48 protein-coding genes, 1 tRNA gene, 1 pseudogene and 1 riboswitch (1 of these 51 running past the window's edge) are annotated in these 53,664 nt (G+C 66.0%); of the genes and pseudogenes, 21 read left to right on the plus strand and 29 right to left on the minus strand.

The genetic code is table 11. The features are described from left to right. The 5 genes and pseudogenes from Q0L89_RS02190 to Q0L89_RS02210 form a co-directional block, all read right to left on the minus strand. Positions 1-344, minus strand: partial view of an IS630 family transposase gene (locus tag Q0L89_RS02190; protein WP_296762182.1) — the beginning only. Its footprint begins 748 nt before the window's first position; 344 of the gene's 1,092 nt are visible here — the first part of the coding sequence; its start codon is at positions 342-344; the stop codon falls past the left edge of the window. Positions 345-381: 37 nt separating this feature from the next. Beyond that, a complete protein-coding gene (locus Q0L89_RS02195; RefSeq protein ID WP_296762183.1) occupies positions 382-699 on the minus strand; it encodes a hypothetical protein in 318 nt (105 codons plus the stop codon). A 134-nt stretch (positions 700-833) separates the two neighbouring features. After that, positions 834-1,527: pseudogene (gene rpe, locus Q0L89_RS02200) on the minus strand (ribulose-phosphate 3-epimerase). Next, complete coding sequence (gene fba, locus Q0L89_RS02205) at positions 1,524-2,573, minus strand: class II fructose-bisphosphate aldolase (protein ID WP_296762185.1); 1,050 nt, start codon at positions 2,571-2,573, stop codon at positions 1,524-1,526. The pseudogene rpe and the gene fba overlap by 4 nt, the downstream one beginning before the upstream one ends. Before the next feature lie 99 nt (positions 2,574-2,672). Then, positions 2,673-3,641 carry a class 1 fructose-bisphosphatase gene (locus tag Q0L89_RS02210; protein ID WP_296762186.1) on the minus strand — a complete coding sequence of 323 codons (969 nt, stop codon included), beginning with the start codon at positions 3,639-3,641 and terminating at the stop codon, positions 2,673-2,675. 227 nt (positions 3,642-3,868) lie between these two features. Here Q0L89_RS02210 and Q0L89_RS02215 point away from each other — a divergent pair, with 227 nt between their 5' ends. Genes Q0L89_RS02215 through Q0L89_RS02225 form a run of 3 tightly spaced genes read left to right on the plus strand, consistent with a single transcriptional unit; the run spans position 3,869 to position 7,177 of the window. Beyond that, positions 3,869-4,648, plus strand: coding sequence for an SDR family NAD(P)-dependent oxidoreductase (locus Q0L89_RS02215; protein WP_296762188.1), 780 nt, complete (start codon positions 3,869-3,871; stop codon positions 4,646-4,648). Further along, positions 4,648-6,327, plus strand: coding sequence for a long-chain-fatty-acid--CoA ligase (locus Q0L89_RS02220; RefSeq protein WP_296762190.1), 1,680 nt, complete (start codon positions 4,648-4,650; stop codon positions 6,325-6,327). Before Q0L89_RS02215 ends, Q0L89_RS02220 begins: the two co-directional genes overlap by 1 nt. A gap of 34 nt (positions 6,328-6,361) precedes the next feature. Further along, positions 6,362-7,177, plus strand: a complete 816-nt coding sequence (locus Q0L89_RS02225; RefSeq protein WP_296762192.1) for an IclR family transcriptional regulator — start codon at positions 6,362-6,364, stop codon at positions 7,175-7,177. 1 nt (position 7,178) lies between these two features. Here the strand turns inward: Q0L89_RS02225 and Q0L89_RS02230 are convergent, their stop codons facing one another. Next, complete coding sequence (locus tag Q0L89_RS02230) at positions 7,179-8,147, minus strand: NADPH:quinone oxidoreductase family protein (protein WP_296762194.1); 969 nt, start codon at positions 8,145-8,147, stop codon at positions 7,179-7,181. Between the two features lie 239 nt (positions 8,148-8,386). Here Q0L89_RS02230 and Q0L89_RS02235 point away from each other — a divergent pair, with 239 nt between their 5' ends. Further along, the gene (locus Q0L89_RS02235) at positions 8,387-10,018 is read left to right on the plus strand and encodes a long-chain fatty acid--CoA ligase (protein ID WP_296762196.1); all 1,632 of its coding nucleotides are present in this window, start codon (positions 8,387-8,389) and stop codon (positions 10,016-10,018) included. A 49-nt stretch (positions 10,019-10,067) separates the two neighbouring features. On the opposite strand, the gene Q0L89_RS02240 is transcribed toward Q0L89_RS02235, so the two are convergent. The 6 genes from Q0L89_RS02240 to Q0L89_RS02265 all read right to left on the minus strand — a co-directional run bounded on the left by Q0L89_RS02240 (position 10,068) and on the right by Q0L89_RS02265 (position 15,662). Further along, on the minus strand, positions 10,068-10,589 hold the full coding sequence (locus Q0L89_RS02240) for a GNAT family N-acetyltransferase (protein ID WP_296762197.1): 522 nt from the start codon (positions 10,587-10,589) through the stop codon (positions 10,068-10,070). A 51-nt stretch (positions 10,590-10,640) separates the two neighbouring features. Further along, entirely contained in the window at positions 10,641-11,348 is a 708-nt protein-coding gene (locus tag Q0L89_RS02245) for an ABC transporter ATP-binding protein (protein WP_296762199.1), read from the minus strand. Next, positions 11,345-12,130, minus strand: coding sequence for an ABC transporter ATP-binding protein (locus Q0L89_RS02250; RefSeq protein WP_296762200.1), 786 nt, complete (start codon positions 12,128-12,130; stop codon positions 11,345-11,347). Before Q0L89_RS02250 ends, Q0L89_RS02245 begins: the two co-directional genes overlap by 4 nt. Continuing rightward, positions 12,127-13,398: a branched-chain amino acid ABC transporter permease gene (locus Q0L89_RS02255; protein ID WP_296762202.1), complete on the minus strand. Its 1,272-nt coding sequence runs from the start codon at positions 13,396-13,398 to the stop codon at positions 12,127-12,129. Before Q0L89_RS02255 ends, Q0L89_RS02250 begins: the two co-directional genes overlap by 4 nt. Next, positions 13,395-14,327, minus strand: a complete 933-nt coding sequence (locus tag Q0L89_RS02260) for a branched-chain amino acid ABC transporter permease (RefSeq protein ID WP_296762204.1) — start codon at positions 14,325-14,327, stop codon at positions 13,395-13,397. Before Q0L89_RS02260 ends, Q0L89_RS02255 begins: the two co-directional genes overlap by 4 nt. Positions 14,328-14,426: 99 nt before the next feature. Beyond that, complete coding sequence (locus Q0L89_RS02265) at positions 14,427-15,662, minus strand: branched-chain amino acid ABC transporter substrate-binding protein (RefSeq protein ID WP_296762206.1); 1,236 nt, start codon at positions 15,660-15,662, stop codon at positions 14,427-14,429. A 126-nt stretch (positions 15,663-15,788) separates the two neighbouring features. Here Q0L89_RS02265 and Q0L89_RS02270 point away from each other — a divergent pair, with 126 nt between their 5' ends. The 10 genes from Q0L89_RS02270 to Q0L89_RS02315 all read left to right on the plus strand — a co-directional run bounded on the left by Q0L89_RS02270 (position 15,789) and on the right by Q0L89_RS02315 (position 24,960). Next, a complete protein-coding gene (locus Q0L89_RS02270; protein ID WP_296762207.1) occupies positions 15,789-16,967 on the plus strand; it encodes an acyl-CoA dehydrogenase family protein in 1,179 nt (392 codons plus the stop codon). Positions 16,968-16,975: 8 nt separating this feature from the next. Then, positions 16,976-18,109: an acyl-CoA dehydrogenase family protein gene (locus Q0L89_RS02275; protein WP_296762209.1), complete on the plus strand. Its 1,134-nt coding sequence runs from the start codon at positions 16,976-16,978 to the stop codon at positions 18,107-18,109. Between the two features lie 28 nt (positions 18,110-18,137). Then, positions 18,138-18,956, plus strand: a complete 819-nt coding sequence (locus tag Q0L89_RS02280) for an SDR family NAD(P)-dependent oxidoreductase (RefSeq protein WP_296762258.1) — start codon at positions 18,138-18,140, stop codon at positions 18,954-18,956. 3 nt (positions 18,957-18,959) lie between these two features. Continuing rightward, on the plus strand, positions 18,960-19,430 hold the full coding sequence (locus Q0L89_RS02285) for a MaoC family dehydratase (RefSeq protein WP_296762210.1): 471 nt from the start codon (positions 18,960-18,962) through the stop codon (positions 19,428-19,430). A gap of 132 nt (positions 19,431-19,562) precedes the next feature. Next, positions 19,563-20,765 carry an acetyl-CoA C-acyltransferase gene (locus Q0L89_RS02290; RefSeq protein ID WP_296762212.1) on the plus strand — a complete coding sequence of 401 codons (1,203 nt, stop codon included), beginning with the start codon at positions 19,563-19,565 and terminating at the stop codon, positions 20,763-20,765. Continuing rightward, positions 20,765-21,751 carry a nitronate monooxygenase family protein gene (locus Q0L89_RS02295; RefSeq protein ID WP_296762214.1) on the plus strand — a complete coding sequence of 329 codons (987 nt, stop codon included), beginning with the start codon at positions 20,765-20,767 and terminating at the stop codon, positions 21,749-21,751. Before Q0L89_RS02290 ends, Q0L89_RS02295 begins: the two co-directional genes overlap by 1 nt. A 2-nt stretch (positions 21,752-21,753) precedes the next feature. Next, entirely contained in the window at positions 21,754-22,416 is a 663-nt protein-coding gene (locus Q0L89_RS02300) for a histidine phosphatase family protein (protein ID WP_296762215.1), read from the plus strand. A 10-nt stretch (positions 22,417-22,426) separates the two neighbouring features. Next, on the plus strand, positions 22,427-23,464 hold the full coding sequence (locus Q0L89_RS02305; RefSeq protein ID WP_296762217.1) for a phosphotransferase family protein: 1,038 nt from the start codon (positions 22,427-22,429) through the stop codon (positions 23,462-23,464). Between the two features lie 10 nt (positions 23,465-23,474). Continuing rightward, complete coding sequence (locus Q0L89_RS02310) at positions 23,475-23,885, plus strand: PaaI family thioesterase (RefSeq protein WP_296762219.1); 411 nt, start codon at positions 23,475-23,477, stop codon at positions 23,883-23,885. 34 nt (positions 23,886-23,919) lie between these two features. Further along, positions 23,920-24,960, plus strand: a complete 1,041-nt coding sequence (locus tag Q0L89_RS02315) for an NADP-dependent oxidoreductase (protein WP_296762221.1) — start codon at positions 23,920-23,922, stop codon at positions 24,958-24,960. A 103-nt stretch (positions 24,961-25,063) separates the two neighbouring features. On the opposite strand, the gene Q0L89_RS02320 is transcribed toward Q0L89_RS02315, so the two are convergent. The 5 genes from Q0L89_RS02320 to aroC form a co-directional block, all read right to left on the minus strand. Further along, on the minus strand, positions 25,064-26,137 hold the full coding sequence (locus tag Q0L89_RS02320) for an acyl-CoA dehydrogenase family protein (protein WP_296762222.1): 1,074 nt from the start codon (positions 26,135-26,137) through the stop codon (positions 25,064-25,066). Positions 26,138-26,140: 3 nt separating this feature from the next. Continuing rightward, positions 26,141-27,328, minus strand: a complete 1,188-nt coding sequence (locus tag Q0L89_RS02325) for an acyl-CoA dehydrogenase family protein (RefSeq protein WP_296762223.1) — start codon at positions 27,326-27,328, stop codon at positions 26,141-26,143. Position 27,329: 1 nt separating this feature from the next. Next, positions 27,330-29,432, minus strand: coding sequence for a 3-hydroxyacyl-CoA dehydrogenase NAD-binding domain-containing protein (locus tag Q0L89_RS02330; RefSeq protein WP_296762225.1), 2,103 nt, complete (start codon positions 29,430-29,432; stop codon positions 27,330-27,332). A 118-nt stretch (positions 29,433-29,550) separates the two neighbouring features. Next, positions 29,551-31,245, minus strand: a complete 1,695-nt coding sequence (gene ade / locus Q0L89_RS02335; protein WP_296762227.1) for an adenine deaminase — start codon at positions 31,243-31,245, stop codon at positions 29,551-29,553. Positions 31,246-31,491: 246 nt separating this feature from the next. Further along, on the minus strand, positions 31,492-32,595 hold the full coding sequence (aroC, locus tag Q0L89_RS02340) for a chorismate synthase (RefSeq protein ID WP_296762228.1): 1,104 nt from the start codon (positions 32,593-32,595) through the stop codon (positions 31,492-31,494). A 90-nt stretch (positions 32,596-32,685) separates the two neighbouring features. After that, positions 32,686-32,794: riboswitch (TPP riboswitch) on the plus strand. A gap of 37 nt (positions 32,795-32,831) precedes the next feature. Here aroC and thiB point away from each other — a divergent pair. Genes thiB through Q0L89_RS02355 form a run of 3 tightly spaced genes read left to right on the plus strand, consistent with a single transcriptional unit; the run spans position 32,832 to position 36,020 of the window. Beyond that, positions 32,832-33,809 carry a thiamine ABC transporter substrate binding subunit gene (thiB, locus tag Q0L89_RS02345; protein ID WP_296762229.1) on the plus strand — a complete coding sequence of 326 codons (978 nt, stop codon included), beginning with the start codon at positions 32,832-32,834 and terminating at the stop codon, positions 33,807-33,809. Beyond that, positions 33,785-35,338: an ABC transporter permease subunit gene (locus tag Q0L89_RS02350; RefSeq protein WP_296762231.1), complete on the plus strand. Its 1,554-nt coding sequence runs from the start codon at positions 33,785-33,787 to the stop codon at positions 35,336-35,338. Before thiB ends, Q0L89_RS02350 begins: the two co-directional genes overlap by 25 nt. Continuing rightward, positions 35,325-36,020: an ATP-binding cassette domain-containing protein gene (locus Q0L89_RS02355; RefSeq protein ID WP_296762232.1), complete on the plus strand. Its 696-nt coding sequence runs from the start codon at positions 35,325-35,327 to the stop codon at positions 36,018-36,020. The genes Q0L89_RS02350 and Q0L89_RS02355 overlap by 14 nt, the downstream gene beginning before the upstream one ends. Before the next feature lie 74 nt (positions 36,021-36,094). On the opposite strand, the gene Q0L89_RS02360 is transcribed toward Q0L89_RS02355, so the two are convergent. The 7 genes from Q0L89_RS02360 to dapF form a co-directional block, all read right to left on the minus strand. Further along, entirely contained in the window at positions 36,095-36,883 is a 789-nt protein-coding gene (locus Q0L89_RS02360) for a cytochrome c1 (RefSeq protein ID WP_296762233.1), read from the minus strand. Between the two features lie 16 nt (positions 36,884-36,899). Next, positions 36,900-38,222: a cytochrome b gene (gene petB, locus Q0L89_RS02365; protein ID WP_296762235.1), complete on the minus strand. Its 1,323-nt coding sequence runs from the start codon at positions 38,220-38,222 to the stop codon at positions 36,900-36,902. Between the two features lie 11 nt (positions 38,223-38,233). After that, positions 38,234-38,812, minus strand: coding sequence for a ubiquinol-cytochrome c reductase iron-sulfur subunit (petA, locus tag Q0L89_RS02370; protein ID WP_296762236.1), 579 nt, complete (start codon positions 38,810-38,812; stop codon positions 38,234-38,236). Between the two features lie 221 nt (positions 38,813-39,033). Next, positions 39,034-39,639, minus strand: a complete 606-nt coding sequence (locus Q0L89_RS02375; protein ID WP_296762237.1) for a glutathione S-transferase — start codon at positions 39,637-39,639, stop codon at positions 39,034-39,036. Positions 39,640-39,708: 69 nt separating this feature from the next. Continuing rightward, complete coding sequence (locus tag Q0L89_RS02380; protein WP_296762238.1) at positions 39,709-40,329, minus strand: FMN-binding negative transcriptional regulator; 621 nt, start codon at positions 40,327-40,329, stop codon at positions 39,709-39,711. Between the two features lie 31 nt (positions 40,330-40,360). Beyond that, entirely contained in the window at positions 40,361-41,623 is a 1,263-nt protein-coding gene (mtaB, locus tag Q0L89_RS02385; RefSeq protein ID WP_296762240.1) for a tRNA (N(6)-L-threonylcarbamoyladenosine(37)-C(2))-methylthiotransferase MtaB, read from the minus strand. Then, positions 41,620-42,453 (minus strand): diaminopimelate epimerase, encoded by an 834-nt coding sequence (gene dapF / locus Q0L89_RS02390; protein ID WP_296762241.1) that lies wholly within the window; start codon positions 42,451-42,453, stop codon positions 41,620-41,622. The genes mtaB and dapF overlap by 4 nt, the downstream gene beginning before the upstream one ends. 106 nt (positions 42,454-42,559) lie before the next feature. On the opposite strand from dapF, the gene Q0L89_RS02395 reads away from it, so the two are divergent. Further along, positions 42,560-42,635: transfer RNA gene (locus Q0L89_RS02395), tRNA-Lys, on the plus strand. A gap of 77 nt (positions 42,636-42,712) precedes the next feature. On the opposite strand, the gene Q0L89_RS02400 is transcribed toward Q0L89_RS02395, so the two are convergent. Both Q0L89_RS02400 and Q0L89_RS02405 read right to left on the minus strand, forming a co-directional pair. Further along, positions 42,713-43,939, minus strand: coding sequence for a recombinase (locus tag Q0L89_RS02400; RefSeq protein ID WP_296762243.1), 1,227 nt, complete (start codon positions 43,937-43,939; stop codon positions 42,713-42,715). Further along, positions 43,929-44,198 carry a hypothetical protein gene (locus Q0L89_RS02405; RefSeq protein ID WP_296762244.1) on the minus strand — a complete coding sequence of 90 codons (270 nt, stop codon included), beginning with the start codon at positions 44,196-44,198 and terminating at the stop codon, positions 43,929-43,931. The genes Q0L89_RS02400 and Q0L89_RS02405 overlap by 11 nt, the downstream gene beginning before the upstream one ends. Before the next feature lie 764 nt (positions 44,199-44,962). On the opposite strand from Q0L89_RS02405, the gene Q0L89_RS02410 reads away from it, so the two are divergent. The 3 genes from Q0L89_RS02410 (at position 44,963) to Q0L89_RS02420 (ending at position 48,426) form a co-directional block, all read left to right on the plus strand. Then, a complete protein-coding gene (locus tag Q0L89_RS02410) occupies positions 44,963-45,751 on the plus strand; it encodes a metallophosphoesterase (protein ID WP_296762246.1) in 789 nt (262 codons plus the stop codon). 158 nt (positions 45,752-45,909) lie between these two features. After that, complete coding sequence (locus Q0L89_RS02415; protein WP_296762247.1) at positions 45,910-48,006, plus strand: Wzz/FepE/Etk N-terminal domain-containing protein; 2,097 nt, start codon at positions 45,910-45,912, stop codon at positions 48,004-48,006. A gap of 96 nt (positions 48,007-48,102) precedes the next feature. Continuing rightward, a complete protein-coding gene (locus Q0L89_RS02420) occupies positions 48,103-48,426 on the plus strand; it encodes a hypothetical protein (RefSeq protein ID WP_296762248.1) in 324 nt (107 codons plus the stop codon). Positions 48,427-48,614: 188 nt separating this feature from the next. On the opposite strand, the gene Q0L89_RS02425 is transcribed toward Q0L89_RS02420, so the two are convergent. From Q0L89_RS02425 to Q0L89_RS02435, 3 genes are all read right to left on the minus strand, one after another. Continuing rightward, positions 48,615-49,967, minus strand: a complete 1,353-nt coding sequence (locus tag Q0L89_RS02425; RefSeq protein ID WP_296762249.1) for a polysaccharide biosynthesis/export family protein — start codon at positions 49,965-49,967, stop codon at positions 48,615-48,617. An 87-nt stretch (positions 49,968-50,054) separates the two neighbouring features. Beyond that, complete coding sequence (locus tag Q0L89_RS02430; protein ID WP_296762251.1) at positions 50,055-50,645, minus strand: YjbF family lipoprotein; 591 nt, start codon at positions 50,643-50,645, stop codon at positions 50,055-50,057. A 38-nt stretch (positions 50,646-50,683) separates the two neighbouring features. Beyond that, positions 50,684-52,750: a YjbH domain-containing protein gene (locus Q0L89_RS02435; protein ID WP_296762252.1), complete on the minus strand. Its 2,067-nt coding sequence runs from the start codon at positions 52,748-52,750 to the stop codon at positions 50,684-50,686. Positions 52,751-53,664 lie beyond the last annotated feature (914 nt).

Raw genomic sequence — 53,664 nt, forward strand, 5'->3', positions numbered from 1 at the left:
GAGCGGGTCCAGTGGGTGGCGTTCGGCGGGCTCTCCTGCACGGTCTTCGCGATCACCTTCAGGCGCGTCTCTTGAGGCAGAGGCGGCACACGCGAGGGACGGGTCTTGTCGCGCTTTAGCCCGTCCACGCCCTCGTCGAGGTAGCGCGCCTGCCACCGCCAGACAGTGGGCTTCGACCTGTTCGCCCGCCGCATGATCTCGAAGGTGCCATGACCGTCTGCCGTCGCCAGAACGATCTCGGCCCGCCAGACGAGCTTGCGCGGCGTGTTGCGATTGGTGGTTAGAGCTTGAAGCTCGGCACGGTCGGCGGGGCTCAGATACAGGCAGATGTCATCGCGTCTCATGCGCCGATACTGACACGCCAACTCACCGATGGGAATCCTACGTCAGGTGCCAAACACTACCGTTGCGCGCGCCGTTGGTGAACACGCCCGAGGCACAGGTGCCGTCCTCTGCCACGCGGCCCACCAGGATGCCGCGCTCGGCATAGTCGCCGATGATGTAGGTATATGGATCGCGGTGGATCTGGTGCAGGCGCAGTTCGCCGAAGCTGCTGTCCCAGCGGCCCTGGAACAGCTCGATGACGGTCGGGGGCGTGAACGGTTTCGCGTCCGATGTTGCCGCCGCCGGACCGGCAGCGCAAAGCGCGATCACAGCCGCATAGAGCGTGCGGAGCCTGAAAAAGGCCGAATGTTGCATGGGTGCCCTCCCCCGTCGTGGGTGCGTATGGATTGCGTATGGCTCACGCGCCATCCGTCGCATACGTGCGGGCTGTCATCCAATATCGCCGGTGTCAAAGCTGCCGTGGCTCCGCCTCTCGGCCGTTCGCCGTCTCAGCCACGCGCCGCCTCGGCCGCCGCGCGGATGGCGGCGATGTTTTTGCCGTAAGGGGCGGGGTTGGCGACCGAGCCGCCCCTGAACACCGCCGATCCGGCGACCAGCACGTCGGCGCCAGCCTCGACCACAAGTGGCGCGGTGTCGGGCGTGATGCCGCCGTCGATCTGGATGTGGATGGGGCGGTCGCCGATCATCGCCCTGATCTTGCGGGTTTTCTCGATGCCTGAGGGGATGAACTTCTGCCCCCCCGAAGCCGGGGTTGACGGTCATCACCAGCACCATGTCAACGAGGTCGAGCACGTCGGCCACCGCCTCGGCCGGGGTGCCGGGGTTGAGCACCACGCCCGCCTTGACGCCCTGCGCGCGGATCGCCTGAAGCGTGCGGTGGATGTGCGGGCCGGCCTCGACATGGGCGCTGATCAGGTCGGCGCCGGCCTCGGCGAAGGCTTCGATATAGGGGTCGACCGGGGCGATCATCAGGTGCACGTCCATGAAGGTGGTGACATGGCGCTTGAACGCCTTGACCGCCGGCGGGCCGAAGGTGAGGTTGGGCACGAAATGTCCGTCCATCACATCGACATGAACCCAGTCGGCGCCCTGATCCTCGATGGCGGCGATCTCGGCGCCGAAATCAGCGAAATCGGCCGAAAGGATCGACGGCGCGATCTTGATGGAACGGTCGAAGCTCACAGCGTCCCTCCCGCATAGCGTTCTGCCATGTCGTCGAGGGGCAGAGGTTTGATCTTGCTGGCCTTTCCGGCGGTGCCGAAGCGTTCGAACCGGTCGCGGCAGAGCTTTTCCAGCTCGTCCATCGCCGGGCTCATGAACTTGCGCGGGTCGAACTCGCGCGGCTTCTCGGTTGCCAGCTTGCGGAACTGCCCGGTCATCGCCATCCGGCAATCGGTGTCGATGTTGACCTTGCGCACCCCAGACTTGATGCCGCGCTCGATCTCTTCCACCGGTACGCCCCAGGTTTGCGGCATCTCGCCGCCCCAGGCGTTGATCAGGTCCTGCAGGTATTGCGGCACGCTGCTGGAGCCATGCATCACCAGGTGCACGTCGGGGATGCGGGCGTGGATTTCCTCGATGCGCGAGATCGCCAGCGTCTCGCCGGAGGGTTCGCGAGAGAACTTGTAGGCGCCGTGCGAGGTGCCGCAGGCGATGGCCAGCGCATCCACGCGGGTCAGCCTGACGAACTCGACCGCCTCGGCCGGGTCGGTCAGAAGCTGCTCGCGGCTGAGCTTGCCCTCGGCGCCGGAGTCGTCCTCCTTGGCCGCCTCGCCGGTCTCCAGGCTGCCCAGCACGCCCAGCTCGCCCTCGACCGAGGCCCCGACCCAGTGCGCCATGCGCGACACCCGTTCGGTGATCGCCACGTTGTAATCCCACGAGGCGGGGGTCTTCATGTCGGCCTCGAGCGAGCCGTCCATCATCACGCTGGTGAACCCGTGGCGGATCGCGCTCAGGCAGGTCGCCTCGTCGTTGCCGTGGTCCTGGTGCAGGCAGATGGGAATGTCGGGGTGCATCTCGGCCAGCGCCTGCACCATGTGGCGCAGCATGACGTCGCCGGCGTATTTGCGCGCCCCGCGGCTGGCCTGCACGATCACCGGCGCATCCACCGCCTGCGCCGCGCGCAGAATCGCAAGACCCTGCTCCATGTTGTTGATGTTGAACGCCGGAACCCCGTAACCCCGCTCCGCCGCGTCGTCCAGCAACTGCCGCAATGTGATCAATGCCATCGGTTCGTCCCTTTCAGTTCAGTCGGTCGCGCCGGAGTTCGGCCTGTCGCGCCGCTCTTAACGCGCCGCGGGGTGCGTTTCCAGCAACCTTTGCACGGCTCACCGCGCAGCGATTTCGGCATGCAGGCGCGCGACCTCGCGCACCTCTTCGGCGCTGCCGAACACCAGCGGGGAGCGGGCATGCAGGCCATCGGCCTGCTGCGCCATGAGCGACGCCTGCCCGTCCGTGGCCAGGCCGCCGGCCTGTTCGGCGACAAACGCGATCGGGGCGCATTCATAGACCATGCGCAACCGCCCGCGCGCGTAGCCCTGGCGCGCATCGCCGGGATAGAGGAACACGCCGCCGCGGCTGAGGATGCGATGCGCCTCCGCCACCAGCGAGCCGACCCAGCGCATGTTGAAATCGCACCCGCGCGGGCCGTCGGCTCCGGCAAGGCACGCATCGACATAGGCGCGCACGGGGTCTTTCCAGTGGCGCCGGTTCGAAGCGTTGATGGCGAATTCGCGGGCCTCGTCGGGGATGCGCAGCGCCGTCTCGGCCAACACGAATACCCCCTTTTCGCGGTCGAGCACGAACATCAGGACGCCGTCGCCGAAGGTCACCACCAGCGCGCAATGCGGGCCGTAGATCACGTAGCCGCCAGCCAGTTGTTCGGACGCCGGGCGCAGGAATGTCGCTTCGGCATCGTCACGCGCATCGAGGATCGAAAAGATCGTGCCGATCGACACGTTCACGTCGATGTTCGACGACCCGTCGAGGGGATCGATGGCCACCGCGTAGGCGCCCTGTGGGGTCATCTCCTGCGCGCTGTCCTGCTCTTCGGAGGCATACCAGCGCACATCCGTCTGCCGCATGCGTGCGGCGAACATCTCGTCGGCCTGCACATCGAGCGCCTTTTGCGTGTCCCCATCGGTGTTCTCGCCCACCTGCGCGCCAAGGCTCTGGCCCAGCGGGCCGCGGCCGATGACGGCATCCAACTCGACCGCCGCGGCGGCGAGCGCCTCGATGATCGGGGCAAGGGGCGCGGGGATGTGCGCGGTGTCGATGACAGGGGCGTGCGAGGTCATGGTCGTCCTTTCCGGTCGTGAAGCGCGGATCTGGGCGCGCGCGTACATGCCTTCGCTGATATCTCAGATTCGGCGGGCGATGAGAACGTATTTGTGACCTTGCGACATCGGTGCCCGCGTCAGCTCTGGCCGCGAACGACATATCCCGCAAGGCGGAAGTATATTTCGAAATATTGATCCGGCTCAGGCTTTGTGCAAACGTCTTGTGAAAGCGCGAGGAGCAGCACATGAGATTTGACGGCAAGAACGCCATCGTCACCGGCGCCTCCGGCGGAATCGGGCGGGCCACGGCGGCCCGTCTCACGGCAGAGGGCGCGCGCGTGGCGCTGGTGGATATTGACAGCGATGCGCTGGCCAAAGCCCGGCCGGACACCGGCGGCCCGCACATGACCCGCGTCTGCGACGTGTCGGACGAAAACGCCGTGCGCGCCTGTGTCGATGCCGTTCGGGCCGAATTCGGCCACATCGACGTGCTGTGCAACAACGCCGGCATCATCTGCACCGCGGCATCGATCACCGACATCGACAGCGCCGAGTGGCCGCGCGTCATGGGGGTGAACCTGTTCGGGGTGGCGCATTTCATCAAGCACACCGCACCGGTCATGATCGAGGCCGGCAATGGCGGCGCGATCGTCAACACGGCCTCGGTGGCGGGTATCCGGTCGGGCGCGGGGGGCAACATCTATTCCGCATCCAAGGCGGGGGTGATCAACCTGACCATGACCAGTGCCTGCGATCTGGGCCAATACGGCATCCGCGTCAACGCGGTCTGCCCCGGCCTGATCGAGACCGGCATGACAAGGCCCGTCTTCGAGCACGCCCGCGCCGCCGGCAAGGAATCGCGGCTTGGCTCGCGTTGCGAATTGCGGCGCTACGGCCGGCCCGAGGAGATCGCCGCCGCCATCGCCTTCCTGGCCAGCGACGACGCCAGCTATATCACCGGGCAGGCGCTGCCGGTGGATGGTGGCAACACCGCGTCGCTGAACCTGCCGGGGATGAAGTTCTGATGCCGGCGATCACCCGACACCTGGCACACTGGCCATCCGGTGTGCCGCACCACCTGGAATTACCCGCGCGCAGCATCTTCGACAACCTGGCCCAGGCTGCGGCGCGGTTTCCCGACAGTCCGGCGCTGATCTTTCATGGCGCGGTACTGCGCTATGCCGCGCTGCTGAAGCAGGTCGAGGCGCTGGCCGGCGCCTTGCAGGCTCATGGTGTCAAGCGCGGCGACCGAGTGCTGCTTTACATGCAGAACAGCCCGCAATTCGTCATCGCCTATTACGCGATCCTGCGCGCTGACGCGGTGGTGATCCCGGTCAACCCGATGAACCGCCATGCCGAGCTTGAGCACCTGGCGCGCGACACCGGCGCGCGCGTCGCGCTGGCGGGTGCCGAGTTGCTGGCGCATGTCGCGCCGCTGGTCGAGGCGGGCGCGCTGGACCACGTCATCGCCGCGGCCTATGCGGACATGGCCGACCCGGCGCGCGACATCCCCCTGCCCGGGCCGCTGGACGCGATGTCGGGCCGCGACGTCGCCGGCCCCGGTGTGATTGGCTGGAATGATGCAATTGGCGCCGGGTTCCGCCCCGGTGCGCACCGCGCCGGGCCCGACGACTTGGCGGTGATCCCCTACAGCTCGGGCACCACCGGGCAGCCCAAGGGATGCATGCACAGCCACCGCACGGTAATGGTCACCGCGCTTGGCAGCGTGGTCTGGAACCCGGTGGACGAGGCCGACGTTCACCTTGCCACGCTGCCACTGTTTCACGTCACCGGCATGCAGGCCAGCATGAACGGCCCGCTGATGGCGGGCGGCGCGATGGTGCTGATGACCCGCTGGGACCGCGCCACCGCCGCAGCCTTGATCGAACGGCACCGGGTGACACGCTGGCGCTCGATCTCGACGATGGCGATCGACCTGGTCAACGACCCCGATTTCAGCCGCTACGATCTGTCCAGCCTTCAGGCCGTCGGCGGCGGTGGCGCCGCCATGCCCGAGGCCATCGCCACCCGGCTGCACGCCATGACCGGGCTGCACTACGTCGAAGGCTACGGGCTGTCGGAAACCATGGCCGCCACGCATATCAACCCGGTCACCGAACCGCGTCGGCAATGTCTGGGCATCCCCGTCTTCGACGTCGACAGCCGCGTGATTTCCACCGAGGATGGTCACGAACTGGGCCCCGGCGAGGTAGGCGAGATCATTACCCACGCGCCGCAGGTGTTCCTTGGCTACTGGAACCGGCCCGACGAGACAGCCAAAGCTTTTGTCGAGATCGAGGGCAAGGCGTTCTTCCGCACCGGCGACCTGGGGTATTACGACGAGGACGGCTATTTCTACATGGTCGACCGCGTCAAGAGGATGATAAACGCCGCCGGCTTCAAGGTCTGGCCGGCCGAGGTCGAGGCGCTGATGCATCACAACCCCGACATCGCCGAGGTCTGCGTGATCGGCGCGCAGGATCCGCGCCGCGGCGAGACCGTCAAAGCCTATGTCGTGCCTGCCGTGCATGCCGGCGACACCCTCACCGAGGCCGCCATCATCGACTGGTGCCGCACCGAAATGGCCGCCTACAAGTGCCCGCGGGCCGTGGCGCTGGTGGACAGCCTGCCGAAATCGGGCGCCGGCAAGGTGCTGTGGCGTCAACTGGCCGAAGCCGACGTGACGGAAAACTCCGGGAATTGACGCGGCGTCATCTTCCTGCGACAGGACAAGCGAAATGAGAAAAAGAACCGCACAGACACCCGACGAGGAGGCCAACGGCGACCGCCAGTTCGTCACCGCGCTGCATCGTGGGCTGGAGTTGCTGCGCGCCTACAAGCCTTCGGACAAGGCCGGGCTGGGCAACCGTGAACTGGCGGCACGCACCGGGCTGCCAAATTCGACCGTGTCGCGGCTGACCTACACGCTGCTCAAGCTGGGTTACCTGGTCTATGACGAAGACACCGGCCGTTATCGCATGGGGGTGCCGGTGCTGGGGCTGGGCTATGCCTGCCTTGGCGGGCTCAAGGTACGCGAGACCGCGCAGCCGATGATGCAGAAACTGGCCGACGAAAGCGGCGATGGCGTGCTGGTGGCGCTTGGCGGGCGCGACGACCTTGCGATGACCTATATCGCCTGTGCGCGCGCCGCGCGCAGCATGATCTCGTTGCAGCTCGATGTCGGATCGCGGATTTCGCTGAAACGCTCGGCCATGGGGCGCGCCTATATCGCCGGCACATCGGACAGCGAACGTGCCCAGATCATGGAGCGGATCGAAGAGGCCACCCCGCCCGAGGATTGGCCGCGTATCCGCGACGAAATCACCGAGGCCGCCGAACAGATCCGCGCCCGCGGATTCTACGCCAGCATCGGCAAGTGGCAGTCGGACGTGAACGCGGTGTCCGTTCCCTATCGCCCCTCGCAAAGCGATGCACCAATGCTGGCGTTCAATCTTGGCGGGCCCGCCTACATCCTGCCACGCGAGCGGCTGGAAGAAGAACTCGGTCCGCGCCTGGTGGCGATGACCGAGGCGCTCAGGCGCACCGGCGCCTGATCTATTCCGGCACCAGGACGATCTTGCCGACGGCGCCCCGATTCAGGATGCGGTCGAGCACCTGCGCGGCCTCGGACAGGGGATAGCGCCCCTCGATCAGCGGGCGCACCTTGCCGGCCTGGTACCAGCCCAGCAGCTCGGCCATGTTGTCGGCGTAGGTGTCGGGTTCGAACCGGGTGAAGTTGCCCCAGAACACGCCGACGACGCTGTATTCCTTGACCAGCGCCAGGTTGACCGGCAGTTGCGGGATCGTGCCGCTGGCGAACCCGATGATCAGCAGCCGGCCACCGCGCGCCATCGCCCGCGCGCAGGCGTCGAAAGCCGCGCCGCCGACGGTATCGAACACCGCGTCGGCTCCGCGCCCCTCGGTCAGCGCCTTGATGTCGTCCTTGAGGTCGTCATAACCGATCGCCTCGTCGGCGCCGTTGTCGCGCGTCAACTGGCGCTTTTCATCGCTGGAGGCGACGGCGATCACCCGCGCGCCGATGATCCTGCCGATCTGCACCGCGGCGATGCCCGTGGCGCCCGCCGCGCCCAGCACCACCAGGGTTTCGCCCTGGGCCAGCCCGGCGCGCTGCTTGAGCGCGTGGTGCGACGTACCGAACGCCACCAGCAGGGCACAGGCGTCGGCGGCATCCATGTCGCCGATGGGAAACACGCGTGCTTCCTCGGCCAGCACCTTTTCGGCGTAACCGCCCAGCGAACAGATGGTGGCGACGCGGTCGCCCGGTTGCAGGCGCGTCACCTGCGCGCCAACGCTTTCGACAACGCCGGCGGCCTCCATCCCCGGGACGAAGGGGTGCTCGGGCCGCATCTGGTATTTGCCCTGCACCAGCAGCCCGTCGGGATAGTTGACGCCGGCCGCCTCGGTCCGGATGACAACCTGCCGGCCGCTTGGCACCGGGTCGTCCATGTCACCGTAAACCAGTTGATCGAGCGGGGCGAATTCGTTGCAGATGATGGCTTTCATCGGGGTCTCCCTCATATTGCCTCCAGCCTAGGCGCGCGACGCGGATCAGGCAACGGAAACAAGGGGTTCCGTCGCGTCGCATCGAAAGCGGCCCGCATCGCGGAACGGTTGGCGGCAGTCCGGCCGGCGCATTGGGATGACGCTGCGGAAATCCGGCCCGAAGCGTGAAATTGACTTGGGAAATCAGGGGCCGGCGGCTAGGTTCTCAGCCAGCAGACACATGACCATGGGAGGGGATCATGCAAGGCATGATGATGCATCAACCGCTGCGGATCAGCGACATTCTTACCTACGCGGCCGAGGTTCACCCCAAGGGCGAGATCATCTCGTCGCGCACCGAGGGCGACATCCACCGCCAGACCTACCCCGAGACGCTGGCGCGCGTATCGCAACTGGCCCATGCACTGCGGGCGCACGGCATCGGCATGGGCGATCGGGTCGCGACGCTGGCCTGGAACGGCTATCGGCATTTCGAACTGTATTACGCCGTTTCAGGGATCGGTGCGATCTGCCACACGATCAACCCGCGCCTGGCGGCGGAACAACTGATCTACATCGTCAACCACGCCGAAGACCGGATGATCTTTGTCGATACGACTTTCGTGCCGATCCTCGAGGCGGTGAAGGATCACCTGCCCGACGACATCACCTACGTCGTGATGACGGATCGCGCGCACATGCCCGAAAACAGCCTTGGTGCGCTGTGCTACGAGGAACTGCTCAAAGGCCAGCCCACCGAAATGGACTGGCCCGCGTTCCCCGAGGATACCGCCGCGGGCCTGTGCTATACATCCGGCACCACCGGGCACCCCAAGGGCGCGCTGTACACGCACCGCTCGACGGTACTGCATGCGCTGATGATCTCGCTGGTTCAGGGCGCCGTCTTCGAGGAAGGCGTCAAGGTGCTGCCGGTGGTGCCGCTGTTTCACGTCAACGCCTGGGGGCTGCCCTATTCGGCACCGCTGATCGGGCTGACGCTGGTCATGCCGGGGCCGGCGCTGGACGGCCCGAGCCTGTTCAAGCTGATGGACCAGGAAGAAGTCTATTCCGCCTGGGGTGTGCCCACGGTGTGGCTGGGCCTCCTGGCCGAAATCGAGGCGCAGGGCCGGCTGCCCAAGGGCTTCGGCGACGTGGTCGTGGGCGGCTCTGCGGCGCCGCGCAGCATGATCGAGACGTTCGAGAAACACGGCGTCAACGTCGGCCACGCCTGGGGCATGACCGAAATGAGCCCCATCGGCACCCACGGCAACATGCCGCCAGACGTGCTAGCACTGCCCTTCGAGCAGATGATCGACATGAAAGCCAAGCAGGGCCGCCGCATCTTTGGCGTGGATCTCAAGATCGTCGATGACGACGGCAAGCGGCTGCCTCATGACGGGCAGGCCGTGGGGGAACTTTATGTGCGCGGCAACACGGTGGTGTCAGGCTATTTCCACAACGAAGAGGCCACAGCCAAGGCGATAGACGCCGAAGGCTGGTTCGGCACCGGTGACATCGCCACGATCACCCCCAACGGCATCCTGTCGATCCAGGACCGCTCCAAGGACCTGATCAAGTCGGGCGGCGAATGGATCAGCTCGATCGACCTGGAAAACGCCGCGATGTCGCACCCGGCCGTCGCCAGTTGTGCCGCCATCGCCATGCCCCATCCCAAGTGGGACGAACGCCCCGTCCTGGTGGCGGTGCCCGCCGGCAAGGAGCGCCCGGGCCTTGAGGAAATGCACAACCACATGGCCGAGCATTTCGCCAAGTGGCAATTGCCCGACGACCTGATCTGGGTCGATGACCTGCCGCTGACGGCCACCGGCAAGGTGTCGAAGCTGACGCTGCGCCAGAAGTTTTCCGACTATACCCTGCCCGATCTGCGTTGAGGATGGCGGCCGCGTCGCCGCCACCGATGGGCGGCGACGCGGCCGTTATTCATGCCCATAGCGCCGGGTTGCACCACGGTCCGGGCACGCGCAGGGTGCCGTTCATCGGTGCGTCGTCCCCGCCCAGCGAAAGCGATTGCCATGCCGGCGCCCATTCCCGCGGAAGATCGTAGGGCGGCCTGATGTCCGACGTCGCGGCGAAACCGTGGCGCCCGTAATAGGCCGGATCCCCCAGTACCAGCAAGCGGGCCGTTCCCGCCGCTTCCAGCCGCGTCCGCCCACCCCGGATTAGCGTGCTGCCTATCCCCTGGCACTGGTGGCGCGGCAACACCGCAACCGGCCCGAGCAACGCCACCGGTGCTGCGTGCCCGCCTACTGTACCGGGCGTGAACACCGCGTGCCCCGCTGGCACGCCCCTGGCGAGCGCCAGCAAGGACAGGACATCCGGCAGTTCCAGAAGCGACCGCACGAGCGGCAACAGGTCTTCGTCTGGAAACGCCGCCGGATAGAGCGTCTGCAGGAACGCGATATCGGCGGGCGTGCTTTCACGCAGTGTGATCGCGTCGGTCATGCGGCTATCCTGTCAAGGGCATCCACATGATCGCAAGCACCGCAGTGCGCGTCAAACCTCCAGCCACTCCTTGCGGATGTCGTCTCGGGTCTTGAACTCCTCCGGGGTGCCTTCGTAGACGATCTCGCCATGGCCCATCACGTAGACCCGCGCCGCGATGCGCAGCGCGATCGACAGCTTCTGCTCGATTAACAGGATTGCCACACCGGCACGCGCGATATCGGCGATCATGTCGCCCACCTGCTGCACGATCCTGGGCGCCAGGCCCTCGGTCGGCTCGTCTATGATGACCAGGTCGGGGTCACCCATCAGCGTGCGGCACATGGTCAGCATCTGCTTTTCGCCGCCCGACAGCACGCCGGCGGGGTTGTCGGCCCGCGCCCTGAGGTTGGGAAACATGTCGAGCATCTGATCGATGGTCCAGCGGCCGGTTTTCTTCATGTCCTTGATGCCCAGGATCAGGTTCTCGCGCACTGTCATCATCGGAAAGATGTCGCGGCTTTCGGGCACGTACCCCAGCCCCAGATGCGCGATCCGGTAGCTTTCCAGCCCGTCGATGCGCTGCCCCTTGAAGGTGATCTCGCCCTTGGGCTGCACCTCGCCCATGATCGCCTTGGCAGTGGTCGAACGCCCCACACCGTTGCGCCCCAGAAGCGCGATCACCTCGCCGGGCATGATTTCGATGTTCACACCCTGCAGGACGTGGCTCTTGCCGTAATAGGCGTGCAGGTTCTTCACCGTCAGCATCGGGTCTGTCATTGCGCGTCTCCCGCGGCGGCCAGCGCCTGTTGCTCGTCCCCGTCACCCAGATAGGCCTCGCGCACACGCGGATCGCCGCGTATCTCCTCGGGAGTGCCGGTGGCGATGATCTGGCCGTAGACCAGCACCGAAATACGGTCGGCAATGTTGAACACCACGCCCATGTCGTGCTCGACGATGATCAGCGTCTTGCCCGCCGTCGCCTTTTCGATCAGCGCCACGGCGCGGTCGGTTTCCGAATGGCTCATCCCCGCGGTGGGCTCATCCAGCAGCACCACATCGGCGCCGCCGGCAATGGTGATGGCGATCTCCAGCGTGCGCTGATCGGCATAGGACAGCAGCGCGGCGGGCATCTGCGCCTTGTCCAGCAGGCCGACACTTTCCAGTATCTCGCCGGTCTTGCGCTGCACCTCGTGCAGGTTGCCGACGTTGCGCCAGAAGCTGTAGCCATGGCCCAGCGAATAAAGCACCCCGCAGCGCACGTTCTCGCGCACGCTCATGTTGGCAAAGATGTTCGAGACCTGGAAACTGCGCGACAGCCCCATGCGGTTGATGACATGCGGCGGCAGACCGACAATTTCCTCATCGCCCAGCTTCACGCTGCCGGCGGTCGGCTGGTAGAGCCCCGATATCAGGTTGAACAGCGTCGACTTTCCGGCGCCGTTGGGGCCGATGATGGCGTGCCTCTCACCCGGCGCCAGGTCGAGGTCGACACCGCAGATGATCTCGGCGGGGCCGAAGTTCTTTTTCAAACCCCTGATCGAAAGCGCAGGCGTGGTCATCCGTGGCCCTCCTCGATTTCTCTTGCCATGCGCAGCACACCGAACCCGGCCGCGAAGAAGCCCGCGATCAGGAACCAGCTGAGCGGCGTGTCGATGCCGAGGTGCAGGCCGAAGGGCTCGAACACCTCGCCATAGCCATTGGACCAGCGCACCGCGATCTCGACCAGGATCACCAGCCCGGTGAAGGCAAGCGCCACGCCGGCGGCCTGCTTGGCCCGCCGCGCCAGCACCCCGTCGGTCCCGCCGCGGCGCAAGATACCCAACAAGCCGTAGACGATCCCCGCGACGCCGCCCGGAGCGTACATCACGATGGCGATGAACAGCAGCCCGAGATACAACAGCCAGGCCTCGGAATAATCCGACAGCATCGACTGCATGTAGGTCAGCAGCACCGCGCCCATGATCGGGCCGGTGAAATAGCGGATGCCGCCGATATAGGCCATCAGCAGCACCAGCCCCGACGGCGCCAGCGACAGCGATTCCGGGGTGAATATCTCGTAATTCACCGCCGACATCCCGCCAGCGAGTCCGGCAAAGGCGCCGGCGAAGATGAATACCAGATAGCGCACGCGGTCCGGGTTGTAGCCGACGAATTGCACCCGCTCGGGGTTGTCGCGGGTGGCTTCCGACATCTTGCCCAGCGGCGTGCGTGTGAACGCGTAGATGCCCAGCGTTCCCAGAAAGGTCCAGAACGCGATGAACCAGTAGATATCTTCTACCGGCCCCATCGACAGGCCGAACAAGCGCGGGCCGACCATGCGGTCGCTGGTCACGCCCATCTCGCCGCCGAAGATCGAGCCGAACATGTATCCCGCCGACGCGACCAGTTCGGCCACCCCCAGCGAGATCATGGCGAACGGCACGCCCGAGCGTTTGCACGACGGCCAGCCGATAACGACACCCGCCAGCGCGCCGGCGCCAAACCCGATCACCGGCAGCATGAACACCGGAAAACCGGCCCAGAACCCCGACGATCCGGCACCGATGGCGTTCATCGCGTGCAGCACCGCATAGCCGCCCAGGCCGAAATACACGGCGTGGCCGAAAGACAGCAGTCCGGCGCGCCCCAGCAGCATGTTGTAGGACAGTGCGAAGACGATATTGATCCCCATCGCCGCGATCAGCGAATTCATCGTTCGTGACGGATCGAACAGCGGGATCGCCGCCAGCAGCACGATCATCACAATGAAAGGCAGCACCCGCTGGCGAAACTTGTCGGTCGCCGAAGGGGCCAGGTCGTCATAGCTTTTCATGGCCTGCTCGCTCATAGCTCACGATCCCCCATCAGGCCGCGCGGGCGTATCATCAGGATCAAGACCAGCATCAGGAACGGGATCATCGGCGCCAGCGACGCGATGGTGATGCCGCCCAACTCGGACGTGGCAGTCAGCCCCAGCCATCCGAACAGGTCCGCGAAAGAGGCATCGACACCCACCGCGAAGGTTTGCATCAGGCCCAGCAGCATCGCGGCGAGAAACGCCCCGGTCAGGCTGCCCAGCCCGCCGACGACGACCACCACGAACACGATCGGCCCCATCTGCACCGCCATCGCCGGGTCCGTCACCAGGTAGTTGCCGCCGATCACACCGGCCAGCCCGGCCAGCGCACAGCCGGCGCCGAACACCAGCATGAAGATACGCGGCACGTTGTGCCCCAGATGCCCCACCATGTGCGGATGCGTCAGCGCCGCCCGGATGATCAGCCCCGCCCGCGTGCGGTTGAGGATGAACCACAGCGCCACCAGCATGCCGACCGACACCATCAGGATGAACACCCGATAGGCGGGATATTCGGCACCGAACAACTCGAACAGCGGGAAATCCAGCACCTCGGGCACGCGGTAATCCACCGAACTGCGGCCCCAGACGATCTTGACCATCTCGTCGATCAGATAAGCCAGCCCGAAGGTGAACAGCAACTCGGCGACATGGCCGTGCGCGTGGACGTTGCGCAGGCCCCATTTCTCGACCGCTGCGCCGACCAGCCCGACCAGCACCGGCGCCAGGATCAGCGCGATCCAGAAATTGGTAACCCCCATGATCGAGTAGGCGAAATAGGCCCCCAGCATGTAGAAACTGGCATGGGCGAAATTCAGAACTCCCATCATGCTGAAGATCAGGGTCAGGCCGCTGGACAGCATGAACAGCAACAGCCCGTAGATCACCCCGTTCAGGAGCGAGAAAACGATCGTTTCCATCAGGACCTCGTGTCAGAAAACCTGCGCGCGCATCCCGGCGCGGCCGACATGCAAGAGCGGGCGACGCGCGCCGCCGCCCGCTTTCGTTGCATCAGCGAGTCACCGCTCGGGGCGATCCATCTGGCAGGTGGTCGGCTGCGCCGTGGCACCGGCCGCGATCCGGTCGGCATCGCTGGCCGTCCAGCCAAGGCCGGTGTCCTCGACATCGCGTTCGACATCGGCCGAGAAGGTCGACACGAACAGATCCTGCAACACCTGGTGGTCCTTGGCGCGCATCGTCACCTTGCCGTAGGGGCCGTCATAGGTCATCCCCTCCATGGCAAAGGCGATATCGACGGGGTCGTTGCTGCCCGCCTTTTCCGCCGCCATGTCAAGAAAGTTCACGGCGTTGTAGGCCCGGTGATAGTAGTAGTCGTATTCCGGGTAGGTTTTCTCGTAATCCTCGATCCGGGCGATCTGCGCATCGGTCGTGGGGTAGTTTTCGACGAATTCCGACACCTGCAACACCTGCCCGACGGCCGCCTTGCCCATGGCCGTCGCCGCGCCAAGCGAGCCGCCGTAATAGGTCAGGATCGGCGCCTCCAGGCCCGAATCCATCGCCGCCTTGACCAGCAGCACCATGTCGGCGCCCCAGTTGCCGGTGATCACCGCGTCAGCGTCCGAGCTGATGATCTTCTGGATGTAGGGGGTGAAATCCTTGACCCGTCCCAGCGGGTGCAGCTCGTTGCCGACGATCTCGATATCGGGGCGCTTTTCGGCAAGCTGGGTGACGGCCGCCTTGGCCACCGCCTTGCCGAAGGAATAGTCCTGCCCGATGACATAGACATTCTTGATATCTTCACGTTCGGAGATCCAGTCGGTCGCCGCCGCCATTTTCATGTCGACATGGCTGTCAAAGCGGAAATGCCAGAACGAACACCGGTCGTTGGTAAACGCCGGGTCCACGGCGGCGTAGTTCATGAACAACACCTCGTCACCGGGGTTGCGCTTGTTGTGCTTGTTGACCGCGCCGATGATCGCCGAGGCCACCGACGAGCCGTTGCCCTGCGCGATGAAGCGGATGCCGCGGTCGATCGCCTTTTGCAACTGCACCAGCGATTCCTTGGGGCTGACCTTGTTGTCGAAGGGCACCATCTCCAGCGTCGCGCCATTCATGCCGCCATCGGCGTTGACCTCCGACACGGCGTGCTCCCACTGATGCAGGCCCGCGGTGCCCGACGGTCCGAACGGGCCCGACAACGGGTCGATGAACGCGATCTTCACGGTCTCGGCAGATGCGCCACCGGCGGCAAATGCCATCGCTGCCGCAAGCGCGGCGGATTTCACAAGTTTCATTTTTTCCTCCCATGTCGAAAAGCTGCCACTCCGGCACGCCCTTCTTGACGGCGATGAAAAGATGATATTGCCTTGCTGTCAAGTCCGGCGAAATTCTATTCCGCCTTGCGAAATTACGGAGACACCATGACCACAGCAGCGAGCGACCTGGAGACATTCAGGGCCGAAATTGCCGGCTGGATCGCCACGGCCTGCCCCGACGGCCTGCGCAACCGACCCATGAACGAGGACAGAATCGTCTGGGGCGGCCGTCGCTGGGTGTTCGACGACGACGATCAGCGCATCTGGCTGGAACGCGCCATCGACAAGGGAATCACCGCGCCGCGCTGGCCCGTCGAATACGGCGGCGGCGGCATAAGCCGCGCACACGAAAAGATCCTGCGCGAGGAAATGACCCGCCTCGGCGCCCCGCCACCGCTGGAAAGCTTCGGCTTGTGGATGCTGGGCCCGGCGCTGCTGGCCTTCGGCAGCGACGAACAGAAGGCACGCCACCTGCCGCCCATCACGCGCGGCGAAATCCGCTGGTGCCAGGGCTATTCCGAACCAGGCGCCGGCAGCGATCTGGCCAACGTGCAGACCCGGGCCGAGGATATGGGCGATCACTACCTGATCAACGGGCAGAAAATCTGGACCTCATATGCCGACCAGGCCGACTGGATATTCGCGCTGGTGCGTACAGACCGCGAGGCGCCCAAGCACAAGGGCATTTCGTTTCTGCTGATGGACATGGAAAGCCCCGGCATCAGCACCCGGCCGATCCGCCTGATCTCGGGCAAGTCACCATTCTGCGAGACGTTCTTCGACAACGTGAAGGTGCCCAGGGAAAACCTCGTGGGCGAGGTGAACCGTGGCTGGGATATCGCCAAGTACCTTCTCACGCATGAGCGCGAGATGATCGGCGGCGGTGCGCGCGGACTGCTTGGCGGGCGGTCGCTGGGCGCGTTCCTGGGCGATCTCGGCGCCGACGTGCTGGACGATCCGGTGATCCGGGCCGAAGCGATGGCGGCCGAAGTGGACACGCTGGCCTTCGCCATGACCATGGACCGCTACAAGGATCGCGCCGAGGCCGGAAGCGGCGTCGGCGATGCCAGCGCGATGCTGAAATACTACGGCACCGAACTGAACAAACGCCGCTACGAATTGCTGATGACCGCCGCGGGCAGCGACGCGCTGCAATGGGACGGGCCGCACGGGGCGCTGGCGCCGGAATGGCTGCGCACCAAAGCCAACTCGATCGAGGGCGGCACTTCCGAGGTAATGCTCGACATCATCGCCAAGCGGGTGCTTGAGTTGCCAGGCGCATGAGGACGACGATGACAAGCCTGCTTGATTCCGACGACGAGGTCATGCTGCGCGATGCCGCGCGCGGCTTTCTCGACAGCAACGCACCGGTTGCGGCCCTGCGCGCCAACCGTGACGAGGGCCGCGCCCACGACCCGGTGCTGTGGCGCGACATGGCGGCGATGGGGTGGGCCGGGGTGCTGATCCCCGAAACGGCGGGCGGCGCCGACATGGGCCACCGCGCGGCCGGCATCCTGGCCCACGAAATGGGTGTGACGCTGGCTGCCTCGCCGTTTCTGTCCAGCGCCGTGATCGCCGCCACCACGCTGCGCCACGCCGCCGGCGCGCGGGCCCATGACGCGCTGGCCGGTATCGCCGCGGGCGAGGTGACCTACGCACTGGCGGTGGACGAGGGCCCCAAGCACGCCCCCGAACGCAGCGCACTCAGCGCCGAGCGCGCCGGCAACGGCTATCGCCTGTCGGGCGCCAAGACCTTTGTCGCAGACGGCGCCAGCGCCGGCCGCGTGCTGGTACTGGCACGCACCTCCGGCACGCCGGGTCAGGCGGCGGGTCTATCACTGTTCGACATAGACGCCGACCGCGCCGGGCTGAGCCGAAGGCCGCTTGATACCGTGGATGCGCGCGATCATGCGCGGCTCGATTTCGATGGCGTCGAGGCTACCGGCGACGACCTGCTGGGCGAGGCCGACGACGCCATGCGCCTGTTGCGCCCGGCGCTTGAGGCGGGTCAGGCGGCGCTGGCGGCGGAACTGGCCGGGCTGGCAGGCGGCATCAGTGCCATGACGCTGGGATACCTCAAGGAGCGGCGCCAGTTCGGCCGCACCATCGGCAGCTTTCAGGCCTTGCAACACCGGGCCGCGCATCTGTGGGCCGAGACCGAGGTCACCGCCTCGGCCATCGCCAACGCCGGTCGGGTACTGGATGAAACACCAGACGACGCGACGCTGGCGGTATCGCTGGCCAAGGCGCGGGCCACCCGCACCGCCGATCTGGCGGTGCGCGAAGGCATCCAGATGCATGGCGGCATAGGCATGACCGACGACCACGACGCCGGATTTTTCATGAAACGCGCCCGTGTCGGTGCGGAATGGCTGGGCGACTACGGCTATCATGCCGCGCGCGTCGCCGCCGCCCGCGGGTTCTGAGAAGGGAGACACCACAATGACCACCACGATGACACCCGAGGCGCTGTTCGACCTGACAGGCAAGACCGCGCTGGTCACCGGCGGTGCCACCGGCATCGGGCGCATGGCCGCCGAGGGGCTCATGGCCGCCGGCGCCCGCGTTCTGATCGCCAGCCGCAAGGCCGACGCCTGCGAAGCGGTGGCCGACGAGTTGAACGCCATGGGCCTGAAGGGCCGCGCCGAAGGGTTCGGCGGCGACGTCGGCACCGAAGCCGGTGTCGAGGCGCTGGCCGCCGAGGTCGCGGCACGCACCGACAAGCTGCACATCCTGATGAACAACGCCGGCCGCACATGGGGCGACCCGCTGGGTCAGCATCCCTACAAGGCGTGGGAAAAGCTGCTGGCGGTCAACGTGACCGGCATGTTCCACCTCACGCAGGCGCTGCTGCCGCTGTTGCGCGCCGCCAGTGCCCCCGGCGACCCCGCGCGCATTGTCAACGTGGGCAGCGTGATGGGCGACATCCCCAAGGGCACGATGACCTATTCCTACGCCACATCCAAGGGCGCGGTGCATCACATGACGCGGGTGCTGTCGAACGACCTGGCGCCCGAGGGCATCACCGTCAACGCCATCGCGCCGGGGCCGTTCGTTTCCAACATGACTGCCTTTGCCATCGGCACCGAGGAAGGCCAGGACAAGGCCGCCAAGGGCGTGCCTTTGGGCCGGGTCGGTCAGCCCGAGGACATCGCCGGCGCATTGCTTTACCTGTGCGGGAAGGGCGGCGCCTATGTTTCCGGCGCGATCCTGCCGCTGTCGGGGGGCATGCAGTCGAACGCGCCGGGCACCCTGTTCAACGAGGATTTGTAAGCCATGCCGCCCGCCATCAGCCGCGCCGACATGGCCGCCCGCGTGGGCCGCGAAATCGGCGTGTCGCGGTGGTTCACCATCGATCAGGCGATGATCGACGGCTTTGCCGACATCACCCATGACCACCAGTTCATTCACGTCGATCCCGCCGCCGCGGCACAAACGCCCTTCGGTGGCACCATCGCGCACGGGTTCCTGACGCTGTCGTTGCTGTCGGCCATGGTCTATGATGCCATCCCGGCAATGGAGGGGGTGACGATGGGCGTGAACTATGGCTTCGATCGGGTTCGTTTTGTCAGCCCGGTGAAGGTGGGCGCGCAGGTGCGCGGGCGCTTTACCCTGGCGGCGTTCGACGACCTGGCCCCCGACGCGGTGCAGACGACGCTGGATGCCACCGTGGATATCGACGGCGCCGAGCGCCCGGCGCTTGTCGCACGCTGGCTGGGCCGGCGATATTTCGGTGCCACGCCATGACCGGGCGCGTCGGCGTCGGCCACACCACCCTGCCCGGCCGCGGAGCCCGTTCCCCGGCCCGGACATCATACCTTAATGGCCCGCAAGCCCCGCGCCGCGCGGGCCGCAACGTATCACGAAAGGATCAGATCAATGCGTGACGCCGTCATCGTATCAACCGCCCGTACCCCCATCGGCAAGGCCTATCGCGGCGCCTTCAACGACACCCAGGCGCAGGCGCTGATCGGCCACGCCATTCGCCACGCGGTGGACCGCGCCGGACTGGAAGGCCACGAAATCGACGATTGCATCGTCGGCGCGGCGCTTCAGCAAGGCTCGACCGGCAGCAACATCGCGCGGCAGGGATTGATTCGCGCCGGCCTGCCGGTATCGGTTGCCGGCATGTCGCTTGACCGGCAATGCGCCAGCGGCATGATGGCCATCGCCACCGCCGCCAAGCAGGTGGTGCAGGATGGCATGGAGGTGGCCATCGGCGGCGGCGTCGAATCGGTCAGCCTGGTACAGAACGACAAGATGCGCACCGACCGGCTGCGCGACCCGTGGATCATGGAACACAAGCCGGCGCTTTACATGTCGATGCTGGAAACCGCCGAGGTCGTCGCGCGGCGTTACAACATCAGCCGCGATGCCCAGGATGAATACAGCCTGCGAAGCCAGCAACGCACCGCCGCCGGGCAAGAGGCGGGCCGTTTCGATGACGAAATCGTGCCCCTGCCCACAACCATGCTGGTGCAGGACCGCGAGACAAAGGAAATCAGCCGCCGCGAGGTGACGCTGGAAAAGGACGAGGGCAACCGCCCGTCGACCACGCTGGAAGGGCTGCAATCGCTAAATCCGGTCCACAAGGGCGGGCTGGAGATTGCCGAGGGCGGCTTCATCACCGCGGGCAACGCCTCGCAACTGTCCGACGGGGCCTCGGCCGCGGTGGTGATGGAGGCCGCCGAGGCAGAGCGCCGCGGGCTGCAACCGCTGGGCCGCTACGTGGGCGTGATGGCCGCCGGGTGCGAGCCCGACGAGATGGGAATCGGCCCGGTCTTTGCTGTGCCCAAGCTGCTGGAAAAGCATGGGCTGGGGATCGACGATATCGGCCTGTGGGAACTCAACGAGGCATTCGCGGTGCAGGTGCTGTATTGCCGCGACAAGCTGGGCATCCCCGACGAGTTGCTCAACGTCAACGGCGGCTCGATCTCGATCGGCCACCCCTACGGCATGTCGGGCGCGCGCATGGTCGGCCACGCCCTGATCGAAGGCAAACGCCGCGGCGCGCGCTATGTCGTATGCACCATGTGCGTGGGCGGCGGCATGGGCGCCGCGGGCCTGTTCGAGGTGCTTTGATGGGTCACTTGCCGTCACAGTTGCAGGGGCTGCGTATCCCTGCCGTTGGCTCGCCGTTGTTCATCATCTCGAACCCCGAGCTGGTGATCGCGCAGTGCAAGGCGGGGATCGTCGGCGCGTTCCCCGCGCTCAACGCGCGCGAGGCCGAGGGCGAGCCGGTCATGCTGGAAGCGTGGCTCAAACGCATCACCGAAGAGCTGGACCGCCACAACCAGGCCAACCCCGACCGGCCCGCCGCACCCTTCGCCGTCAACCAGATCGTGCACCGCTCGAACGAACGGCTGGAGCGCGACCTGGAAATCTGCCACCGCTGGCGCGTGCCGATCTGGATCACCTCGCTGGGCGCGCGCGCCGAGGTCAACGCCGCCGCCCACGATTGCGGCGGCATCGCCCTGCACGACATCATCAACAATCGCTTCGCCCACAAGGCCATCGAGAAGGGCGCCGATGGCCTGATCGCGGTGGCCGCCGGCGCCGGCGGTCACGCCGGGGCGCAATCGCCCTTTGCGCTGGTGCAGGAAATTCGCGAATGGTTCGACGGGCCGCTGCTGCTGTCGGGGTCCATCGCCACGGGACGCGCGCTGCTGGCGGCGCAGGTCATGGGCGCCGACCTGGGCTATGTCGGGTCTCCCTTCATCGCCACCGAAGAGGCGAACGCGCCCGACGACTACAAGCACATGATCGTCGACTCGGGCGCCGAGGATATCGTCTATTCCTCACTGTTCACCGGGGTGCACGGCAACTACCTGAAACCGTCGATCGCGCGTGCCGGGCTGGACCCCGACAACCTGCCCGATTCCGACCCCTCAGCGATGAATTTCGGCGAAGGGCGGCAAAAGCCCAAGTCGTGGAAGGAAATCTGGGGCGCCGGGCAAGGCATCGGCGCGGTGCACGAAGTGACACCCGCCGCCGCGCTGGTCGACCGGCTGGCGCGCGAATACGACGCCGCCAGGGCCGAGACGGCGAAACTGATCGGGCGGGGGTGAGGATGGGCACGCTTTACCTCATCCGGCATGCGCAGGCGTCGTTCGGCGCGGCGGACTACGACGTGCTGTCCGACACCGGGCATGCGCAGTCGCATGCGCTGGGGAAAGCACTGGCGCGGCAAGGGGTGCGGGCGGACGCGATGTTCATCGGCGCGCAACGGCGCCACCGCGAAACGCTCGAGGGTATCTTGGCGGGCATGGGCGCGCAGGCGCAGCCGCAGGTGCATCCGGGCCTCAACGAATTCGACTTCAAGGCGCTGCTCGACGCGCGGTTCCGCAACGCATCGGCGCCCGATAACCTGCACGGTGACCGCAAGACGCATTTCCGCACCCTGCGCGACACGGTGCTGGCCTGGCAGCGCGACGAGGTGCCCGACCCGCCCGAGACATGGGCGCAGTTCACCGCCCGCGTCGAGGACGCCCGCCGCGCCATGGCCCAGCAAGACGGCGACGTGATCGCCGTCAGTTCCGGCGGCGCCATCGGCCAGATGCTGGCCGCCGCGCTGGCCGCGCCGCCCGAACAGCAGATCCGCCTGCAACTTCAGATGAAGAATTGCGCGGTCAACAGGTTCGTCCATTCGCCGCGCAACTTCTACCTGCACGGGTTCAACGAGACCCCGCATATCGACGCCTCGAATACCGACACATTACTGACATATAGTTGAAGGGCACGCCATGACCGACAGTTCCTCTGCCCGGCTCGATACCGACGCGGTTGCCTCGTGGCTTGAACAAAACATGCCCGGCTTTTCCGGCCCCATCGAAGAGGCCGAGAAATTCGATGTCGGCCAATCCAACCCCACCTACCGGGTGGTGACCCCCTCGGGGCGCTACGTTTTGCGGCGCAAGCCGCAGGGGGTGCTGCTGAAATCCGCCCATGCGGTAGAGCGGGAATTCAGGGTACAGAAGGCGTTGTTCGAAACCGACGTGCCGGTGCCCCGGATGCATGTGCTGTGCGAGGACGACACGGTGATCGGCTCGGCCTTCTACGTGATGGACGAGGTGCCGGGCCGCCATTTCGACGACCCCCGCCTGCCCGAGCTGCCGCGCGAGAACCGCCGCCCCGTTCTGGACGAGATGAACCGGGTTCTGTGCGCCATCCACGATGTCGATCTGGCGGCGACGGGGCTTGATGATTACGGCCCCGGCGGCAACTACTACCGCCGCCAGATCGACCGCTGGACCAAGCAATACCGCGCCAGCGAAACCCAGCACATCGAGGCGATGGAAGAGCTTATCACCTGGCTCGACGCCAACGTGCCGGCCGATGACGGGCAGCGCACCCTGGTGCATGGCGACTATCGCATCGACAACATGCTGTTTTCCCACGATGGCCCGCGCTGCGCCGCGGTGCTGGATTGGGAACTGTCCACCACCGGGCACCCCTATGCCGACCTGGCCGCTGTCGTGATGCAATGGGCGATGCCACCGGGGGCCGAAGGCCGCGGGCTGGCTGGCGTGGACCGCGCCGCCGAGGGGCTGATGAGCGACCAGGAATTCATCGACGCCTATTGCGCCCGGCGCGGCATTCCGGGGATCGACGGGTTCGGCTTTTACCTCGCTTTCGCCTTCTTCCGCATGGGCGGCATCCTGCAAGGCGTTCTCAAGCGCGCGCTGGACGGCAACGCCTCGAACCCCGAGCGCGCGCGCAAGCTGGGCAGTTTCGTGCCCCATTTCGCCGAGGCCGGCCTGAAGGCGGCCAAGACGGTATGAAGAGGCATCCATGACCACACCCGAGCTTGACCCCGACATCGTCGAGGCGCCCTACCCGTTCCAGCGCCATCTCGGGTTCGATTTCGCCGCGTGGCGCCCCGATTACTGCCGGCTGACATTGCCGCTGGCGCATGAATTGATGAACCGCTACGGCATTCCCCATGGCGGCGTCCATGCCGCGATGCTGGATTCGGCCATGGGGTTCGCGGGGTGTTACACCGGCGACCGCGATGCGCCACGCTTGGCGATGACGCTGTCACTGAACGTCAACTACCTTGGCCAGGCGCGCGGCGGCGTGTTGATCGCCGAAGGCACGCGCACCGGCGGCGGGCGCAAGACATTCTTTGCCGAGGGCAAGATCACCGACGAACAGGGCACCGTCGTCGCCACCGGAACGGGTGTTTTCCGATACCGGGGCTGAGCACGACAAGCATCGCAACATGAAAGGAAACGACATGACAGAGCAAATGCAACGGATCGTTCTGGCCCGCCGCCCCGAGGGCGAACCGGTAGCCGAGGATTTTCGCCTCGAAGAGGCGGCCCTGCCTGATCCCGCCGATGGCGAGGTTCTGGTCAAGGTCCACTACATGTCGCTGGACCCCTACATGCGGGGCCGCATGGACGACGCAAAATCCTACGCCACCCCGGTGCCCGTGGGCGGCACCATGGAAGGCGGCGCCGTGGGCGAGGTTGTCGCCTCGAAATCGGACGCGTTCGCGCCCGGTGACTACGCCTTCGGCATGTTCGGCTGGGCCAGCCACGGCTGCCTGCCGGCACGCGAGCTGCGCAAGCTCGATCCGGCGCACGGGCCGCTGACCGCCGCACTGGGGGTGCTGGGGATGCCCGGTTTTACCGGCTGGTTCGGGCTGAACGAATACGGCAAGCCGAAAAACGGGGAAACGCTGGTCGTGGCCGCCGCCACGGGGCCGGTGGGGTCGATGGTGGGGCAGTTGGCCAAGGCGCAGGGTCTGCGCGTTGTTGGCGTCGCCGGCAGTCCCGAGAAATGCGCCCTTGCCACCGGCCGGTTCGGTTTCGACGCCTGTCTCGATCACCACGCATACGCAGATGGCAAGGAAATGCGCGCGGCGCTGGCCGAGGCCTGCCCCGACGGCATCGACATCTATTTCGAAAACGTCGGCGGCAAGGTTCTGGAAGGCGTCCTGCCGCTATTGAACGTAGGCGGGCGCATCCCCGTCTGCGGAATGATAAGCTGGTACAATGCCGGCGCCCTGGGCGCCGACGCGGGCGGCGCCAAGGACAACCTGCCCAAGCTGTGGCGCACGATCCTGGTCAACCGCCTGCATGTGCATGGCTTCATCATTGCCGATCACTTCGACCGCTACCCCGAGTTCCTGTCCGAGGTCGGCCCCAAGGTCGCATCGGGCGAGATCGGAATCCAGGAGGACATCGCCGAAGGCCTTGAAAACGCGCCCGAGGCGTTCATGGGCATGCTCAAGGGCCGCAATTTCGGCAAGCAGATAGTGAAAATCGCCTGACCCCCGCCGGGGCGGTCAACGGTGCCGTCCCGGCTTCATCTTTCCCAAAATACTCCGGGGGAGTCGCCGAAGGCGACGGGGGCAGCGCCCCCGACCCGCCGGGTCAGGCCGCGGCGTTACCCGCCATCACCTTCGCCAGGTGATAATCTGTATCGCCCAGTTGGTGATCCAGCATCACAAGCCGCTTGGCGTAGTGCGACACCGGGTATTCCCAGGTCATGGCGATGCCGCCATGCATCTGGATCGCCTCCTCGGCCACCAGTCGCGCGGCGCGGCCGATCATGTTCTTGGCCATCGCGGCAAAGCGGGTGGCCTGCGGGCCATCCAGTTCCGCCGCCGCCTTGATGGTGATCGAGCGCGACTGCTCGATCTCGGTCAGCATGTCCACCGCGCGGTGCTGCAACACCTGGAACTTGCCGATCGGCACGCCGAACTGCTTGCGCTGGCGCAGGTAGTCGAGCGTTGTGTCGTGAGCCACCTCCATGGCGCCCACGGCCTCGGCGCACAGCGCGACGATGCCGGCGTTCAGCGCCGCCTCGATGGCGGCGGCGGCATCCGCGATCAGCAGCCGCGCCGACGTGTCGTCAAGCAACACCTCGGCGGCGCCACCACCATCGATCATGGCATAGCCCACCACCTGCGCATCACCTGCCTGCACCTCGAACAACGCGACCTTGCCGTCGAGACGCGCCGCGACCAGCAGGACATCGGCAACCTGGGCGCCATAAACGGCCGTCTTGCGCCCCGACAAGACGTGCCCATCGCCGCGCGCCTCGGCCGCGCAGGAAATACCGGCAATATCATACGGAGCGTCCAGTTCGGACAATGCGGCGGCGTATTTCGTACCACCCGTCAGCAACGCCTCCTGATCGGCGCCCGCCGCGCCCAGCAGGCGCGAGGACAGCAGCGCCGCCAATACCGGCTCGGGACACAAGGCACGGCCAAGCGCCTCGAACACCACCGAGATGTCGAAACCGGTGCCGCCGAAGCCGCCCGCATCCTCGGGCGCCAGCGCGTAAAGCGCGCCCAGATCGGCCAGTTCGTCCCACTTGGCCGGGTCGTGGCAGGGCATCTCGTAGGCCACCTCGTTGCGGTGCTCGATCGTGTACTTGTCGGCGAGGTAGCGCGCCAGCGTGTCGGCCAGCATGCGCCGGTCATCGGTCAGGTTGAAATCCATCGCTTACAGCTCCAGCATCGTCTTGGTGAGGATATTGCGCTGGATCTCGTTCGATCCACCGAAGATCGAGGTCTTGCGGTTGTTGAAATAGCGCGCCGCGTTGTGGGCCGTGTCCTCGGGGCCGAACATCATGTTGCCGTCGCTTACGTGGCCGGGGAACGGCGCCGCCGCGGGGCCAAGTGCCCGGCGCGCCAGATCCTTCAACTCCTGATGGATGACCGTGCCCTTGATCTTGAGGATCGAGGTTTCGGGCCCCGGCGCGCCCTGTTCCTGCGCCTTGAACAGCATCCGCAGGTTGGTGATCTTCATCGCCTCCAGGTCGATCTCGGCCTGCGCGATGCGCGCCGCGAACAGCGGCTCGTCGATCAACCGCCCGGACCCGCGCCGCACCTTGCGCGCCAGCGCCTTGACCTCTTCGAGCGCCTGCATCGAAAAGCCCACCCCGGCGATGCCGGTACGCTCGTGCGTGAGCAGGTATTTCGCGATGGTCCAGCCCTTGTTTTCCTCGCCCACAAGGTTGGCGACCGGCACCCGAACATCGGTGAAGAACACCTCGTTCACCTCGTGCCCGCCCTCGATCAGGCGGATCGGGCGCATCTCGATCCCCGGCGTATCGAGGTCCACCAGGACGAAGGAAATGCCCTCCTGCTGTTTGACATCCGGGTCGGTGCGCACCAGGCAGAATATCTTGTTGGCGTGCTGGCCCAGCGTCGTCCAGGTCTTTTGCCCGTTGATGACATATTCGTCGCCATCGCGCACCGCGCGGGTTTTCAGGCTGGCCAGGTCACTGCCGGCGCCCGGCTCGGAATAGCCCTGGCACCACCAGTCGGTGCCATCCAGGATACGCGGCAGGTAGTATTCCTGCTGCGCCCTCGTCCCGAACTTGATCAGCACCGGCCCCAGCATGTTCAGCCCGAACGGCACGATCCGCGGCGCGTAGGCGCGGCAGCATTCCTCCTCGAAAATATGCTTCTGCACCGGGGTCCAGCCGGGGCCGCCGAATTCCACCGGCCATGTGACGGCCAGCCAGCCCCTGGAATTGAGCAGCGCGTGCCACTCCTCCATCATCGGTTTGGTCAGTTCCCCGCCGGAGCGCACAGCATCGGAAATATGGGCGGGCAGGTTGTCGGCCAGCCAGCCGCGCACTTCGTCCTGAAAGGCGCGGTCTTCGGCGGAAAAGCTCAGGTCCATCTCAGGCTTCCTTGTTCATGTCGGCGAAGGTCGTGCCGTCGGCGGCCATGCGGCGCAGGATGTCGGGCACTTGCCAGTAATGCGCATCCTCCTCGGCGTAGCCCTCGATGCGACGGACCAGTTCGGCCGCGCCGATGGTGTCGGCGTAGTGCAGCGGCCCGCCGCGAAACCGCGGGAAGCCGTAGCCGAACAGCAGCACCATATCCACATCCAGCGGGCGCCGTGCGATGCCGTCCTCGACCACGCGCGCGGCCTCGGAAATCATCGCGGTCATGTAGCGATCGATGATCTCCTGATCGGTGAACTCCTGCGGGGTGATCCCGACCTTGGCGCGCTCTTCGTCGATGATGCGGGCGACATCGGGGTTGGGGCGGATATCCTTGCCCTCGTAGACATAATAGCCCTTGCCGGTCTTGCGCCCGAACCAGCCTTGTTCGCAAATGCGGTCGGCCACCGCACCGGCATAGCGCTCATCGGGGTCGCGGCTGCCGGCCTTGCGCTTGCGCGTGGCCCAGCCGATATCCAGCCCCGCCAGATCGCCCACCTTGTGTGGCCCCATGGCAAACCCGAAGCCTTCGAGCGCGCTATCCACCTGCTGCGGCGTGGCGCCGTCCAGCACCAGGTAGGCGGCCTCCTTGCCGTAATGCGACAGGATGCGGTTGCCGATAAACCCGTCGCAGACACCGGCGCGCACGCCGACCTTTTTCAACCGCTTGGCAAGGGCAAACCCGGTCGCCACGACATCGGGCGCGGTCTTGTCGGCGACAACGATTTCCAGCAGTCGCATCACATGCGCGGGGCTGAAGAAGTGCAGCCCCAGAACGTCCTGCGGGCGCGCGGTGGCGGCGGCGATCTCGTTGATGTCCAGGTATGAGGTGTTCGAGGCCAGCACCGCGCCGGGCTTGCAGATCCTGTCGAGCTTGCCGAAGATATCGGTCTTGACGCCCATGTCCTCGAACACCGCCTCGATCACCAGATCGACATCGGCCAGATCGTCCATTGCCAGCGACGGCTCAAGCATCGCCAGCGTCGCGTCGCGCTTGTCGGCGGCCAGCTTGCCGCGCTTGACGGCGCCGTCGATATTGCCGGTGATCGTGGCCACGCCACGGTCCAGTCCCTCTTGCGCCACCTCGATCAGGCGCACCGGCAGCCCGGCCAGCAGGCAGGCGGTGGCGATCCCAGATCCCATCGTGCCGCCGCCGATGATGCCGACCTTTTCGATCCGGCGCGCATCGCCCTTGGCCTCGGGGATGTTGCTGACCGCGCGTTCGCCGAAAAAGGCGTGGATGAGCCCGGCGCGCTGCGGCGTGTCCATGCATTCCATGAACGCCGCGCGTTCGAATTGCAGCCCCTCGTCCAGCGGCGTCTTGGCGGCTGTGCGGATGCATTCGACGATCTTGTGCGGAGAGAACAGCAGCGCCTGCGTCTTGCGCAGCTTGTCAGCCGTCTGGTCCAGCGTGGCGTCGTCCGGCGTGACGTCCAGATCGCCGGTGCGTCGGGTTTCAAGCGTGCCGGTGGCCGCGTCCTGCGCCGCCTTCAGCGCCACATCGCGCGGCTCGCCCGTCTCAAGCCGGTCGATCACGCCGGCCTCCAGCGCCTCTTGCGCGGGCACATGGCGGCCCGACAGGCAGGCGTCCAGCGCAAAGGCAATACCCGTCAGGCGCGGCAACCGCTGCGTGCCGCCGGCGCCGGGCAACAAGCCCAACGCCACCTCGGGCAGGCCCACGCGCAGCCCCTCGATACCGACGCGCGCATGGGTAGCCAGCGCCAGTTCCAGCCCGCCGCCCAGGGCGGTTCCGTGCATGACGGTGACGACCGGGGTTTCGCAGGCCTCGATCCGGTCATAGACCTCGGGCAGCGCGGGCGGCTGCGGGGGCTTGCCGAATTCCTTGATGTCGGCACCCGCGACAAAGGTGCGCCCGGCCCCGTAGATGGCAATGGCCTTGACGGACGTATCGGCGTCGAGACGGGCAATGGCCTCGTCCAGCCCCTGGCGAACCACCTGCCCGGTGGCATTCACCGGCGGGTTGTCGATGCACACCAGGGCGATGTCGCCCTGCTTTTCGATGGAAATCAGGTCGTTCACCTGCTGGGTATCGGACATCTGTCACCTTCCTCGTGGAATTACTCGCCGGGCGTGCGGCGCACTTGACGCCGAAAACTAGTCGCTTGACGACGGCTCGTCAATAAATGGAATACGCTTCCGCAATGCGGAAATATTGCTACCCGATAATCTCGAACCGGGTCACGTCCACCATGCCGCGATCGGTGATCTTGAGTGCCGGAATCACCGGCAGCGCCAGGAAAGCCAGTTGCAGAAAGGGTTCCTCCAGCGTCACGCCCAGCGTCACCGCCGCCGCGCGCAGATCGACCAGGCGGTCGCGTACCTCCTCGAACGGCTCCAGGCTCATCAACCCCGCGACGGGCAACGCCAGTTCGGCCATCACCACGCCGCCGCGCACCACGGCAAAGCCGCCCTCGATCTCGCCCAGCCGGTTTACCGCCATCGCCATATCGTCGTAATCCACGCCCACTGCCACGATGTTGTGATGGTCGTGGCAGACGGTCGAGGCGATGGCGCCGGCTTGCATCCCGAAGCCACGCACGAACCCGGTGGCGATGTTGCCGTTGTGCCCGTGCCGTTCGACCACCGCGATGCGCGCCAGATCGCGCGCCGGGTCGGGGTGCTTGTCGCCATCGGCAATGGGCACATCTTCGTGCAGATGCTCGGTGATGATCTTGCCGTCCAGGATACCGATGACGTCGGTTTCTTCGCGGTTCGTGGCTGTGCGGAAATCCGCCGCCGTCACCCGTGGCGCGCGAACCGAACCGCGCCCCACCGGCGCGACGTCGCCGCGCGCGGCAAAGGCGGCCGGTGTCATCTCGCGTCCGGCGCAGAAAACCCGCGCGGCGCGGCACTCTTCCAAGCTGTCCAGCACCACGATATCGGCCCGCCGCCCCGGCGCGATCAGGCCCCGATCACGCAGGCCGAATGCCTCGGCCGCCGACAGGCTGGCGGCACGGTAAACCGCCAGCGGCGAACAGCCCAGCGCGATCAGGCTGCGAATCATGTAATCGAGGTGCCCGTGCTCGGCGATGTCCAGCGGGTTGCGGTCGTCGGTGCACAGCGCCATGTAGGGCGCCGTCACGTCGCTCAGCACCGGCGCCAGCGCGCGCATGTCCTTTGAAACCGATCCTTCGCGGATCAGCACCCGCATCCCGCGTTGCAGCTTCTCGCGTGCCTCCTCGGCGGTGGTCGCCTCGTGCTCGGTGCGGATGCCAGCGGCGACATAGGCGTTCAGGTCGCGCCCCGACAACAGCGGTGCATGCCCGTCAATGTGGCCGCCGCGGAACATTTCCAGCTTGGCCAGCACGCCCGCGTCCTTGGCCAGCACGCCGGGGTAGTTCATGAACTCGGCCAGCCCGATGCCCGACGGATGTCCGCGCAGGTCCGCCAGGTCCCGCGCCCCGATCCGCGCGCCCGATGTCTCCATCTCGGTTGATGGCACGCAGGAACTGAGCTGCACACGGATGTCCATCAGCGTATGTTCCGAGGCCCGCTGGAAATAGCGGATGCCCTCGACCCCGATCACGTTGGCGATCTCGTGCGGGTCGCAGATTGCCGTTGTCACCCCGCGCGGGCCGACACAGCGGTCGAACTCGAACGGCGTGACCATCGAGCTTTCGATATGCAGATGCGTGTCGATGAAGCCGGGCACCAGGATGTGGCCGCTCACGTCGACAACCTCGCGCCCCTCGTAGCCGGCACCGATGCCGACAACGGTGTCGCCGCAGATGGCCACGTCGCCCTCGATCATCGCGCCGGTGACCAGGTCGAACACCCGCCCGCCCCGCAACACCAGGTCGGCGGGCACCACCCCGCGCCCCTGGTCGATCAGATCACCCAGTTCCGCCATCTTGTTTCTCCTGTTGCCGAGGGCTCTACCCCGGCCCGCATCACCTGCGCCACCAACATAACAGAACCTGAAAGCCCGCGCCCATGCCCCGACGCCGCGCAAGGTGCGAGCGCCGGAGCCTCCGGCGGGGATATTTGTGGCCAGAAGAAACGCGCATCGCCGTTTCGGTCACATCGCGCATCTTCATCTTTCCAAAAATACTCAATAACGAAACGGTGGCCGCGAAAACGCGGCCTGGTCTGAACGTCACCCGATCGAGCCGCGGTTGTCGCCCACCTGACCGCGATGCAGCAGCAGATGGTCTAGGATCACGCAGGCCATCATCGCCTCGCCCACCGGTACGGCGCGGATACCCACGCAGGGGTCATGGCGGCCCTTGGTGACGATCTCGGTCGCCTCGCCCGCCTTGGTGATGGTCTGGCGCGGGCGCAGGATCGAGCTTGTCGGCTTGACCGCAAACCGCACCACCACCTCCTGCCCGGTACTGATCCCGCCGAGGATGCCGCCGGCGTGGTTGCTGGAATAGACGGGCTGGCCATCGTTGCCCATGAATATCTCGTCGGCGTTGTCCTCGCCGGTGAGCGCCGCCGCTGCCATGCCCTCGCCGATCTCGACCCCCTTGACGGCGTTGATGCTCATCATCGCGGCGGCCAGGTCGGTGTCGAGCTTGCCATAGACCGGCGCGCCCAGCCCCGCGGGCAGCCCCCGCGCCACCACCTCGACCACCGCGCCGACCGAATTGCCGGCCTTGCGCAGCCGGTCGAGGTAATCCGCCCAGTCCCCGGCCGCCTGCGCGTCGGGGCACCAGAACGGATTGGCGTCGATCTGGGACCAGTCGAACCGGTCGCGGTCTATCCCCAGCGTTCCGACTTGCGTCATGTAGCCTTTGATCTCGACCCGCGGTGCCAACGCCGCGACCGCCGCGCGGGCCAGCCCGCCGGCGGCCACGCGCGCCGCAGTTTCGCGGGCGCTGGAGCGCCCACCGCCGCGATAGTCGCGGATGCCGTATTTCTGCCAATAGGTGATGTCGGCATGGCCGGGGCGGAATTTCTCGGCGATGTCGCCGTAATCCTTCGACCGCTGGTCGGTGTTCTCGATCATCAACTGTACCGGCGTGCCGGTGGTCTGGCCTTCGAACACCCCCGACATTATGCGCACGGCATCCGCCTCGCGCCGCTGGGTCGTGTATTTGCTCTGCCCCGGCTTGCGCCGGTCCAGCCAATGCTGGATCGCGCCCGCGTCGATCGGCACGCCGGGCGGGCAGCCATCGACCGTGGCGCCAATGGCCGGCCCGTGGCTTTCTCCCCAGGTGGTGACGCGGAACAGGTGGCCGAAGGTGTTGAGGCTCATCGCGGGCTCCTTTGGGCACGGGTCTAGCGGGGGCGCGCGCACCGCTCAAGCGGTTTCGGGTTGAAGCGAACGCGGCAGCGGCCTAGGTTGCGTGACACCTCGGGGTGCCCCGCCGCGCGCAGGGCTGAGATGCCATTTTGGCGAACCCGTTGAACCTGAACCGGTTAAGACCGGCGGAGGGAAGGGTTGGATTCGCCTCCTGACTTGCTCCGCCCGTCGCAACAAAGGAGGATGCCATGAAGTATCTTGCACTTGCCACGGGACTGTTCGCCGCCACCATCGCGGTGGCCGAGACACCCACGCTTACCGTCTATACCTATGACAGCTTCGTCAGCGACTGGGGCCCCGGGCCCGCGGTCAAGAAGGCGTTCGAGACAACCTGCGACTGCACGCTGAAGTTCGTGGGCACCGGCGACGGCGCCGCGCTGCTGGCGCGGCTGCGGCTGGAAGGGGCACGCACCGATGCCGACATCGTGCTGGGCCTCGACACCGGGCTGACGGCGGCGGCCGCCGAGACCGGGCTGTTCGCGCCCCATTCCGTCAGCGCCGAATACGATCTGCCCATCGCCTGGGACGATCCGCTATTCGTGCCGTTCGACTGGGGGTATTTCGCTTTTGTCGCCAATGCCGGGGCCGACCTGCCGGCCAATTTCCGTGACCTGGCCGCCAGCGACACCAGTATCGTGATCCAGGATCCGCGCTCGTCCACGCCCGGGCTGGGCCTGCTGATGTGGGTGAAAACCGCCTATGACGGCGACGCCGAAGACATCTGGCGCGGGCTGTCGGATAACATCGTCACCGTCACCAAGGGCTGGTCCGAAGCTTACGGGCTGTTCCTGGAAGGCGAGGCCGACATGGCGCTTTCCTACACCACCTCGCCCGCCTACCACATGATCGCCGAAGATGATGACAGCAAGGTCGCAGTGCCCTTCGACGAGGGCCACTACATGCAGATCGAGGTGGCCGGCAAGCTGGCCGGTACCGACCAGCCCGAACTGGCCGATCGCTTTCTGGAATTCATGACCGGCGAGGAGTTCCAGTCGATCATCCCGACCACCAACTGGATGTATCCCGCCGTCATGCCACAGGGCGGTCTGCCGGATGCGTTCGATACCCTGATCGCGCCGGAGAAATCCCTGCTCGTCCCCGCCGATGAGGCTGACGAGGTGCGCGACAAGGCGCTCGAAGAGTGGCTGCGCGCGCTGTCGCGATAGCGCGCGGCGCGCCCGGGCATGTCGCGGCGGCGCTGGTCGCCGCCGTGATCCTCGCCCCGGTGGCCGCGGTGCTGTGGCGCGCAGGCGGGGGCGGCTGGCCCGGCCCCGCCGATTGGGCCGCGCTGCGCTTTACCCTGACGCAGGCGGCGCTTTCGGCGCTGATCAGTGTGGCGCTTGCCATCCCCGCCGCCCGGGCGCTGGCGCGGCGGCGCTTTGCCGGGCGGCGATTGCTGATTACCGCGCTCGGCGCGCCATTCATCCTGCCGGTGATCGTGGCCGTGCTGGGGCTGCTGGCGGTGTTCGGGCGTGGCGGGCTGGTCAATGCCGGGCTGGATGCGCTTGGCCTGCCGGGGATACGCATCTACGGCCTGCACGGCGTGGTCCTGGCGCACGTCTTTTTCAACCTGCCGTTGGCCACGCGGATCATCCTGCAAGGCTGGCAATCCATCCCGGCCGAGCGATTCCGGCTGGCTGCGAGCCTCGGGATGACACCCACCGACGTCATGCGCCACCTCGAATGGCCGATGCTGCGCGCGATGCTGCCCGGCGCCCTAATGGTGATCTTCGCCATCTGCCTGAGCAGTTTTGCCGTGGCGCTGACGCTGGGCGGCGGGCCCCGTGCCACCACTGTCGAGCTGGCCATCTACCAGGCGTTCCGCTTCGATTTCGACCTCGGCCGCGCGGCGGTGCTGGCCAGCATCCAGTTGGCGCTGGTCACGCTGGCGGCGCTGGCGGCGTTGCGCGTCACGCAAGCGGGCGGGTTCGGGGCCGGGCTCGACCGCAGCTTGCGCCGCTTCGACGCCGAAACGCCGGCCTTGCGGCTGCTGGACGCGGCCGTGCTGTTGCTTGTGGCGGCGTTTTTGCTGACCCCGATGGCAGCGATCGTCTGGCGCGGCGGCGCGGCGCTGGCCGGGCTGCCCGTCGCGGTCTGGCGCGCGGCGGCCGTGTCCTTGGGGGTCGCGGCGGCCTCGACCGTGCTGACGCTTGCGCTGGCGCTTCCGATGGCGCTGGCGGCGCTCAAGCGCCCGTGGCTCGAGGTGGTCGGCCTGCTGGGCATCGCCGCCTCGCCGCTGGTCATCGGGGTGGGGTTGTTCGTGCTGATCAACCCGTGGGCCGACCCCACGGCGCTGGCCCTGCCGGTGACGGCGCTGGTCAACGCGGTGATGGCGTTGCCCTTCGCGCTGCGGGTGATGATCCCGCAATTGCGCGACACCGTTGCCGATTTCGGCCGCCTCGCCGACAGCCTGGGGATGCGCGCGCGCGACCGGCTGCGGCTGGTGATTCTGCCGCGGCTGCGCCGGCAGATCGGTTTTGCCGCCGGGCTGGCGGCGGCCCTGTCGATCGGTGACCTGGGGGTGATCGCGCTGTTCGCCGACCCCGATATCGCCACGCTGCCGCTGCAGATCCTGCGTCTCATGGGCGCCTACAGGATGGACGCCGCCGCCGGCGCCGGGCTGCTGTTGCTGACGTTGTCCTTGGCGGTGTTCTGGCTGCTTGATCAGGGAGGGCGCGCCGATGCTGACGCTTGAGGCCGTCGAGATCCGCCAGGGCGCATTCCACCTTGCGGCCGATTTCAGCGTCGAGACCGGCGCCCGCGTCGCCATGATCGGGCCCAGCGGGGCGGGCAAATCGACGCTGCTGGATGTCATTGCCGGGTTCCTGCAACCCACGGCGGGTCGAGTCCTGTTGGACGGGCTCGACATCACCGCCCTGCCCCCGGCGCAGCGAGGCTGCGCGATCGTGTTCCAGGACAACAACCTGCTGCCGCATTTCACGGTCGCGCAGAATATCGGGCTGGGGGCGCGGCCCGACCTGCGGCTTGACCGGGCCGACCGCCAGCGCGTGGCGCACGCGATCGAGCGGGTAGGGCTGACCGGGTTCGAGGCGCGCAAACCGGGGCAGCTATCGGGGGGTCAGCAGGTGCGCGTGGCGCTGGCCCGCGTGCTGGTCCAGCGCCAGCCGCTGGTCCTGCTGGACGAGCCCTTTGCCGCGCTCGGCCCGGCGCTCAAGACCGAGATGCTGGGGCTGGTGGACGAACTGATGGATGAAACCGGCGCGACGCTGCTGATGGTCAGCCACGACCCCGCCGATGCCCGGCGGATCGCGCCGCGCACCGTGCTTGTCGCCGACGGCCGCGCCGAACCTCCGTGCGATACCGGCGCCCTGCTTGCCGATCCGCCCCCGGCGCTGCGCCGCTACCTCGGGTCGTGACCCCGGCCGCCCATGGAAAAGCCCCGCCCGAGTGATCGGGCGGGGCATTCATTGTCCGCATCAGGCTCGTTGGATCAGGTGGATTTCCTACCCTTGATCGGTGCCCAGATACGCTTGTTGGTCAGGTACAACAGCACGGTCAGCACGGTCAGGAACAGCACCCCGACCAGGCCGGCATGCTGGCGCGCCATCATCTTGGGCTCGGCTGCCCACATCAGGAAGGCGGCCACGTCCTCGGCCTCGCTCTGCACGTCGTTGGGCGCGCCGTCGTCGAATTCCACATCCTCGCCATAAAGCGGCGGCGCCATGGCGATCCAGCCGCCGGGGAAGGCGGTGTTCTCGTAGAACAGCGTGCCCGCTTCCATCTTGTCTTCGCCGGTATAGCCGGTGAGGATTGCCGTGATGTATTCCGGCCCGCCCATGCCCTTGAAAAGCTGGCTTAGGCCAGTGCCATAGGGGCCGTGGAACCCGGCGCGCTTTTTCGCCATCAGCGACAGGTCCGGCGCGTTGGGGTCCATACCTTCGGGGAAGTGATCGGTCGGCTTGGCCGGGCGGTAGTCGTCCAGCGCGGGGTCGAACACCTCGTAACGTTCGGCGTAGGCGCGCACCTGGTCGTCGGGAAGGTTCGGCCCGCCCTCGTCACCCAGGGTGCGCAGGGGCACGTATTTCATGCCATGGCAGCTTGCGCAGACCTGCGTGTAGACCTTGAGCCCGCGCTGCAGCTGGTTCTGGTCGAAGGTGCCGAAGGGGCCTTCGAAGGAAAACGCCACGTCCTCGATGTGGCCCTCGCCCTCGGCGGCCAGCGCCATCCCACCCGAAAGGGTCAGGGCGGCAACTGCGGCAAGGCTTAGTTTCTTGAGCATTGTCCCGTTTCCTTTCTTATTCGGCGGGGGTGCCGGCTTTGCCGTAATGGGCCGCGAAGTCATCCTCGATCGTCTCGGGCTGCGGTTCGGGCTTCTCTAAGACGCCCAGCAGCGGCAGGATGACCAGGTAGTAGGCGAACCAGTAAGTCGCCCCGATCAGCGAGATGATCGAATAGGGCGGCTCGGCGGGCATCGCCCCGGCCCACGTCAACACCACGAAATCGAGGCACAGCAGCGCGAACCACCACTTGAACATCGGGCGGTAACGCCCCGAGCGCACACGGCTGGTATCCAGCCACGGCACCAGGAACATCACGATGATCGACCCGAACATCGCGATCACACCGAAGAACTTGGCGTTGATGATCCCGCCGGTGATCCAGCTTGCGAACATCACCACCCAGACATCCGAGGTGAACGCCCGCAGGATGGCGTAGAAGGGCAGGAAGTACCATTCCGGCACGATATGAGCGGGAGTGGCGAGCGGGTTGGCCTCGATATAGTTGTCGGGGTGGCCCAGGTAGTTGGGCATGAAGCCCACGACCGCGAAAAAGATGATCAGGATCACGCCCAGCGCGAACAGGTCCTTCATCACGAAATAGGGCCAGAACGGCACCGTGTCCTTTTCCGCCTCGGCCTTCGATCCGCGCCGCACCTCGACACCCGTGGGGTTGTTGTTGCCGGTGGTGTGGAAGGCCCAGATATGGATGGCCACCAACGCCGCGATGACGAACGGCAGCAGGTAGTGCAGGCTGAAAAAGCGGTTCAGCGTCGGGTTGCCCACCGCCGGCCCACCCAGGAGCCATGTCTGGATCGGTTCGCCGATCAACGGGATCGCGCCGAACAGCCCGGTGATCACCGTGGCCCCCCAGAACGACATCTGCCCCCAGGGCAGAACATAGCCCATGAAGGCCGTTCCCATCATCAGCAGGTAGATCAGCATGCCGATGATCCAGGTGATCTCGCGCGGTGCCTTGTACGAGCCGTAGTAGAGCCCGCGGAAAATGTGCAGATACACCGCCAGGAAGAACAGCGAGCCGCCGTTCATGTGCAGATAGCGTAGCATGTGCCCGCCATTCACGTCGCGCATGATATGTTCGATGCTGGCGAAGGCCAGATCGACATGCGGCGTGTAATGCATCGCCAGGATGATGCCGGTCACGATCTGCAACGCCAGGCAGAAGGTCAGGACGATGCCCCAGATCCACATCCAGTTCAGGTTCTTGGGCGTGGGGATCATGATCGTGTCGTAGAGAAGCCCGACGATGGGCAGGCGGCTGTGCAGCCACTTCTCGCCCCGGGTCTTCGGTTCATAGTGATCGTGCGGAATTCCAGCCATGATGCGTATCCTCAGCCCAGTTTGATCGTCGCGTCGTCGACGAATTCGGCCACGGGCACCGGCAGGTTCTCGGGCGCGGGCCCCTTGCGGATGCGGCCTGACAAATCGTAGTGCGAGCCGTGGCAGGGACAAAACCAACCACCGATATTGCCATCGAGCGCGTAATCACCGGCGTTGCCGATCGGCACGCAGCCAAGGTGCGTGCACACACCCATCTGAACCAGCCATTCGCCGGCTTCATCAAGCGCGCGGTTCTCGTCGGTCGCGGGAACCTGGCCGTCTATATTCTCGTTGCGCGCGATTCCGTCGGGTAGTTCCGACACTTCGACGGCGCGTGCGGTCTCGATTTCGGCCTCGGTACGGCGGCGGATGAACACCGGCTTGCCCAACCATTTCACGGTCAGTTGCGTGCCTGGCTCGACACCGCCCACATCGACCCGGATCGAGCTGAGCGCCTGCACGTCCGCCGAGGGGTTCATCTGGTTCACAAGCGGCCAAACGGCAGCACCTGCGGTTACGGCACCTGCGCCGGCGGTGGCGTAGTAGAGGAAATCTCTGCGGGTGCCTTCGTGATCTTCTGCGTGGGACACGAGGGTTTCTCCATTCTTCGGCCGGTTGGCCCGTGCGTTTGATGTCCGTGCGTACACGACCTATCGGGGTGCTATTTAGCGGGGGATTTCGCTCAGGTCCAGCGGTCAATGCCGTGCGCACGCGACAGAGCGCGACGCAGCGGTGATCTGTCGCGCTCACCCGTGGGCCGCCCGTGACCGCGCTCGCCTCCCCCGCCGCGCCGGGGCGCGTGCGGCGGGGCTCAGTCGCGCGGCTGCGTGGTGGCCATCGCGGGGCGCTCGGCAAAGCGGGCATGCCACTCCGCCAGCGCCACGCGTCCCTGCCGCCAGTTGCGCGCATCGTGGCGGAAATCAAGGTAGCCCAGCGCACAGCAGACCGCGATCTGCCCCATGTCCAGCGGGCCCGACAGGTGGCTCATCCAGCGGCCTTCCAGCGCGTCGAGCGCCCGGGTCACCTTGGCCCACTGCGCGTCCATCCAGCCGTCGAACACCTTGTCGGCCGGGCGCAGGCGGGTCTCGTAGGTGATGCTCACCGCGGCATCCATGATCCCGTCGGCGGTGGCCTCCAGGGTCAGCGTCTCCCAGATACGAGCGTCGGGGTACAAGCCGCCGCCCGCCCGTGCATCCAGGAACCGCGTTATGACCCGGCTGTCATAGATCGCCGGGCCGTCGGTGCGGATCAGCGCCGGTATCTTGCCCAGCGGGTTGGCGCTCGCGACCTCGTCGGCGGTGGCGACAGGCGAGGTCTTTACCTGCACCAGTTCCACGTCGTCGGTCTGTCCGGTTTCGTCCAGACAGACCAGCACCTTGCGGACAAAGGGTGAGGCCGGTGAATAGACTAGTTTCATGCGCGCGCTCCGTTGCTGCGTTCGCGGGCCACAGTACAGCGCCTGTCGCGCCGTGCAAGGCGCGGCGGATCAGCCCGCGTCGGGCGGCGCGCGCATCAGGCCGGCCAGCGCCGCAAGCTCGGCCCCGATACCGGCCTCGACATGGTCGGCCGCACGCAGGCGCACCGTGTCGGCCTTGTTCTGGTTCAGCTTCCAGGTACCCTCGATCCCGTCCACCTCCAGGCGGAAGGGCAGGATCTGGCGCATCATGCGGTCCAGCGCGCTCGCGTCCATCTTGTCGGTGGTCCAGGGCGGCTTGCCGGCAATGCGCGCCTCGAAATGATCCGACAGCCGGTCGAGATGCGCACGCATGTCGCCCGGCTCCAACGCCACCAGGCGCCCGCGCAGATGCACGGCGACATAGTTCCAGGTGGGCACCTGACCCTCTGCGCCGTACCAGTCGGGCGAAACATAGCCATCCGGCCCGGTCACCGCGATCACCGCCGGCACCGGCATGGCCAGCCGCGCGATCGGGTTGGATCGCACCAGGTGCATCTCGACCCGGTCCGCGTCGGGCGACAGCAGCACAGGCACATGCGACATCAGCGGCCCGGCATCGCCGTTCACCGCCAGCGTGCCAAAGCCACGGTCGCGGACAAGAGCAATGTCCTGCGGCGTGCCTGAAGTGCGAAAGACGGGGTTGGGGTGCATTACAATGTCTCCTGGGTCTCGGCGCGCGCGGTCAGGCGGCGGTCAGTTGCGAGGCGTCGTGCCCGGCCATCCGGGCCGTGACGATGGCGCCCTCGGGACGGTCGCTGCCAAAGGCCACTTCGGCGAAATGCGGCGTGCGGCCCATGCGCGGGCTTTCCATCAGCACCGGATGGTCGCGACCCACCTGTGCCGCCAGGTGCGCCGCCACGCGCGCCTTTCCCGCCGCCCGCAACCGCGCCGCCCGGTCCTTGATCGCGCGCCCGTCGACCTGCGGCATGCGCGCCGCCGGGGTGCCGGCTCGCGGGCTGAACGGAAAGACATGCAGCCATGTCAGGCCACAGTCTGCGACCAGCCGCAGCGAATTGTCGAACATCGCCTCGGTCTCGGTTGGAAAGCCCGCGATGATATCGGCGCCGAAGGTGATGTCGGGGCGCAGGCGCCGCGCCTCCTCGCAGAAACGGATCGCGTCATCGCGCAGGTGGCGACGCTTCATCCGTTTCAGGATCAGGTCGTCGCCGTGTTGCAGGCTCAGATGCAGATGCGGCATCAGGCGCGGCTCGGTGGCGATGGCCTGCATCAGGTTGTCGTCCGCCTCGATGCTGTCGATCGAGCTGATACGCAACCGCGGCAGATCGGGCACCAGCCGCAGGATGCGCATGACCAGGTCGCCCAGCCGCGGTTGCGCCGGCAGATCGGCGCCCCAGCTTGTCAGGTCGACGCCGGTCAGGACCACCTCGTTGAACCCGCGATCGACCAGCCGCTTGATCTGCTCGACCACCACGCCGGCGGGTACGCTGCGCGAGTTGCCCCGCCCATAAGGGATGATGCAAAAGGTGCAGCGATGGTCGCAGCCGTTCTGCACCTGCACATAGGCGCGGCTACGGGTACCGAACCCGTCGATCAGATGACCGGCGGTTTCGCGCACGCTCATGATGTCGTCGACCTGCACGCGCTCCGTCTCTCCGGTGAAATCGGGCGCCAGCCGCGCCCATGTGTCGGGCTGCATCTTCTCGCTGTTGCCGATCACCGCATCGACCTCGTCCATCGCGGCGAATGTCTGCGGCTCGGTCTGCGCGGCGCAGCCGGTCACGATCAGCCGCGCCTGCGGGTTCTCGCGCTTCAGGCGGCGGATTTCCTGGCGCGCCTTGCGCACCGCCTGCGCGGTGACGGCGCAGGTATTGACCACCACCGCGCCCTCGACCCCGGCCTGCGCCGCCAGATCGCGCATCGCCTGAGTCTCGTAGCTGTTCAACCGGCAGCCGAGGGTCGAAAAGATCGGCGTGCGCGCGGTCATGACACCGCCTCCAGGAATTCGGGCGTCAGCCAGCCGTCGGCCACGTGCATCGTCGGGCCGGTCATCCAGACGCCATCGTCGCGCCATTCCACGTCCAGCGACCCACCGTCCAGATCGACGCGCACCCGCGGCCCCGTCAACCCGCGCCGCACCGCCGCCACAGCCACCGCGCAGGACGAAGAGCCAGAGGCCGGCGTGACGCCCGCGCCGCGCTCCCACACCCGCACGCGCAGGCGGTCGGGGCCGGTCAGCGCGGCAAACTGCACGTTGGTGCGCTCGGGGAACAACTCGTGCGTCTCGATCGCGGCGCCGCGCGCGGCAAGGTCAACGGCCTCGGCATCGTCAACGAAAAAGGTGCAATGCGGGTTGCCCATGCCGGTGGCAACCGGCGCCCCCTCGATCGGCAGGGCCAGCGTGTCCACCTCGCGCGCCAGCGGCACCTCGCGCCAACCAAGCTGCGGCGCGCCCATGTTGACGGATGTCATCCCGCCGCCGGCATCGCGGGCCGCAAGCTCGCCGCGCGCGGTGGACAGGTGCAACACCTCCTTGCCCGTCTCGCGCATCAGGTGGCGCGCGATACAGCGCGTCGCGTTCCCGCATGCCGCCGATTCCGAGCCGTCGGCGTTATAGAACGTCAGGTGCGCATCCCCCGCCCCGGCCGAGATCACCGCCAACTGGTCGAACCCGATGCCGCGGCGCCTGTCGGCCAACGCGCAAATCAGCGCCGGCGGCAGATCGATCGCGCGCGCACGCGCATCCACGACAACGAAATCGTTGCCCAGCCCGTGCATCTTCATGAAGGGCAATTCCGCCCGTGCCTGATCGCTCATGGCCGGGCATATAGACCGCGCCGCGCCGCGAATCCAGCCGCCACGCAAGAAACCGGCGATTCGGGGTTGACCCCCCGCCCCGCGCTTTCTAGATACCGCGTCCAGTGGGCCGTTAGCTCAGTTGGTAGAGCAACTGACTTTTAATCAGTGGGTCGCAGGTTCGAATCCTGCACGGCTCACCACTGTTTCAAGCACTTAGCAGAAGTGCGCCAGACCTGTTGGAACGTGTTGGAACGATGATGTTCGCGAATTGATCCAACTACTTTTTGCGGCGCAGTTGGACGATCTGGTTCGCCCCCTCGCTTCGGCTCCTCGAGTAGCGGTTCGTCGTCGAGACGCTGGCGTGCTGAGCCGCATCCCGGAGCGCATATGGATCGACCCCGAGGCTTTTCGCTTCGGTGACTGCGCCGGCTCTCACATCCATCATCCAGATGTTTGCCGGCAGACCCGCAACCTTGCGCAGACGTGCCCAGGCCTGTGACCAGCCGCTGATCGTATAGGGCAGCCCATGTGCACGCGTGGACCGAATCACCGGTCCGACCGGCTCATCGGGGCGCAAGAGGCGAAGCCGGGACTGGATTTCGGGCAGCGGAGCGAGATCAAAACAATAGGGCTCGGGCAGGCTTTTTGCCGTCTTGGAGATCACCTTCGAAAATCCGCTCAGATCGGGGTCGAACATGTCCCAGGTCAGGCCATCCTGCCAGCGCTTGCCATTTCGGATGATACCGCCTTCAAGCTCATCCGTGGCGAGCCATTGACCACGCACATCGACCGCTCTTAGGGTCAGCTCGAACTGCAGCAGTATGCCCAATGCGAAATCCGGCATGCCCTCTGCGTCAGCTTCGGCGACGATCTTGTAGACCTGCTCACGTGTCGGCGCCGCTTGCCGGCCGGCACCAACCTGGAACCGCATCTCGCCGAGTGTCTCCGCAACAGCAGCCGCTTCCCTGATCTGCAGCGCTTTTCCGTACCGCGCTACGCGCCGGAGCGTATTGAAGAAGCGATGGATGTAGGAAACGGACCGCCCCTTTTCCTCCATGGCCTTTTGCGCTCGCTTGATTTGCTCGTAGGTCAGATCCTCGATCTGCATATGCCCCACAACGACTTCCAGCTTTGCAAGCTGCTGAAGGTAGCCCTGCTTCGTGTTTCCCTTCACCTCGTGTATCGGCGAAAACTCGTCAGATTTGTATCGGCCGATCAGATAGTGCCAGGAGCCAAGCTTGACCTTCGAGTGATCCAGACCTTCCCACCAGCGCAAGAGCTCCCGGGTGAGCTGGCGGCATCGCAACGCCCGCTCTTTCTGGTGCCCATCACCGGGGTGGCCGGGTTCTCCAACCTTCACCGCTTTCACATTGTAACCGGCGGTCAGGTATTTCGATGGGCACTTCCAGCGTGCCTGTCTGTGATGAGGGTCTCTGCCCGACCACGACAGGCAGGGCGCGTACAAGGGATCAGAGCCATTCCACAAGGCTGACTTAAACGGCATTCAGATTTATCTCCTCCCTGGTGCGTTCTTGATAGATCGAAGGGGCAGACGCATCTGGAATACGGCGGCGCTGTGCGATCCACGCATCTACATCGCTCTTGTGGTAAAGGTCGGTGACATGATCTTTCTCTGGAAAGCCCTCAGCCTTCAGGGCCTCGCGTTTGCGAGAGAACTGATCCTTGGTCATCCCGAGCCGTTGCGCAGCCCAGGAGACCGAGCCGTAGGCGCTGCCGTCGTTAAAAGTGAGATCGCTTCTCATACCGGAATTTCTCCGTTTTGTGAGATGTTTGGGGATCAGGGGGCAACTGTCAGGACGAAGCATCCCGTCTTGCAAGTAGAGTCAGTTGTCTATCTCGCGCCCATTCGAGCGAAAGCCATGAGGCCCAAAAATCTGTGGCACAGAAAATATATGGAAGCTCAGCTGGGCCGACCATATGTGGTAGCCTCACCGAACCGTGCCCGACCCACAACATATTGTGGGTCTAAGCAACGAGCGACAGCTTACAATACATGCAGTCTTGTCCCACTCACCTCCAGATTAGAGAGTTGCGGACAGGTGTGCAATGCTCCCAATAGTCATTTTGCAAAAAAGATTGCAGTTGTGTATTGCAATCTGTATCTGGTGTGATTCGATTTGATGTGGTGCGGTGTGATGTGGAGCAAAAGATATTGCACCAAACTCCGACGCCAGCCCATTTCCATACAGGGACTCACTTCGAAAAAACTCGCTGACGCTCGCTTTTGTCTCGTGGCGCCTGTAGTCGCTGGGAAGATTGATTATTGATACCGGGAGACTTAACGCATGCTGCGCGCGCGAGGCCGATCAATTGATCCGACCCCCAGACCGCCAACCCGACGAACCACACCAAACCGAAGCCGACCCTGTCACACCGCACCACGACGAAGCGACGGACACCAAGTGATACCGAGCCCAAGCACACCACAAGCACATCAAAGGCTCACAGGCATACTCGCCGCTGAGCGCCAACCAGACCGAGAGCGGCTTTCAGTGGATGTTCCCGGATGAAGGGACTTCTGTCGCGAATACTCAACCGCGGGGCGCCGCCCGTAGAGCCCGAGGTCGCCCCGGCGAGCGCAGACCTGCAACCCGAGCGCCCCTTCGTGGCCATCGGCGACGTGCATGGTCGTGTGGATTTGTTGCTGGAGATCGACCGGCTGATCGAGGCGCGCTGCCCCGGATGGCCGGTGGTGTTTCTGGGCGATTACGTTGATCGCGGCGAACAGAGCCGCGATGTGCTGGATCTGTTGATGTCGGTTTCGCCCCAAGACACGCCGCCGGTCGTTTGCCTGATGGGCAACCACGAACGCATGCTGCTGGATTTTCTCGACGATCCTGCGAAGAACGGGCCGAGATGGCTGAGAAACGGCGGCTTGCAGGCGCTGGCCAGTTTCGGCGTTGCGCCGCCGCGCGGCGGCAGCACCGATCCGGCGGCGCTCGATGAGGTGCGCGAGCGGCTGGCTGCGGCGATGGGCGCGGCGATGATCGCGTGGCTCAGGGCGCGCCCGCTGTCATGGCACAGCGGCAATGTCTGGGCCGTGCATGCCGCTGCCGACCCCGAGCTGCCGATGACCGATCAATCCGACAATGTGCTTCTCTGGGGCCACCCCGAGTTCCTCCGCAAGCCGCGCGCCGACGGGCAATGGGTTGTCCACGGTCATACTGTCGTCGAGGCGCCGCAGGCATCGGCAGGGCGGATCGCGGTGGATACCGGTGCCTACGCCACCGGGCGCCTGACCGCTGCGGCAATCAGTGCCGATGGTGTCAGTTTCATTCAAACCGGAGAAGGCTGAGGCGGCGGCGCGCACTCCCATAGCGGCCCAGTTTATCCTGTCATTCTCATTTGCGATGCGCTAATTCTGCGCCAATTGCATTTACATTGTCAGAGCGTCATATGAAAGAAACCAGAATTAGCGCATCTGATCAAAGCGATGCGCGGGCTTCGCAAGCCATGCCGGGCGACGACGAAATCGACCTGATGGAGTTGGCGCACGCCTTGTGGCGGGGAAAGTGGCTGATCGCGATCGCGGCGCTGCTGGCCTTGATTGCCGGGGCCTATTACGCCTTCGGCATGGCCGAGTCCCGATACGAGTCCAGCGCCAAGCTCACGCTGGAGATGCGCACCAACCAGGTCGTGGATATCGAAAGCGTCATGTCCGGCGTCTCGACCGAAACGGCGGCGCTGAACACCGAGATCGAGATCATCCTGTCGCGCCGGGTGCTGGGCAAGCTCGTGGACGAGTTGAACCTGGTCGACGACCCTGAGTTCAACAGCGATCTGCGCGCGCCCTCGGGTCTGTCGCAGGTGATCGGCACCGCGAAAGGCCTGCTGGACAGCGGCGACGCGGCAGAAGACGGCCCGCCGAAATCGCCACGCGATGACACCGTCGACGCGCTGCGCGAGGCACTGTCGGCCTCGGTCCAACGCGATACTTACGTGTTCACCATTCGAGCCACGACCGGGAATTCCGAGAAATCGGCGCGGATCGTGAACGCGCTGGCCGATCTCTACATTGCCGAGCAGATCGCGGTGAAGTTCGAGGCCACCGAACAGGCGGTGGCGTGGCTTTCGGAGCGGGTGACCGAGCTGGAACAGGAGCTGCGCGAGAAGGAAGACACGCTTAAGGACGCGCGGTCCGAGACCGACCTGATCAGCCCCGAGGCGCTGGAAGGTCTCAACCTGCAGGCCAAGGATCTGCGCGACCGGCTGGATGAGATGCGCACCCGCGCCGAGGTGGTCAGGGAACAGGCCGAGCGGCTGCGCGGCTTGCGCGCGCGCGGCGAGCGCACCGCCATCGTCGAGGCCACCGGCGACTCGACGCTGCGACAGTTGTTTCGCGCGATCCGGGACGGCGACACCGACGCCGATGCTCCGGCAATGTTCAACCAGCGCCTTGACGCGGTTCTTGCGAACATGGGGAACGAGGCTGACCGTATGGCCAGCCAGGCCAATGCGCTGGCGGAATCCTACCGCAACCTGCAGGACCGGATCGATCGGCAATCCGCCGACCTGGTGCGCATCCAGCAGATGACGCGCGAGGCCGAGACCACGCGCACGCTTTATGAGACGTTCCTGACACGCCTGAAGGAAACCACCATTCAACGCGGGCTGCAGCAGGCCGACAGCCGGGTGCTGTCTGACGCGATCCCCGGCAAGAAGGTCGCGCCGCGCATTTCGCTGATCCTGGCGCTGTCGCTGGTATTGGGCCTCATGGGTGGGGCGGCCGTCGTTCTGGTGCGGCAGTTCATGCACAACACCTTCCGCACCGCCGAGGAGATCGAGGCGGCGACCGGTCTGCCGGTGCTGGGCCAGATCCCGAAGATGCCTTTCAAGGCACGCGACGATCTTATCGGGTATCTGAAGGACAAGCCGACCTCGGCCTCGGCCGAGGCCATCCGCAACCTGCGCACCACGCTCTTGCTGTCGGATATCGACAATCCGCCCAAGGTGATCATGTCGACCTCGGCACTGCCCGGCGAGGGCAAGACGACGCAGTCCATCGCGCTGACGCAGAACCTGGCCGGGCTCGACAGGCGGGTGCTGCTGATCGAGGGCGACATCCGGCGGCGCACCCTCACGCAATATTTCAGCGACGTGCCGGCGGGCGGGATCCTGACTGCGCTGTCGGGCGAGGTGCCATTGCACGAGGTGGTGTTCCACGACGACCGGCTCGGCGCCGACGTGCTGATGGGCGAGAAATCGCGCGCCAACGCGGCCGACCTGTTTTCCTCCGAGCGGTTCCGCGACTTCATGGTCCGGGCGCGCGAGGCCTACGACTTCGTCATCATCGACACGCCGCCGGTGCTGGTGGTGCCCGACGCGCGGGTGATCGGCCAGCACGTCGACGCGATCCTGTTCTCGGTGGCCTGGGACCGGACGCTACGCGCCCAGGTCATCGCGGCGCTGCGCGAATTCGAATCGGTCAACCTGCGCGTCACCGGCATCGCGCTGGCACAGATCGACCCCAAGGGCATGCGCCGCTATGGCTATGGCGGCAAGTACGGGGCCTACGGAGCCTATGGAAAAGGCTATTACGAGGCTGGCTAAATTTTTTATGGTACGATTTCGGGTTGGATTTTCTGTTTTCTTCGGGGCGGGATGCGTGTATTGTTGGTGTGAAGCTTGAAAAAGGATTTACGCGCCATGAAGAGATTTACAGTTTCCGCCTTCGCGCTTGCCGCCGGCCTGGTCACGGCCGCGCCCGCCGTGGCGCAGGACACCTTCGCCCGTCAGGGCAACGAGACGGCCATGGAGATGGCGATGCGCATCGGGGCCTGCGGCGGCCAGGGCATCAACAACGCCGAGTTCGTCGAGAACGGTGTCACCCGGCTTCAGGTGCAGTGCCCCGGCGGCATCGCGGGCATGGACGGCGGTCTGGGCGGCGGCGGTGCCGCGGCGGTCGGCCTTCTCTTTGTTGCGGCCGTGGCCGGTGCCAGCGGCTCTTCCGGGACGACCGGGACGAACTGACCGGGTCTCGCCGATCCGCAGGGCGCGGCGATGCCGTGGCGGGTTTGCGGGGCATGCGAATGGAAAACAAAAGGGCGGCACCCGCGGGTGCCGCCCTTTTGTCTTGTTTCGCCCCCGCGCACGAGGCGCGGCGCCTTGCCCGGCCGCTCCTCCCCCCCTCGCGCGAGACGGTTCGGGGGCCGGACGTATCAGTCGGTCACGGCACTCAGGCCTCTGTTCAGAAGCGACGGAAGGATCGAAGAGATCGTGCGATTCCACTTGGTGATCGGCTGTTCTTCGACAAAAACGATGTCGCCGGGGCGCATCTCGAACTTTGTGGCCAGCGTCATGTTCACGGCGTTGCGCGCGTCCAGATGCCAAGCCGTCACGGCGCCAAACGCGCCCGGATTGATAGACGGGCGCAGCACGTAGATGTTTGACGGATCACCCGTCATCGTCGGGAACCCGCCATTACCGTAAAGCACATCGGCAAGGCTGGCTTCTTGTTCATAGGGCAAGGCAATGCGGTTCTGCTTGCCGACCTCGCCGGCGAGGTAGATGTAGTCACGCGCCTCGGCGCCCAGCTCCTGGCGGGCGCGGAAATTGGCGCGGCGCTCGTCGAGCATGCCGCGGCGCAGGCCCATCTCGGCGCCCAGCATGGCCAGCGTGTCCTGGCGCGCCTGGCTGCGCAGGCGGATGACGTCGACCTCCTGGCGGTAGAACTCGAACGCCCGGTCGACGTCATAGGTGGTGTCGACATAGACCGCGTCGCCGTTCTTGAGCGGTAGTTCGCGCAGCCCGGGGCGTTCGAGGTAATCCTGGTAGGGTATCTGGTAGAGTGTGCCGTCGCGGTAGATCCGGATCGAGGCGAACTGCTCGTCGCGGACCTGTACGCCGCCGGTGGCGATCAGCGCGTCGCCCAGGGTCAGCGGAACCAGCGTGACCGGCACCCGCGCGGCCTGGCGCACCGCGCCGCCCACGGTGACCTTCTTCGAGTTGAAGTCGGTCACTTCCAGCGAGAACGCCGGGTCGACCTGGTTTTCCAGCAGGAACTTGAAGATGCGGTCCTGCGCCTCCTGCAGGGTCAGGCCGCCGATCTCGACCCGGCCGATATCGGGGATCGAAATCGCGTTGTCATCGGAGACGGTGTAGCCCTGCCGCCGGGTCTGCGCGGCGAGCAGGCCGCTCAGGCGCTCGACCGAATTGCCGTTCTGCTTGGTGGCCAGCAGCACCACGTCGCCGACGCCGAGGCGATAGGGCGGCGGCGTGAAATCCGGCGGCGGGCGCAGCTCCAGCCGGCCGGGGCGCTCGTCGGGGGTGTCCGGCGCGGCGGGCAGCGTGCCCATCCCGCGCGCCTGCCCGGCCGACGCGGCGGCGTGGAATTCGCGCGGCAGGTTGCGGGGGCTGTAAGGGCTGCGGTTGGCCAGCAGTACCGTTTCGGGGGTCAGCGCGATCTCGCGCACGTCCATGCCCGCGCCGGCGGCGCGGCTGACGGAGGGGCTGTTGTAGACGACACCGCACCCGCCGGGAAAGACCAGCGCCGCGGCGAGCGCCAGTCCCATTGCCGTTCGCGCCCGAAGCCTGGCCCTGCCGTGTCTCATTCTTGTCCCTCCGAAATTCGTTGCGTCTATCAATTCGCTGCGTCTTTGTTAGCGCAGCACGCGCTCGGTTTCCATGTATTGCATCGCCGGGCTGATCCATTGCCGCGACTTCAGCACCGTGCCAGTCGCGTCCAGCCAGTAGACGTTGGTGAATTCGTGCCGCGGCGAGGTGCAGCGTGCCGCGATCCGGCGCGCGGCGCGCGCGGCGCCGTCGATTTGCAGCGTGGTGCGCGCCTGCCCGGTGCGGCGGCACTGGTAGCTGCGGAACACGGTCTGGTCCTCGCCGTCGAGATAGGTGCGGATATGCGGGTAATAGCCCCCGCCGCCGGTGCCGCGCAGCATCGCCACGTCGCCCGCCACATCGGCCGACATCAGGTCATCGCCCAGGCCCCGCGTCGCGATCAGCACGCCGCCTTGCAGCGACAGCGTGATCCCGTCGAGCGTCTGCCACACCGTCACGTCGCCGCTCTCGGCCACCGGGGCCAGCGTGGCGCGCGCGCCGGTCTCCGGGATCGCCACGCGCAGCCGCTCGGGGCCCGTGGGCTGCGGGGCGACGGCGGCCACGTTGCCGGTCAGCTCCAGCGCCCCGCCCAGCCGGTCGCAGCCGCCCGCCAGCAGCGCCGCCAGCGCCAGCGCCATGCCGGCCGGCCTCAGAGATCTGTGTGCCGCCGCGGCTCTCATCGCCAGAACCTCCCCCAGCCGTCGCGCAGGGCGGGCTTGTGCAAGGGGCGCACCCGCTCGTACAGCCGCCCGTCCACGTCGAGGCGCGCGCCGCCGTCGCGGGTCAGCGGGCGGATCGTGGTGCTGAGCCCGTCCTTGTTGGGCTCGCCCGTCAGCCACGAGATCGGCACCGTGATGCGGATGCCCTTGTCGAAGGAGCCCTCGCCGAAATCATCGAAGGGCACGTCGGTCAGCGTCGCAAACGCGCCCACCTTCCAGCCGTTCCTGAACTCGCGGTCGAGCGAGAAGGTCGCGCCCCAGTCGCGCGCCAGGTAGCGCCCGGCGTCGATCTGCGCGTGAAACCCGTTCCCCATGTCCCAGTAGGCCGAGACATGGCCGGTGGCGACCTCGTAGTCGCGGAACCCGAAGCGCTGGTCGAAATCGCGCTGCTTGACGTAGTTGAGCTCCAGCCCGAGCGCGAACGGGCTGTCGGCGCGCTTCCACAAAAGCTCCGACGACAGCCCGCCATACATCCGCTCGAGATAGCCCAGCGTCACCCGGCCATAAACGTCGCGCCCCGGCTTGAAGTAATACGCCCCCGTGAGGTGCATCAGCGCCGGATCGCCCTGCTTGTCGTAGCGGGTGAAATCGCTGCGCACATGCGGCAGCACCGAGTTCGACACGCGCGTCGCCGTGTCGAGATTGCCGACGACCTTCTTGCGCAGGCTGCCCGAGAATTCGACCCCGCGCACGGGTTCGTAGGCGAAGTCGAGCTGGGCGCCGATATCGGCGCGCACCGGGTCGTCGGGGTCGAAGAAGCTGGGGCTCAGGTAGGGCTTGATCCCCCAGTCGAGCCGCGGATAGCGCTCCGGCGTGGGGCCCGGGCCATCGGCGGCGGCCGCGATGTGTGTGCGCGCGAAGCTTTTCCAGCTGCCCTCCAGGTCGTGCTCCAGCGCTTCCATGTCGTCGCGGCGGATGCGCAGTTCGGTCACTGGCATGCCGTCGGTGATCAGCGTGATATCAAAACGGTCAATGTGGGCGGCTAACAGCCGGGTGAGAACCCGCGCCGTGCGCCCCACCGCCTGCGCGGTCTGGGAATAGGCGGTGTTCTCGATCGCGACCCGGGCGCGGGCGCCGTCGATGGAAAACCCGTGCAGGCGCACGCCCTGTTTGCCGAGCGCCGCGGCGAGGCGGGCGCGCAAGGCGCCGCGCTCCTCGATGTTGCCGCGCCACGACAGCGCGGCATCGGATGATGCCGGGCGCGCCAGCACCGGCGGCGGCGCCGGGTCGCGGCCGCCGTGGTTGGGCCGGTCCTTGGGGTTGAGCGTCGAGGTGATCTGAATGCCCAGCTGGCTGCCGTAGAGGTAGCGCAGCGACAGGTCGATCCCCGGGCGCAGCTTGTACGTGGCGCCAAGGCTGACCTGTGAGCGGCGATTGAACGCCGCCGGTGTCTCGCGCGGGTAGGCATCCGGGGAATACTCGGCCACCAGCCTGAGCCGGTCGGTGGCCTGCCACTCGATGCCGCCGAACAGCGCGGCGTCGCCGCGAAAGAACTGGCCGGTTTCCACATCGCCGCCGACGCCGAAACTGCGCTGCGGGCGGGTCTTGAAACGATCATCGAACACCCCCAGCGGGTTGGTGAACCCGCCGACCCCGGCCAGCCGGCCCCAGCCAATGCCACCGCTCACCCGCACGCGGCGGCCAAGCGTCTTGGTGGCGACGACGTATTCCGACGAATAGACACCGGTGCCGAGAAAATCGTTCAGCCCGATGGCCAGCGCCGGGCGCACGCGCCCCTCGTCGACGAGCCGGTAGTGCAGCGAAAAACTGCGGTCGTAAAGCGTGCTCGTGCCGCCACCCGCGACTTTGTCCAGCACCGCGTAGCGGAAACTGCCCGACAGCCGCGGCAGCAACTGGAAGGTCATCGTATTGCGGGTCTGCCCGGCAAAGCTGCTGATGGTGAACGCAAGCTCACCGTCGGGCCGGCTCTTGGCCACCGGCATATCGATCAGCCCGGGATAGCCGTAGCTGTTGTAGCCGGTTGCGATGCGCGCCTCGTCCGCCCCCAATGCCGGCGCCGCCACGCAAAGCGCAACCGCGATTGTCGGTCCTATAAATTTTTTGCCTGTTCGCCCTCGCATGGCCTCTCATTAGCGCATAGGGAAGACAATGGAAGAAGGAATTTGCCCCTGTGGCCGATCAGCGTCGGCTTGTTGCAAGTCAATCACGCTGTCAACTTTTGGGCAACGCGACACGTATTGAGAGGTAGCCAAAAAACTTGAACCGCGGCTGGTTTACGCGTTACGGGCAATCCACCTAACTCACCTGTTCAGATTTCCCGAGCCACCTCTCTCGAACCAAGCAGAACAAAGCAGGAATATCAAGGCTCGATTCATACGGAATAAAGCCGGAATCAGACCCTGATATTACGGGACCCAGGAAGACATCGGGAACCAGGAAAACCCACCCATTTCCGGATCATTTTGACCTGACTCTGAGCCCGACTCCGAGGGTCTTTCTGGAACCAGAAAAGCACCTCAAAACAGGCCGTAGTGATGCTCTGACCAGCGGACTTGCTTGCCCCCCCCCCGAGAGAATAGCACCCCACTTCCCGTGAGGTGGTTAAGTATCTGTATACAGTATATATAATAGAAACCACCTGTCCACGGGGCGGCTGTGCCGCCCCGTGGACAGGTGGTATAACTTCTCTTTATATATTGGATTATAACATATATAGAGTATAGATAACTACAGGTCAATACTATTTATAGTACCGCTCCATACAAAGGACACTCTGCGAAAAAGCTACGCTTTTTCTTGAGGCCCTTTGTATGTCACTGGCTATGAAAGAAAGGGGTTAACAGGCTGCTGAAAAACCCCGCCTGGACAGGGATTTGAGAACATGATTCACCCTTTTCAGATCACGAAGGGGGTGATGATGCGCGGGACGGACGAGGCGAGCGGGTCGCTGTTCAGCTATGTGGACCTTGAGGAACGG

It is taken from the genome of Sediminimonas sp., assembly GCF_024637375.1.
GTDB lineage: Bacteria > Pseudomonadota > Alphaproteobacteria > Rhodobacterales > Rhodobacteraceae > Sediminimonas.

Bases quoted from the DNA above. Each gene is read 5' to 3' on its own strand.
- Q0L89_RS02260 (WP_296762204.1), bottom strand. From the start codon at position 14,327: ATGGAAACGATCGTTTTCTCGCTCCTGAACGGGGTGATCTACGGGCTG.
- Q0L89_RS02400 (WP_296762243.1), bottom strand. From the start codon at position 43,939: ATGCCGTTTAAGTCAGCCTTGTGGAATGGCTCTGATCCCTTGTACGCG.
- Q0L89_RS02420 (WP_296762248.1), top strand. From the start codon at position 48,103: ATGAAGAGATTTACAGTTTCCGCCTTCGCGCTTGCCGCCGGCCTGGTC.
- Q0L89_RS02195 (WP_296762183.1), bottom strand. From the start codon at position 699: ATGCAACATTCGGCCTTTTTCAGGCTCCGCACGCTCTATGCGGCTGTG.
- Q0L89_RS02250 (WP_296762200.1), bottom strand. From the start codon at position 12,130: ATGACCACGCCTGCGCTTTCGATCAGGGGTTTGAAAAAGAACTTCGGC.
- Q0L89_RS02225 (WP_296762192.1), top strand. From the start codon at position 6,362: ATGAGAAAAAGAACCGCACAGACACCCGACGAGGAGGCCAACGGCGAC.
- ade (WP_296762227.1), bottom strand. From the start codon at position 31,245: ATGGCGGAACTGGGTGATCTGATCGACCAGGGGCGCGGGGTGGTGCCC.
- Q0L89_RS02415 (WP_296762247.1), top strand. From the start codon at position 45,910: ATGCCGGGCGACGACGAAATCGACCTGATGGAGTTGGCGCACGCCTTG.
- Q0L89_RS02405 (WP_296762244.1), bottom strand. From the start codon at position 44,198: ATGAGAAGCGATCTCACTTTTAACGACGGCAGCGCCTACGGCTCGGTC.
- Q0L89_RS02230 (WP_296762194.1), bottom strand. From the start codon at position 8,147: ATGAAAGCCATCATCTGCAACGAATTCGCCCCGCTCGATCAACTGGTT.
- Q0L89_RS02300 (WP_296762215.1), top strand. From the start codon at position 21,754: ATGGGCACGCTTTACCTCATCCGGCATGCGCAGGCGTCGTTCGGCGCG.
- petB (WP_296762235.1), bottom strand. From the start codon at position 38,222: ATGGCTGGAATTCCGCACGATCACTATGAACCGAAGACCCGGGGCGAG.
- Q0L89_RS02330 (WP_296762225.1), bottom strand. From the start codon at position 29,432: ATGTCCGATACCCAGCAGGTGAACGACCTGATTTCCATCGAAAAGCAG.
- Q0L89_RS02410 (WP_296762246.1), top strand. From the start codon at position 44,963: ATGAAGGGACTTCTGTCGCGAATACTCAACCGCGGGGCGCCGCCCGTA.
- Q0L89_RS02240 (WP_296762197.1), bottom strand. From the start codon at position 10,589: ATGACCGACGCGATCACACTGCGTGAAAGCACGCCCGCCGATATCGCG.
- Q0L89_RS02210 (WP_296762186.1), bottom strand. From the start codon at position 3,641: ATGACCTCGCACGCCCCTGTCATCGACACCGCGCACATCCCCGCGCCC.
- Q0L89_RS02380 (WP_296762238.1), bottom strand. From the start codon at position 40,329: ATGCACCCCAACCCCGTCTTTCGCACTTCAGGCACGCCGCAGGACATT.
- Q0L89_RS02375 (WP_296762237.1), bottom strand. From the start codon at position 39,639: ATGAAACTAGTCTATTCACCGGCCTCACCCTTTGTCCGCAAGGTGCTG.
- thiB (WP_296762229.1), top strand. From the start codon at position 32,832: ATGAAGTATCTTGCACTTGCCACGGGACTGTTCGCCGCCACCATCGCG.
- Q0L89_RS02265 (WP_296762206.1), bottom strand. From the start codon at position 15,662: ATGAAACTTGTGAAATCCGCCGCGCTTGCGGCAGCGATGGCATTTGCC.
- Q0L89_RS02305 (WP_296762217.1), top strand. From the start codon at position 22,427: ATGACCGACAGTTCCTCTGCCCGGCTCGATACCGACGCGGTTGCCTCG.
- Q0L89_RS02355 (WP_296762232.1), top strand. From the start codon at position 35,325: ATGCTGACGCTTGAGGCCGTCGAGATCCGCCAGGGCGCATTCCACCTT.
- Q0L89_RS02245 (WP_296762199.1), bottom strand. From the start codon at position 11,348: ATGACAGACCCGATGCTGACGGTGAAGAACCTGCACGCCTATTACGGC.
- Q0L89_RS02430 (WP_296762251.1), bottom strand. From the start codon at position 50,645: ATGGCGCTGGCGCTGGCGGCGCTGCTGGCGGGCGGCTGCGACCGGCTG.
- Q0L89_RS02425 (WP_296762249.1), bottom strand. From the start codon at position 49,967: ATGGGACTGGCGCTCGCCGCGGCGCTGGTCTTTCCCGGCGGGTGCGGT.
- Q0L89_RS02295 (WP_296762214.1), top strand. From the start codon at position 20,765: ATGGGTCACTTGCCGTCACAGTTGCAGGGGCTGCGTATCCCTGCCGTT.
- Q0L89_RS02280 (WP_296762258.1), top strand. From the start codon at position 18,138: ATGACACCCGAGGCGCTGTTCGACCTGACAGGCAAGACCGCGCTGGTC.
- Q0L89_RS02255 (WP_296762202.1), bottom strand. From the start codon at position 13,398: ATGAGCGAGCAGGCCATGAAAAGCTATGACGACCTGGCCCCTTCGGCG.
- Q0L89_RS02215 (WP_296762188.1), top strand. From the start codon at position 3,869: ATGAGATTTGACGGCAAGAACGCCATCGTCACCGGCGCCTCCGGCGGA.
- mtaB (WP_296762240.1), bottom strand. From the start codon at position 41,623: ATGACCGCGCGCACGCCGATCTTTTCGACCCTCGGCTGCCGGTTGAAC.
- dapF (WP_296762241.1), bottom strand. From the start codon at position 42,453: ATGAGCGATCAGGCACGGGCGGAATTGCCCTTCATGAAGATGCACGGG.
- Q0L89_RS02285 (WP_296762210.1), top strand. From the start codon at position 18,960: ATGCCGCCCGCCATCAGCCGCGCCGACATGGCCGCCCGCGTGGGCCGC.
- Q0L89_RS02290 (WP_296762212.1), top strand. From the start codon at position 19,563: ATGCGTGACGCCGTCATCGTATCAACCGCCCGTACCCCCATCGGCAAG.
- Q0L89_RS02235 (WP_296762196.1), top strand. From the start codon at position 8,387: ATGCAAGGCATGATGATGCATCAACCGCTGCGGATCAGCGACATTCTT.
- Q0L89_RS02220 (WP_296762190.1), top strand. From the start codon at position 4,648: ATGCCGGCGATCACCCGACACCTGGCACACTGGCCATCCGGTGTGCCG.
- Q0L89_RS02360 (WP_296762233.1), bottom strand. From the start codon at position 36,883: ATGCTCAAGAAACTAAGCCTTGCCGCAGTTGCCGCCCTGACCCTTTCG.
- aroC (WP_296762228.1), bottom strand. From the start codon at position 32,595: ATGAGCCTCAACACCTTCGGCCACCTGTTCCGCGTCACCACCTGGGGA.
- Q0L89_RS02315 (WP_296762221.1), top strand. From the start codon at position 23,920: ATGACAGAGCAAATGCAACGGATCGTTCTGGCCCGCCGCCCCGAGGGC.
- Q0L89_RS02320 (WP_296762222.1), bottom strand. From the start codon at position 26,137: ATGGATTTCAACCTGACCGATGACCGGCGCATGCTGGCCGACACGCTG.
- Q0L89_RS02310 (WP_296762219.1), top strand. From the start codon at position 23,475: ATGACCACACCCGAGCTTGACCCCGACATCGTCGAGGCGCCCTACCCG.
- fba (WP_296762185.1), bottom strand. From the start codon at position 2,573: ATGGCATTGATCACATTGCGGCAGTTGCTGGACGACGCGGCGGAGCGG.
- Q0L89_RS02275 (WP_296762209.1), top strand. From the start codon at position 16,976: ATGACAAGCCTGCTTGATTCCGACGACGAGGTCATGCTGCGCGATGCC.
- Q0L89_RS02270 (WP_296762207.1), top strand. From the start codon at position 15,789: ATGACCACAGCAGCGAGCGACCTGGAGACATTCAGGGCCGAAATTGCC.
- Q0L89_RS02325 (WP_296762223.1), bottom strand. From the start codon at position 27,328: ATGGACCTGAGCTTTTCCGCCGAAGACCGCGCCTTTCAGGACGAAGTG.